58 protein-coding genes and 1 pseudogene (1 of these 59 running past the window's edge) are annotated in these 57,671 nt (G+C 36.0%); 18 read left to right on the top strand and 41 right to left on the bottom strand.

Features of this window, described 5'->3' with window-relative positions; genetic code table 11:
• Positions 1 to 19: 19 nt before the first annotated feature.
• The 3 genes and pseudogenes from MKY81_RS05670 to MKY81_RS05660 form a co-directional block, all read right to left on the bottom strand.
• Positions 20 to 1,021, bottom strand: coding sequence for an ABC transporter ATP-binding protein (locus MKY81_RS05670; RefSeq protein ID WP_445663937.1), 1,002 nt, complete (start codon positions 1,019 to 1,021; stop codon positions 20 to 22).
• Positions 1,005 to 2,282: pseudogene (locus MKY81_RS05665) on the bottom strand (ABC transporter transmembrane domain-containing protein); the annotation flags it as partial. The gene MKY81_RS05670 and the pseudogene MKY81_RS05665, both read right to left, overlap by 17 nt.
• Positions 2,283 to 2,698: 416 nt before the next feature.
• Complete coding sequence (locus MKY81_RS05660; RefSeq protein WP_142406523.1) at positions 2,699 to 3,571, bottom strand: helix-turn-helix domain-containing protein; 873 nt, start codon at positions 3,569 to 3,571, stop codon at positions 2,699 to 2,701.
• Positions 3,572 to 3,746: 175 nt separating this feature from the next.
• On the opposite strand from MKY81_RS05660, the gene MKY81_RS05655 reads away from it, so the two are divergent.
• The 3 genes from MKY81_RS05655 to MKY81_RS05645 all read left to right on the top strand — a co-directional run bounded on the left by MKY81_RS05655 (position 3,747) and on the right by MKY81_RS05645 (position 5,249).
• Positions 3,747 to 3,905, top strand: coding sequence for a hypothetical protein (locus MKY81_RS05655; RefSeq protein ID WP_181294658.1), 159 nt, complete (start codon positions 3,747 to 3,749; stop codon positions 3,903 to 3,905).
• A 209-nt stretch (positions 3,906 to 4,114) separates the two neighbouring features.
• Positions 4,115 to 4,954: a DUF6973 domain-containing protein gene (locus tag MKY81_RS05650; RefSeq protein WP_341117081.1), complete on the top strand. Its 840-nt coding sequence runs from the start codon at positions 4,115 to 4,117 to the stop codon at positions 4,952 to 4,954.
• Between the two features lie 28 nt (positions 4,955 to 4,982).
• Positions 4,983 to 5,249, top strand: coding sequence for a hypothetical protein (locus MKY81_RS05645; protein ID WP_108072137.1), 267 nt, complete (start codon positions 4,983 to 4,985; stop codon positions 5,247 to 5,249).
• A 243-nt stretch (positions 5,250 to 5,492) separates the two neighbouring features.
• Here the strand turns inward: MKY81_RS05645 and MKY81_RS05640 are convergent, their stop codons facing one another.
• Positions 5,493 to 6,326 carry a lipoate--protein ligase family protein gene (locus MKY81_RS05640; RefSeq protein WP_341117079.1) on the bottom strand — a complete coding sequence of 278 codons (834 nt, stop codon included), beginning with the start codon at positions 6,324 to 6,326 and terminating at the stop codon, positions 5,493 to 5,495.
• A gap of 40 nt (positions 6,327 to 6,366) precedes the next feature.
• Complete coding sequence (gene pta, locus MKY81_RS05635) at positions 6,367 to 7,338, bottom strand: phosphate acetyltransferase (protein ID WP_066235216.1); 972 nt, start codon at positions 7,336 to 7,338, stop codon at positions 6,367 to 6,369.
• A 241-nt stretch (positions 7,339 to 7,579) separates the two neighbouring features.
• On the opposite strand from pta, the gene hemQ reads away from it, so the two are divergent.
• Positions 7,580 to 8,335: a hydrogen peroxide-dependent heme synthase gene (hemQ, locus tag MKY81_RS05630; protein WP_066235218.1), complete on the top strand. Its 756-nt coding sequence runs from the start codon at positions 7,580 to 7,582 to the stop codon at positions 8,333 to 8,335.
• A gap of 264 nt (positions 8,336 to 8,599) precedes the next feature.
• Positions 8,600 to 9,070, top strand: coding sequence for a spore coat protein GerQ (gene gerQ, locus MKY81_RS05625; RefSeq protein WP_341117075.1), 471 nt, complete (start codon positions 8,600 to 8,602; stop codon positions 9,068 to 9,070).
• Between the two features lie 215 nt (positions 9,071 to 9,285).
• Here gerQ and MKY81_RS05620 read toward each other — a convergent pair whose 3' ends face one another.
• Together MKY81_RS05620 and MKY81_RS05615 are read right to left on the bottom strand one after the other, a co-directional pair.
• Positions 9,286 to 9,657: a DUF423 domain-containing protein gene (locus MKY81_RS05620; RefSeq protein ID WP_108072133.1), complete on the bottom strand. Its 372-nt coding sequence runs from the start codon at positions 9,655 to 9,657 to the stop codon at positions 9,286 to 9,288.
• A gap of 72 nt (positions 9,658 to 9,729) precedes the next feature.
• The gene (locus MKY81_RS05615; RefSeq protein WP_066235223.1) at positions 9,730 to 10,014 is read right to left on the bottom strand and encodes a YwdI family protein; all 285 of its coding nucleotides are present in this window, start codon (positions 10,012 to 10,014) and stop codon (positions 9,730 to 9,732) included.
• Between the two features lie 229 nt (positions 10,015 to 10,243).
• Between MKY81_RS05615 and MKY81_RS05610 the strand changes: the two genes are divergently transcribed.
• A complete protein-coding gene (locus MKY81_RS05610) occupies positions 10,244 to 10,603 on the top strand; it encodes a general stress protein (protein WP_066235225.1) in 360 nt (119 codons plus the stop codon).
• Between the two features lie 53 nt (positions 10,604 to 10,656).
• Here MKY81_RS05610 and MKY81_RS05605 read toward each other — a convergent pair whose 3' ends face one another.
• The 6 genes from MKY81_RS05605 to rsgA form a co-directional block, all read right to left on the bottom strand.
• Positions 10,657 to 11,679 (bottom strand): ThiF family adenylyltransferase, encoded by a 1,023-nt coding sequence (locus MKY81_RS05605; RefSeq protein WP_341117072.1) that lies wholly within the window; start codon positions 11,677 to 11,679, stop codon positions 10,657 to 10,659.
• 3 nt (positions 11,680 to 11,682) lie between these two features.
• On the bottom strand, positions 11,683 to 11,916 hold the full coding sequence (gene moaD / locus MKY81_RS05600; RefSeq protein WP_341117071.1) for a molybdopterin converting factor subunit 1: 234 nt from the start codon (positions 11,914 to 11,916) through the stop codon (positions 11,683 to 11,685).
• Positions 11,909 to 12,373, bottom strand: coding sequence for a molybdenum cofactor biosynthesis protein MoaE (locus tag MKY81_RS05595; protein WP_341117068.1), 465 nt, complete (start codon positions 12,371 to 12,373; stop codon positions 11,909 to 11,911). Before MKY81_RS05595 ends, moaD begins: the two co-directional genes overlap by 8 nt.
• Positions 12,363 to 12,974 carry a molybdenum cofactor guanylyltransferase gene (mobA, locus tag MKY81_RS05590; RefSeq protein WP_325949590.1) on the bottom strand — a complete coding sequence of 204 codons (612 nt, stop codon included), beginning with the start codon at positions 12,972 to 12,974 and terminating at the stop codon, positions 12,363 to 12,365. Before mobA ends, MKY81_RS05595 begins: the two co-directional genes overlap by 11 nt.
• The gene (locus MKY81_RS05585; protein WP_066235234.1) at positions 12,974 to 13,372 is read right to left on the bottom strand and encodes a VOC family protein; all 399 of its coding nucleotides are present in this window, start codon (positions 13,370 to 13,372) and stop codon (positions 12,974 to 12,976) included. The genes mobA and MKY81_RS05585 overlap by 1 nt, the downstream gene beginning before the upstream one ends.
• Positions 13,373 to 13,744: 372 nt before the next feature.
• Positions 13,745 to 14,803, bottom strand: coding sequence for a ribosome small subunit-dependent GTPase A (gene rsgA, locus MKY81_RS05580; RefSeq protein WP_066230486.1), 1,059 nt, complete (start codon positions 14,801 to 14,803; stop codon positions 13,745 to 13,747).
• 472 nt (positions 14,804 to 15,275) lie between these two features.
• On the opposite strand from rsgA, the gene pdxK reads away from it, so the two are divergent.
• The 6 genes from pdxK to MKY81_RS05550 all read left to right on the top strand — a co-directional run bounded on the left by pdxK (position 15,276) and on the right by MKY81_RS05550 (position 19,879).
• A complete protein-coding gene (pdxK, locus tag MKY81_RS05575; RefSeq protein ID WP_341117061.1) occupies positions 15,276 to 16,091 on the top strand; it encodes a pyridoxine/pyridoxal/pyridoxamine kinase in 816 nt (271 codons plus the stop codon).
• Positions 16,092 to 16,224: 133 nt separating this feature from the next.
• The gene (locus MKY81_RS05570; RefSeq protein WP_341117060.1) at positions 16,225 to 16,572 is read left to right on the top strand and encodes a YojF family protein; all 348 of its coding nucleotides are present in this window, start codon (positions 16,225 to 16,227) and stop codon (positions 16,570 to 16,572) included.
• Positions 16,573 to 16,599: 27 nt separating this feature from the next.
• Positions 16,600 to 17,283, top strand: coding sequence for a bacillithiol biosynthesis deacetylase BshB2 (bshB2, locus tag MKY81_RS05565; protein ID WP_341117058.1), 684 nt, complete (start codon positions 16,600 to 16,602; stop codon positions 17,281 to 17,283).
• Positions 17,284 to 17,426: 143 nt separating this feature from the next.
• On the top strand, positions 17,427 to 18,149 hold the full coding sequence (locus MKY81_RS05560; RefSeq protein ID WP_341117056.1) for an ABC transporter ATP-binding protein: 723 nt from the start codon (positions 17,427 to 17,429) through the stop codon (positions 18,147 to 18,149).
• Positions 18,146 to 19,195, top strand: coding sequence for an ABC transporter permease (locus tag MKY81_RS05555; protein ID WP_341117055.1), 1,050 nt, complete (start codon positions 18,146 to 18,148; stop codon positions 19,193 to 19,195). Before MKY81_RS05560 ends, MKY81_RS05555 begins: the two co-directional genes overlap by 4 nt.
• A 30-nt stretch (positions 19,196 to 19,225) precedes the next feature.
• Positions 19,226 to 19,879: a TetR/AcrR family transcriptional regulator gene (locus MKY81_RS05550; RefSeq protein WP_108072115.1), complete on the top strand. Its 654-nt coding sequence runs from the start codon at positions 19,226 to 19,228 to the stop codon at positions 19,877 to 19,879.
• Between the two features lie 30 nt (positions 19,880 to 19,909).
• Here the strand turns inward: MKY81_RS05550 and MKY81_RS05545 are convergent, their stop codons facing one another.
• The 11 genes from MKY81_RS05545 to MKY81_RS05495 form a co-directional block, all read right to left on the bottom strand.
• Positions 19,910 to 20,782, bottom strand: coding sequence for a Cof-type HAD-IIB family hydrolase (locus MKY81_RS05545; RefSeq protein ID WP_341117054.1), 873 nt, complete (start codon positions 20,780 to 20,782; stop codon positions 19,910 to 19,912).
• Between the two features lie 108 nt (positions 20,783 to 20,890).
• Complete coding sequence (gene recQ, locus MKY81_RS05540; protein WP_108072109.1) at positions 20,891 to 23,026, bottom strand: DNA helicase RecQ; 2,136 nt, start codon at positions 23,024 to 23,026, stop codon at positions 20,891 to 20,893.
• A 194-nt stretch (positions 23,027 to 23,220) separates the two neighbouring features.
• A complete protein-coding gene (locus tag MKY81_RS05535; RefSeq protein ID WP_341117051.1) occupies positions 23,221 to 24,495 on the bottom strand; it encodes an ATP-binding protein in 1,275 nt (424 codons plus the stop codon).
• Positions 24,496 to 24,628: 133 nt separating this feature from the next.
• Positions 24,629 to 25,576, bottom strand: coding sequence for an L-threonine 3-dehydrogenase (locus MKY81_RS05530; protein ID WP_066230514.1), 948 nt, complete (start codon positions 25,574 to 25,576; stop codon positions 24,629 to 24,631).
• A gap of 38 nt (positions 25,577 to 25,614) precedes the next feature.
• Positions 25,615 to 26,805, bottom strand: coding sequence for a glycine C-acetyltransferase (locus tag MKY81_RS05525; protein WP_327990745.1), 1,191 nt, complete (start codon positions 26,803 to 26,805; stop codon positions 25,615 to 25,617).
• 215 nt (positions 26,806 to 27,020) lie between these two features.
• Positions 27,021 to 28,097 carry a DUF871 domain-containing protein gene (locus MKY81_RS05520; RefSeq protein ID WP_341117050.1) on the bottom strand — a complete coding sequence of 359 codons (1,077 nt, stop codon included), beginning with the start codon at positions 28,095 to 28,097 and terminating at the stop codon, positions 27,021 to 27,023.
• Between the two features lie 243 nt (positions 28,098 to 28,340).
• Entirely contained in the window at positions 28,341 to 29,714 is a 1,374-nt protein-coding gene (locus MKY81_RS05515; RefSeq protein ID WP_066230525.1) for a PTS transporter subunit EIIC, read from the bottom strand.
• Between the two features lie 22 nt (positions 29,715 to 29,736).
• Positions 29,737 to 30,621 carry an N-acetylmuramic acid 6-phosphate etherase gene (murQ, locus tag MKY81_RS05510; protein ID WP_325949188.1) on the bottom strand — a complete coding sequence of 295 codons (885 nt, stop codon included), beginning with the start codon at positions 30,619 to 30,621 and terminating at the stop codon, positions 29,737 to 29,739.
• 165 nt (positions 30,622 to 30,786) lie between these two features.
• Positions 30,787 to 31,635, bottom strand: a complete 849-nt coding sequence (locus tag MKY81_RS05505) for a MurR/RpiR family transcriptional regulator (RefSeq protein WP_084347573.1) — start codon at positions 31,633 to 31,635, stop codon at positions 30,787 to 30,789.
• Positions 31,632 to 32,798, bottom strand: coding sequence for a MalY/PatB family protein (locus MKY81_RS05500; protein ID WP_108072101.1), 1,167 nt, complete (start codon positions 32,796 to 32,798; stop codon positions 31,632 to 31,634). Before MKY81_RS05500 ends, MKY81_RS05505 begins: the two co-directional genes overlap by 4 nt.
• Before the next feature lie 663 nt (positions 32,799 to 33,461).
• Positions 33,462 to 34,568 carry a PRK06851 family protein gene (locus tag MKY81_RS05495; protein WP_108072099.1) on the bottom strand — a complete coding sequence of 369 codons (1,107 nt, stop codon included), beginning with the start codon at positions 34,566 to 34,568 and terminating at the stop codon, positions 33,462 to 33,464.
• A 206-nt stretch (positions 34,569 to 34,774) separates the two neighbouring features.
• On the opposite strand from MKY81_RS05495, the gene MKY81_RS05490 reads away from it, so the two are divergent.
• Entirely contained in the window at positions 34,775 to 35,629 is an 855-nt protein-coding gene (locus MKY81_RS05490; protein ID WP_341117046.1) for an alpha/beta fold hydrolase, read from the top strand.
• Between the two features lie 77 nt (positions 35,630 to 35,706).
• On the opposite strand, the gene MKY81_RS05485 is transcribed toward MKY81_RS05490, so the two are convergent.
• Positions 35,707 to 36,132: a hypothetical protein gene (locus tag MKY81_RS05485; RefSeq protein ID WP_108072096.1), complete on the bottom strand. Its 426-nt coding sequence runs from the start codon at positions 36,130 to 36,132 to the stop codon at positions 35,707 to 35,709.
• A 55-nt stretch (positions 36,133 to 36,187) separates the two neighbouring features.
• Entirely contained in the window at positions 36,188 to 36,367 is a 180-nt protein-coding gene (locus MKY81_RS05480; protein WP_108072094.1) for an SE1832 family protein, read from the bottom strand.
• Between the two features lie 155 nt (positions 36,368 to 36,522).
• Here MKY81_RS05480 and MKY81_RS05475 point away from each other — a divergent pair, with 155 nt between their 5' ends.
• Positions 36,523 to 37,173 (top strand): LytTR family DNA-binding domain-containing protein, encoded by a 651-nt coding sequence (locus MKY81_RS05475; RefSeq protein ID WP_108072093.1) that lies wholly within the window; start codon positions 36,523 to 36,525, stop codon positions 37,171 to 37,173.
• Between the two features lie 164 nt (positions 37,174 to 37,337).
• Positions 37,338 to 38,852 (top strand): acetyl-CoA hydrolase/transferase family protein, encoded by a 1,515-nt coding sequence (locus MKY81_RS05470; protein WP_341117042.1) that lies wholly within the window; start codon positions 37,338 to 37,340, stop codon positions 38,850 to 38,852.
• Between the two features lie 49 nt (positions 38,853 to 38,901).
• On the opposite strand, the gene MKY81_RS05465 is transcribed toward MKY81_RS05470, so the two are convergent.
• The gene (locus tag MKY81_RS05465) at positions 38,902 to 40,221 is read right to left on the bottom strand and encodes an L-cystine transporter (protein ID WP_341118737.1); all 1,320 of its coding nucleotides are present in this window, start codon (positions 40,219 to 40,221) and stop codon (positions 38,902 to 38,904) included.
• 489 nt (positions 40,222 to 40,710) lie between these two features.
• Positions 40,711 to 42,282, bottom strand: a complete 1,572-nt coding sequence (locus MKY81_RS05460) for a bifunctional metallophosphatase/5'-nucleotidase (protein ID WP_341117040.1) — start codon at positions 42,280 to 42,282, stop codon at positions 40,711 to 40,713.
• A gap of 283 nt (positions 42,283 to 42,565) precedes the next feature.
• On the opposite strand from MKY81_RS05460, the gene MKY81_RS05455 reads away from it, so the two are divergent.
• The gene (locus MKY81_RS05455; protein ID WP_341117038.1) at positions 42,566 to 43,513 is read left to right on the top strand and encodes a phosphate/phosphite/phosphonate ABC transporter substrate-binding protein; all 948 of its coding nucleotides are present in this window, start codon (positions 42,566 to 42,568) and stop codon (positions 43,511 to 43,513) included.
• A gap of 331 nt (positions 43,514 to 43,844) precedes the next feature.
• Here the strand turns inward: MKY81_RS05455 and MKY81_RS05450 are convergent, their stop codons facing one another.
• From MKY81_RS05450 to MKY81_RS05410, 9 genes are all read right to left on the bottom strand, one after another.
• Positions 43,845 to 44,231, bottom strand: coding sequence for a hypothetical protein (locus MKY81_RS05450; RefSeq protein ID WP_108072085.1), 387 nt, complete (start codon positions 44,229 to 44,231; stop codon positions 43,845 to 43,847).
• A gap of 409 nt (positions 44,232 to 44,640) precedes the next feature.
• A complete protein-coding gene (gene phnE / locus MKY81_RS05445; protein ID WP_181294657.1) occupies positions 44,641 to 45,438 on the bottom strand; it encodes a phosphonate ABC transporter, permease protein PhnE in 798 nt (265 codons plus the stop codon).
• Positions 45,435 to 46,214, bottom strand: coding sequence for a phosphonate ABC transporter, permease protein PhnE (phnE, locus tag MKY81_RS05440; protein ID WP_108072082.1), 780 nt, complete (start codon positions 46,212 to 46,214; stop codon positions 45,435 to 45,437). The genes phnE (MKY81_RS05445) and phnE (MKY81_RS05440) overlap by 4 nt, the downstream gene beginning before the upstream one ends.
• A complete protein-coding gene (gene phnC, locus MKY81_RS05435; protein WP_066230565.1) occupies positions 46,211 to 46,984 on the bottom strand; it encodes a phosphonate ABC transporter ATP-binding protein in 774 nt (257 codons plus the stop codon). Before phnC ends, phnE (MKY81_RS05440) begins: the two co-directional genes overlap by 4 nt.
• 244 nt (positions 46,985 to 47,228) lie before the next feature.
• A complete protein-coding gene (locus tag MKY81_RS05430; protein WP_181294656.1) occupies positions 47,229 to 47,366 on the bottom strand; it encodes a hypothetical protein in 138 nt (45 codons plus the stop codon).
• A gap of 68 nt (positions 47,367 to 47,434) precedes the next feature.
• Positions 47,435 to 48,685, bottom strand: a complete 1,251-nt coding sequence (locus MKY81_RS05425) for a DEAD/DEAH box helicase (protein WP_108072080.1) — start codon at positions 48,683 to 48,685, stop codon at positions 47,435 to 47,437.
• A 77-nt stretch (positions 48,686 to 48,762) separates the two neighbouring features.
• Positions 48,763 to 50,610, bottom strand: coding sequence for an asparagine synthase (glutamine-hydrolyzing) (gene asnB / locus MKY81_RS05420; RefSeq protein WP_341117034.1), 1,848 nt, complete (start codon positions 50,608 to 50,610; stop codon positions 48,763 to 48,765).
• Positions 50,611 to 50,941: 331 nt separating this feature from the next.
• Complete coding sequence (locus MKY81_RS05415) at positions 50,942 to 51,373, bottom strand: threonine/serine exporter family protein (RefSeq protein WP_066230574.1); 432 nt, start codon at positions 51,371 to 51,373, stop codon at positions 50,942 to 50,944.
• A gap of 16 nt (positions 51,374 to 51,389) precedes the next feature.
• On the bottom strand, positions 51,390 to 52,154 hold the full coding sequence (locus MKY81_RS05410; RefSeq protein WP_066230579.1) for a threonine/serine exporter family protein: 765 nt from the start codon (positions 52,152 to 52,154) through the stop codon (positions 51,390 to 51,392).
• Positions 52,155 to 52,380: 226 nt separating this feature from the next.
• Here MKY81_RS05410 and MKY81_RS05405 point away from each other — a divergent pair, with 226 nt between their 5' ends.
• Positions 52,381 to 53,397 carry a DUF1646 family protein gene (locus MKY81_RS05405; RefSeq protein ID WP_107919844.1) on the top strand — a complete coding sequence of 339 codons (1,017 nt, stop codon included), beginning with the start codon at positions 52,381 to 52,383 and terminating at the stop codon, positions 53,395 to 53,397.
• A gap of 48 nt (positions 53,398 to 53,445) precedes the next feature.
• On the opposite strand, the gene MKY81_RS05400 is transcribed toward MKY81_RS05405, so the two are convergent.
• The 4 genes from MKY81_RS05400 to MKY81_RS05385 form a co-directional block, all read right to left on the bottom strand.
• Complete coding sequence (locus tag MKY81_RS05400; protein ID WP_108072076.1) at positions 53,446 to 54,399, bottom strand: siderophore ABC transporter substrate-binding protein; 954 nt, start codon at positions 54,397 to 54,399, stop codon at positions 53,446 to 53,448.
• A 156-nt stretch (positions 54,400 to 54,555) separates the two neighbouring features.
• Positions 54,556 to 55,314, bottom strand: a complete 759-nt coding sequence (locus MKY81_RS05395; RefSeq protein ID WP_066230592.1) for an iron ABC transporter ATP-binding protein — start codon at positions 55,312 to 55,314, stop codon at positions 54,556 to 54,558.
• The gene (locus MKY81_RS05390; protein WP_341117028.1) at positions 55,311 to 56,258 is read right to left on the bottom strand and encodes an iron chelate uptake ABC transporter family permease subunit; all 948 of its coding nucleotides are present in this window, start codon (positions 56,256 to 56,258) and stop codon (positions 55,311 to 55,313) included. The genes MKY81_RS05395 and MKY81_RS05390 overlap by 4 nt, the downstream gene beginning before the upstream one ends.
• Complete coding sequence (locus MKY81_RS05385) at positions 56,251 to 57,201, bottom strand: ABC transporter permease (protein WP_066230912.1); 951 nt, start codon at positions 57,199 to 57,201, stop codon at positions 56,251 to 56,253. Before MKY81_RS05385 ends, MKY81_RS05390 begins: the two co-directional genes overlap by 8 nt.
• A gap of 320 nt (positions 57,202 to 57,521) precedes the next feature.
• On the opposite strand from MKY81_RS05385, the gene MKY81_RS05380 reads away from it, so the two are divergent.
• On the top strand, positions 57,522 to 57,671 hold the 5' portion of the coding sequence (locus MKY81_RS05380; RefSeq protein ID WP_066230597.1) for a shikimate kinase. The gene runs 387 nt beyond the window's last position; only the first 150 of its 537 coding nucleotides appear in the window; the start codon lies at positions 57,522 to 57,524; the stop codon falls past the right edge of the window.

The following is a 57,671-nucleotide window of genomic DNA, read 5'->3' as shown; positions in this document are numbered from 1 at the left end:
GCTTTTTATATATTATCGGTTAACCAACCTTTTTCATTTGTTGAAGTTGATACATTTGAAAGTATTTTCCTTTTAACTCCATTAATTCGTCATGATTGCCTTTTTCCACTATTTCTCCTTTATCTAAAACAAGAATTTGGTCTGCATTGCGGATTGTAGATAAACGATGGGCAATAATGAAGGTCGTTCTGCCTTTTTTCAACACTTCCATTGCCTTTTGAATAATCGCCTCCGTTTCCGTATCAATATTAGAAGTCGCTTCATCCAATATGAGAATCGCTGGATTAAAGGCGAGTGCGCGTGCAAATGAGATCAACTGTCTTTGCCCGGATGAAAGGGTGCTTCCCTTTTCAACAACGGGTTCATCGATTCCATTTTCCAAGTTTTTCAACACTTTATCCGCCCCAACATCCTTCAGCGCCTTTTCTACTACTTCACGTGATATGTGTGGATCACCAAGACTGACATTCGAAGCAATCGTTCCAGTAAACAAATACGGATCCTGTAGAACGATGGCCATATGCTCTCTTAAACTTTGAGTAGACATATCTTTAATATTGACACCATCAATCCTTATTTCCCCTCTTGTACAATCGTAAAATCGGAATAATAGGTTCATAATTGAGCTTTTACCTGAGCCAGTATGCCCAACTAATGCAACGGTTTCACCGCATTTCGCATCGAAGGTAATATCTTTTAATACATCATTATTTTCTTTGTAGCCAAAATGCACATGATCAAAAGTCACATTCCCTTGATAGCGCGGAATTCTTTGATTATTTACCGCTTTTCCCTTTTCATCAAGCAATTCAAAAACCCGTTCACCAGCGACCAATGCTTGCTCCAATTTCGCCAATTGGTTCACAACTCCTGTAACCGGCTGGAACAAACGATTAATATAATCAACGAAAGCATATAGAACACCAAGTGTAACAAATGAACCAACCCCAATGGAACCTCCTCCGAAGTACCAAATGAACGCGACAAATGTAATATTTCTTAACACGTGAGAAAAGAACATGATCTTGCGGGACATAGCCGATCCAATCGCGTACTTGTTCCTTTGTTTGTTGGCTAATTTCAACTCCTGAAAAGGAAAACTTGCCATCCCCTTCTTTGTATTCTCTAAGAAGCTGCTTAATAAGCGTCGTTTTTCCACTTCCCGTTTTCCCAACTATACCAAGGGTCTTTCCACGACTTAGATCCAAATGAATGTTTTTTAAATTTTTCACTGTAGAGGTTGGATATTGGAACTCATAATGGTTAAATTCAATCGAGTTCGGTCGATCCACCTTAATTGGATTTTCAGGATTTGTCACATCTTCTTTTGCACTTAATGTTTCCTCCACCCGATCTAAAGAAGCACTCCCCCTTTGCATTAAGTTCATCAATTCGCCGATTGCAAACATTGGCCAAATGAGCATTCCTAAATAGACATTAAAAGACACAAGGTCCCCAAGTGTAATTGCTTGGTGAAACACAAGATAAGCTCCATAACCTAAACCAATTAAATAACTCATTCCAGTTAACACTTTAATCGTTGGATCAAATAACGAATCTATTTTTGCTACTTTCATATTTTTTGAATACACATCTTCGGTCATTTTGTGGAATTGGTTTTCATCAGCCCGTTCTTGAACGTAAGCACGAATCACCCTTACACCGGCTACCGATTCTAATACTTTATCATTTAAATCACCGAATGAATCTTGTGCTTCGATAAAGCGTTCATGAATTTTCTTTCCGTAAATGGTCATTAACACAGCCATTATTGGTAGCGGCAAAATGGCTGCAAGTGTGAGTTTCCAGCTAATTAATACACTCATCGTAAACAATATCGTAAGCATAAAGACAGTGGAATCGGTTAATGTTAAAATGCCGAATCCAGCCGTAATTGAAACAGCCTTCAAATCGTTCGTTGCACGAGCCATTAAATCACCAGTTCGATTTCTTTCATAAAAAGCGGGAGTCATCTTAAAAAAATGGCCCATTAAACGTGAACGCAATTTTCTTTCTACCAGGTATGCCCCGCCAAACAACTGGTACATCCACACATAAGTAATACCGTAAGACACGACGGTAATCAGGAATAAATAAAATAAATAACGAAGGATCCCGCTCCAAGTTAAATTTCCTAGATGGATATTATCAATCGCCATCCCAACTAGCTTCGGTGGGATTACATCTAATATTCCAACGATAATTAATAAAAGTACTGCAATTACATACCGCTTCCACTGTTCTTTGAAGAACCAGCGAAGCTTCCATAAAACACGAAACATCCCATCACCATCCCATTTGTTCGAAATAAAAATAGGCAGCTGCACTAAGCAGCTGCCCACTATATACTACAGCACGTAAAAACACTGTAGAAAGACAACAAAAAAGCACAGAAAACGATACGCCTCCTGTGCTTATTACTATCAAAAATAATAAACGTCCCGTTCAATAAATCCTATGCAGCGGGCAGGTTGCGTCATGTATGAAATTAGTTAATTCTTTGTTGAGTAAATCCATATATATCATCATCACAATTCCTCCCTTGCTTTCGAATTTATTTGGTAATACTTTGTTAGATTACCATCATTTAAATTGTGTGTCAATTGCTAATAATTTTAATTTGCTTTATTTAGCAATTATTTAGTGAAGTCGAGAATTCATATCATACAAGACCTATTTAAATTTTCGATCAATTCCCTTAGTGATTTTCTAACTTATCTAATTCTTTTCGAACTAATTCAATATAGTCTTCCCTTTTATATAATTTAAACACAAGTAACGCTTTATTATATGCTTTTCTTGCTAATATTATCCGTCCCTTCAACCTAAGAACTAATCCTTTTTGAAAGTAAAGATCTCCAAGTGCATACATTAAATCAAATTTAAAACATGCGCTAATTCCCCGTTCGCAAATTTTAATAGCTTTTTCGTAGTTTTGAGTTAACCGAAGAATCCTAGAATAATTATAACAAGTTCTAATATACAGTTTTTCCATGCCCCTTTCGTGATAATTCGTTAACTTTTCATAGATATTTTGATATATTATTTCCGCCTTACTGTACATTTTACTATCCATCAATATATTAGCCTTACTAATCATAATTTCTAACTTTGTTCGACTAAAAAATTCAGAGTCGTCCTCCAACTCAATTGCGTAATCAATATTTTTTATTGAATCACTTATATTTCCTTCGTTGTAAAAGACTACGATACCCTTATGCCAATAGTAAAATTGAGTTAACGGTTTATTTTTAAAGAAATTTGTTTTTTCATTTTCAAGAATTTCCTCTATCAATTTATACTCTCGTCTAGCTACGGCCTCACGAACTTGTTCTAACATTTCTTGTATGTACAGTTCTTTTTCGTCAGTTTTCAATAAAAAAGATAAGTCTACACCTAATCTCCTAGCAAGTTCATCAAGGACATATGCGGAAGGAGAAGTTTGTCCTTTTTCTATATTACTTAAATATGATTGTGTGCAAATGCCGTTACTTAAAATTGCTTGTGTGAGATTTTGCTCTTTTCTTAAAAATTTTATTTTTTCACCAAGCAATCGTAATGTCTTCTCCACTATCCTTCCTCCTAATACGTAAGAATCACAAAATATCACTATATTTATATTTTATCATAAAAAACCTTATTTATTATCCATAAATGTGGGGTTTTATATCTCAATTGACTTAAATAGGAATTAAGTGAGTATTTTTAAAATGGTATTTTTATATGGAAGAGTTAGGGGGGAAATAATGAAAAAGTTTAATAGACTCATTGTTTTATGTGTATTGGTCACAGGAGTTATTTTTATAGGTAATAAAAATGATTCTACTAATCATAATTCATTTCAGCAGAATGTTTTATCCATTTCAATTAAAAAAAACGGGGATGATACAGGATCTTTACACTAAATTTTAGATAGTGAAATTTGAATATGTTATTACCATTACGTTGATTCATAAGGGGGTGTCTTGAATGAAATAACATAAATATTCCATTTTATCATTAAATTTGTAATAAAAGGGGAAACAGGCCACAAAATTAAAGAATTATAGTAAGTGAAAGTTAATTAGCATCTTATACAAAAAATAACTAGATGTATTAAATGGGGGGAAACGAATTGAAAAGTTCTTTTAAAAACTCTATTTTTGCGATATTTACTTTAATCCTTGTTATTAGTTTAAGTTTTTCCACTCAAAGCTTTGCTAATACTGATGTTTCTGAAAATGATGAAGATAAAGGAGAAACATCTGAATTTTATTTAAAAATTCGAGGGGAATTACAGAAATATCTTCGTGAACTTGAGGATGAAATTATTACCGAAGAAGAATTTGAACAAAAAGTCAAAGAAAATATCACTCCTCAATTACAAACTGAGAAAGATGAAGACATGCTAATTGAAAGTGAAAGTAAAAGCAAAGAAATCCAGCCTCTAGGTCTTGATAAATTTTATGATTTCGGAGCCTTTGGCTATAAAGCTACTGAAATTGCTTTGTTCGCTAAACATCCAATTAAAGCAAGTAAAGCTAAAAAACTAGCTGAACAGGCATTAGACAGTGCTAAATATCGTTATAAGGATTACACTCTTTGGCAAGGAAACGGAGATGCCTATAGACACGCCTTTTGGTCGGCCTTGATGACAGTGCATATTGACAGAGATTTTGCTTATGAAGCTGGCTATGCACATGAAGGTTATAAGCCTGGAGCATCTATTAAAAGCCTGGATGTAAAAATGGATATATTGAATAATTACTCTGGGAGAAAAGATGGCACATACGGAGAAGGAAAAAAATATAGCGATAAACAACTAGCTGAATATATACTAGATACAGTGTCAGCAGGAAAAAAAGTTAGAATACGGACATATACATCTGGAAAAGCCGATGATTATTTGGACGGAGTTCCTACTAAATATACGGGGAAATATGTCCCTACTACAGATGGTGGGAGAGTCCATTAGGCTTAGACTTATCTAATGGAGGAACGATATGAAAAAAGTTTTAGCGTCTATGTTTTTGCTGATTGCAAGCATCGTATATTTGATTTGGAGAATAACTAAAAATACAATTTTCCTTTCTGATGTTTCATTGGAAGCCAAAAACCCTGTAAGTTTCCATTGGTTGTATCTTCAAATTGATACTAATTTAATTCAACATAGCGAAAAATCCTTGTACACTATATCTCTTGTTCCAATGTACTTAATGATAATAATTGCTATAGTTCTAGTGGCTATCTTTATCAAAAAGCGGAGATAAAAACTTTTAACAATGCAGACCTTTTCTAGAGTCGTTATGGGATATTTTTTGATTCAAAAAACAAACAGGGCTTTTGTTTGAAAAGCCCTCTCAGCTAAAACTTTTGTTTCCGTTTTAAAAAGTCTATTTTTTGTTCGAGAAAAGATACACTTTTTCAACCTCACTAAAAGTTTCACAAGAAATTTTTTTCTTTATTTTAACAATGCACATTTACACATTTAAAATAAACACTTTTATCCAATATTAAACAAACCTCTCATTTCTTTCGACAATCCGCTTGTAATAATCCTCATACCACACAAGCTCGTCCCCTCTTAAAGGTTCAGCAAATATTTCACCACTCATATTTTTAAGTGTGTTAAGAAAACGGAGCATAACATCTTGTACCGTCATTTGCGTTTTTAATAGTTCTGATAGTGATGCCATTACTTCTGGTTGAATCGTAGGGTAGACCCATTTTGTTTCTATCCCTTTTTTTGCTTTTTCATAAAACTGCTGAACTAGTTTCGCCCGTTCTTGTCCATTTCCAGTGATACATAGATAGATTTGAACAGCTACTCCTTTTCGGATACGCCGTTGAGAAATACCGGCAAATTTTTTCCCATTTATGCTTAAATCATAGCTGCCTGGACAATAGGAACCGACAATTTCTCTCGCTTCAATGCTTGCATCATAGTCTGAAAACATATGCTTGATTAATGCCCACATTGCCTCATAGCCTTTATTAATATCGATTCCCTTTTCAGTATCCGGAATAATGAGGGATAGATTAAGCACTCCTTCATCCAAAACAACTGCTAATCCTCCAGAATTGCGCACAATATAACGGTAGCCTTGTTCCTCTACATAGGCTAATCCATCCTCTAAAAAAGGAAGTCTCGTATCTTGAATTCCTAAAACGATTGTTTGATGATGGACCCACGCCCTCGCTGTTGGAGCTGAATATCCAGAACCAACGGAAGTACAGAGAGTATCATCCATTGCAAATGACTGCAAAGCCTCAAACTGGGGACCTAAGCTGGATTGATCAATAATCCGCCATCTATCTTGTTTTAATAATGTTAATGCCTGCTCCATTCTCCTTCTCCTTCATTCAATGCTTTAATCTACCTTCATTTTACAATACTTGGGCAGCAGTAATAAGGGCAAGCTTATAAACATCCTCTGCATTGCACCCTCTTGAAAGGTCATTAACCGGAGCATTTAATCCTTGTAATATTGGACCAACTGCTTCAAATCCACCTAAACGTTGAGCAATTTTGTAACCAATATTACCCGCTTCAAGACTTGGGAAGATGAAAACATTCGCATCTCCTTTAATAACCGAATCTGGAGCTTTTTTCTGTGCTACTGATGGAACAAAGGCTGCATCAAATTGAAATTCTCCGTCCAGCACAAGGTTTGGTTCACGTTCTTTCGCAATCTGTACCGCTTCCGTTACTTTTTCTGTTTCTGGTGATTTAGCTGATCCTTTCGTAGAGAAGCTTAGCATCGCTACTTTTGGTTCAATATTAAACATTTTTGCCGTTTTTGCACTTTCAATAGCAATTTCAGCTAAATCTTGATTGTCAGGTGCTATATTAATCGCACAATCAGCAAAAACGTATTTTTCATCATCCCGAACCATAATGAAAACACCTGAAGTTTTTTGAACTCCTTCCTTCGTCTTAATAATTTGTAAGGCAGGTCGCACCGTATCTGCAGTTGAATGTGCGGCACCACTAACTAATCCATCTGCTTTTTTCATATAGACAAGCATCGTTCCAAAGTAATTTTCATCTAATAATATTTTACGTGCGTCTTCCTCTGTCGCCTTCCCTTTTCTTCGTTCAACAAAGGAACGGACCATTTCATCCATTTCTGAATATGTATTTGGATTGAGAATTTCCACTCCATCTAGGGAAATATTTCGCTTATCCGCTTCTGCATTTATTTCATTTTCATCCCCTAGCAAAATGGGGTTGATGATTTTTTCATTTGCCAATCGGCCGGCGGCAGTTAGAATTCTTTCATCCATACCTTCAGGGAAAACGATAGACAAACCCTTTCCTTGTAATTTTCCTTTTAAGTCCGTGAACAAATCACTCATGATAACTCCTCCTATACATTTTTTATTAGCATAACCAAATGTATCATATTTTTTGAAAGCAAAAAAATTCCTTGTCTCACTTCACAAAATAGTAAATCGTTCTTGACGGATTTTCAACAATTGAGGTTGAAAATAAGTGATTTGGAAAAACTATGCTATAGTAATGGTGGAGATAAGAAAAGTGGAAGTGCCTTGCGGGGCGCTGAAGCTGAACATATAAATTAAAATAGGAGTGATCTAGATGAGTGAAGCAGCTCAAACTTTAGATGGTTGGTATTCCTTACATGATTTAAGAGCGATGAACTGGACAGCTTGGAAAGAACTTTCTAGTGATGAAAGACAAGCAGCAATCCAAGAATTTCACCAATTTCTTAATAAATTGAATGAAACTCAAGAGAAAAAAGAAGGAAGTCATGCATTATATACAATTGTTGGGCAAAAGGCAGATTTCATCCTATGGATGCTTCGTCCAACAATGGAAGAGCTAAACGACTTAGAAAATGAATTTAATAAACTTGCAATTGCAGAATATACAATCCCTACATATTCATATGTATCAGTTGTAGAGCTAAGTAATTATGTCGGTGGCGGGAATTCTGATGAAAACCCTTATGAAAATCCATATGTAAAGTCTAGACTGTATCCGATACTCCCTAAATCTAAATATATTTGCTTCTATCCAATGGACAAACGTAGAGAAGGAAATGATAATTGGTATATGTTATCTATGGATGAACGCCGAGAATTAATGAGAAGTCACGGAATGATCGGACGCAAATATGCAGGAAAAGTAAAACAGATTATTACTGGATCAGTTGGTTTAGATGATTACGAATGGGGTGTCACTCTATTCTCAGATGACATGCTTCAATTTAAAAAGCTTGTCTATGAAATGCGCTTTGATGAAGTAAGTGCACGTTATGGTGAATTCGGCTCCTTCTTTGTCGGAAATCTTTTAGAAGATGATAAAATTGCAAAGTTTCTACATGTAAATTAATTCAATTTATGACCCTGTGGCGAAAAGCTATAGGGTCTTTTATTTTAAATATTAGAAAAGCCTACACATTCCCTGCATATCTTTCCTCCCTCTTACATACATATGAAATGTAAAAGCCTAATCTTTAATCATTCATCATACACTTTATGAAAGTATTGGCAAAGTGAGGTGAAGGATAGGCAGTTTATGCCTTTAATAGAGGATTTCCTATTTTCTTGCTACTTGTTTCAAGCATTTATTAGCATATTTTAAGGAGGGAGAAGATTGTCTAAATCAAATTATAATCCACCTTACGGGTATCAAGCCCCACAAGGTGGTGCAGGTTCACAAGGTTTTTATGGAGGATACCCGCCACAATACGGAGCGCAGCAACAAGTTCCGCCTGCCGTTCCTTTTTCACCGCCTCAAGGCGGAGGATCAAATGCAACAGGACCAAATGTTCCCGGAATGTTACCGCCTGAACAATCTTATATTGAAAACATTCTACGCCTGAACAAAGGAAAACTGGTTACACTCTATGCCACATTTGAAAACAATCGGGAATGGAATGCGAAAATATTTAAAGGCATCATTGAAGCAGCAGGTCGGGATCATGTCATTTTAAGTGACCCACAAACTGGCGAACGTAATTTAATTCCTATGGTTTATGTTGATTACATTACATTTAGCGAAGAAATTGAGTACGAATATCCATTTGGAGCCGCACCAAATTTATCTACTTATTCTCCAAGATGATTAAGAAAAGCGGAAGCGCCTTGCTCATCGACGTAAAAACTGGAAGGACTTTGACTTATCGTAGGGAAAAGTCCTGAAGTTTTCTAGTCGATAGGCGCTGGAGCTAGACAAAGCAGATATTTATTAGGAACATTAACCTAAAAAAATTTATGCTTTCTTACCTTCAAAACCGAAAAGGGATCCTTCGATTTGAAGGACCCCTATTACATTTTATTTTATAGATGTTTTACAGCTGCAACAACTACGAGAATCCAAGCAGCTAAGAACGCTACTCCTCCTATTGGAGTAATCGCACCTAATATACCAATTTTCGTCACGCTTAATACATATAAACTACCTGAAAATAAAATAATACCGATAAACATTAACCAACCTGACCAAGTCATTAATGATGATCCTTGAATATACCCTGCAAGTATTCCAATCGCAAGTATTCCTAATGCGTGGAACATTTGATAAGTAACACCGGTCTTCCAAATATCTAAGTATTTCGGTTCTAATTTATCTTCCAAACCATGTGCACCAAAGGCACCGAGCGCAACTGCTAAGAACGCATTGATTGCCCCTATAATGATAAAAGCTTTCAAAAAAATACACTCCTTCTTTTGTCCATCCCTTTATATTTTCAAACTATCTCCTTCATTTTAAGAAAAACCCGTCTAGAAATCAAAAATTGACTCTCCGTTTGCGCCATCATCCGTTTTTAAAGGCTCTGCTTTTCCTACTGACATCATTGGTTTACTTTGGGATACTGAATGTTCTGCTTCAACTTTTTTCGGGATTTCATATGAAGTTGATAAGCTTTGCCCTTCCGCTAAGATTAATTCACAAAGGGTTTTTACTGAATAAATATGATTTTTTAACACACTATCCTGTTCTGCTTTCTTCGCATAGTTTATTTCTTGTTCGATTTTATTTAATAGCGAATGAATTGATATACTCATTACTTCATCTCCTAGTCGCTTCAATTTCTGCATACCTCGATTCTATCATATTTATTTCAAATCTAATATTTAGTTAGTCTTCACATTTCGACATGTTTCACGTGAAACATGTTAAATTTTGTCATCTTCTGTTCTAACAATATAAATGTTTAACGATTAAAATAGCGGATATATAAATACTAGATTCGAGGTGTAAGTTACCTCTCAAATACAAGGAGGAGATTTTTCAATGTACAAAGTAAACGTAGTTGAAAATGGCCTAGAAGCATCAAATCTAATTAGTGAGTTACAAAACGAAGGATACTTAAAAAGTGAAATTTATATATTTGCACACGGAAAAGAAAGATCAAAAGATATAACAGAAGCAACTGAAACAGGAAAAGTCGGTATTGAAGAACAAGGGGTACTTAATACATTAGGCAATGTTTTCAAAAAGAGAGGAGACGAATTAAGAACAAAGATGGCATCGCTAGGACTATCAGACCACCAAGCAGCGGAATATGAGAAGGAACTCGATCAAGGAAGACTTGTGGTGATTGCTTCAAGAGAAGCACCAAATGAATATCTAACAGAAAATCCATTAAACTAATATTTATAAATAGGGAATACTAGCCTCACTTTTCCAGTGAGGCTATACTTTATTCATCCAATAAATGAATAATATATTTTCTTTGCCTTTACCGGATCATTCGTACCGTGAATTAATGCACGACCATCTTTAAACATGATCATTCGTACATCATCTTTATGGACAGAAACTAAATAAGGGTTTTGTTTAACTTGATATCCCGCTAGTTCCCATCGTGAACAAAGCTGTCCTATTGATGGAGAAAAAGTTTGTGAAGGTCGAATTTGTACGGTATTTCTCCCACAAAGTAGCGCTGTTTTTGTTTGTGCCTCATACGATAGAAATGGATAGGTTCTTTCCTCGCCACAAGTTGTACATGCTTTGTTTTTTATCGCATCATTTGATTTTACCGATAAGTGTTGATTTTCCCAAAGATCAAAAGTTATATATGTTTTACGAATAGCATCCATATTTCCGCTTAAAATTTTTAATGCTTCGGCGACTTGATAAGCCGTCACCATTTGAACAGTAGGAGCGATAATCCCCACAGTATCACATGTCTGTCCTTGCATTGGGATATTTTTCAGCAAGCACTGTAAACAAGGTGTGTGATTAGGGATAATGGTATAAGTCGAACCAAAGCTTCCTACACATGAGCCGAATAGAAATGGAACCGTAAATTTATGTGCGATATCATTTAAAATAAATCTTATGTCAAAATTATCCGTACCATCAATCATTAAATCTATTTTTGGAGCAAAGTTTTCTAGCGTTTGGACATCTGCTTCCCCCACAATTGCTTCTATCTTAACTTCCCGATTAATATCAGCTAATCTCTTTTTTGCCGCAATCACTTTTGGGAGCTTGTCTTTCGCATCGCTTTCGGAAAATAGTTGTTGTCGTTGTAGATTACTAGTTTCTACGTAGTCACGGTCAATTAAAGTTAATTTCCCTACCCCCGCTCTTGTCAGCATTTCTGAAACGCTTGATCCTAAGGCACCTACTCCTACCACTAACACATGCTTTTCGCCAATACTTTGCTGACCTTGTTTACCGATCGGTGAGAACAAGATTTGTCTAGAATATCGATCATTCATATTTCACCCTCCACTTACTGGCGGAATAAGTGCGATAATATCCCCTTCATAAACCATTGTTTCATCATGGCAAAACTCTTCATTAACTGCTGTCATGATAGAATCCAAATTGTTCAGCGAATGGTTAATTTGTAAGTATTCCTTTAACTCTTTCACTGTCCCTTTAAACGAATTAATTTCAATTTCCCCGGTGCCGATTTGTTCGCGCAAATGTGCAAAGAACATAACCTTAATCATCCAAATCTTCCTCCCCCGGTTTTCCTTCGAGATATTCTTTTGTCCCTAACTGATCCCCTATCCACTTCTCGCCATCTTCCCAATGTTCCTTTTTCCAAATCGGGACGATTTCTTTAATCCGTTCAATCGCATACCGATTTGCTTCATAGCTTTCTGCACGATGGGGAGTAGAAGTAGCAATTACAACAGCGATATCAGTAATCTCCAATCGACCAATTCGATGGGTAATCGCTGTTTTGGTTCCCGGCCAACGTTCACTAATTTCTTGACCAATTTGTTCTAACTTTTTAACCGCCATAGATATATATGCTTCATATTCCAAATATAAGGTTCTTTTACCATTTGTTAATTCTCTTACTGTACCGATAAAAGTTGTAATTGCACCTGCTTCACGTTGCACAACTTTACTGACAACAGATTCTATACTAATTGGCTCCTTAATAATTTCAAAAATCATTATGACCCCCTAAATGCTTTAATGCTTTCTGGTAATCGTCCATTGTGTTCATGTTCCAGAAACATGTCCCCCAAATTTTTTGTAAATAGTCTGGAGCATCATTTTGCTCGACTAATTTCACATTTAATTGATCAATTAAATCGGTCATTCTTCTTTTTTGATCTAATAAGCAAGTTCTTATAATTGGTTGGATTTTCTTGTGATAGGCACCAAACAGTGGATGAATTCTGCCTTCCGAAACTGGAATAACTGCATCGAAATTGCCGTTTGTAAGCTCATCGATCAACCATTTCCCCACTTGCTTTGAGGCGAACGGCATGTCACAAGCAATAATTAAGCATTCTTGGGAAGTAGCGTTTTTTAATCCAATCTCCATCCCAGCTAAAGGTCCTTGTCCCTTAAATTCCGGTTCATCCGTCAGTATATTTATATTTATAGATTGGTATTCGGAAGGATGGTTCGAAACTAAGAACATCCTTCGAGTTATAGGAGAAAATTCATTAATTAACCGATCGATAACTCTCTCATTCCCCAAAGGTAAAAGTGCTTTATTTTGTCCCATGCGACTTGATTTTCCGCCTGCTAAAATGATCGTATCCATTATCCCGCCTCTTCTGTTGGTGCGACTACTTCTACTTTAATTCTATCGGGATCCTCAAAATATAAAGCATAATGATTTTGACCACCTGCATATGGATAACGTTCAGAATATAGAATCGTCATGCCTCTTTCTTTTATCTCAAGAGCCAGTTCATCGACTTGTTTTCGGGATTGTGCCTGGAACGCTAAATGATTTAAACCGACACGACAGCGATGATAAGGAGTCGAAAGAAATTCTTCCTTCGCCTGAACAAAAACAAGATAGGTTGATTGATATTTCCAACTTATACCTTGGTCCCATTTTTGAAACTGGTGGTAACCGAGCTTCGTTAAAAACCATTCCCAAAATTCAGTGGATTTTTTTAGATTGGAGACATATATTTCAAGATGGTGAAGCAATTAAACTCCCCCTATTCAACATAATATGAAATTTATCTTATATTATCATCAAATTAATACTATGTGCTTTTGAAATTTCCTTTGAAACCCAATAATTCATTTGGTTGCTGGTCTTTCGTGCACTTTGTTTCAAAAGCGCAGACTTCAAGTGCACGAAAGAGCCGCATTCGAGCACTTTATTACAAGAATGTATGCCTCATCTTCCCGAATAAGCTGGATGAGTGCACTTCACACGAAAATGTCGAGTTCATCTTCCCGAATGAGCCGGATGCGTGCACTTCACACGAAATTGCTGTATTCATCTTCCCGAATAGACTGCATTCATGTAAAAGAGAAAAACAGTCCCCGCAAAAAGGACTGCCATTTACATAATTACTTTCTATTCTTTTTTTGACCATTTGTAAGTTGTTTCATCCTTGCCTTTTCAGCTAGTTTTGCCTGTCGATTTTCTTTTCGTTCTAAAAAGGCCAATTCTCTTTGAAGCTTAACATAGCTTGCATATCTACTTTTATCTAATGTACCTTCTAAAATCGCCAGCTGAATAGCGCATCCTGGTTCCTTAGAATGTGAACAATCTCTAAAACGGCAACTTTCAGCCAGCTCCTCTATGTCAGAGAAGCCTTGACTTAAACCATCATCTGCATCCCAAAGCTGCAATTCTCGCATTCCAGGAGTATCAATCAAAATTCCTCCACTTTCTAAAACAATTAATTCTCGATGGGTTGTTGTATGTCGTCCCCGTCCATCATCCTCTCGAATCGTACGAACCTCTTGCTTTAAACTTCCAAATAAAGCATTCGTTAATGTGGACTTTCCAACTCCTGACGAACCTAGTAATGCGATCGTTTGCCCTTCAAAAACATATGAGGCTAATTGCTCCAATCCAATATTTTGTTCGGCGCTGATGGCATGGATCGGTACACCAAAGGCAATGGATTCTACTTCTTGGATTTTTTCTTCAACATTTTTACATAAATCGGCTTTACTTAGAATGATGACAGGATTTGCTCCACTTTCCCAAGCAGTCAATACATATCTTTCAATCCGGCGGAGATTAAAATCGGAATTTAATGCATTCACAAGAAAAATGGTATCAACGTTTGTAGCAACTATTTGCTCATCCATTTTTAGTCCAGCTGCTTTTCGTGAAAATTTACTTTTGCGAGGCAAAATAGCATGAATCGTCGCTTTTTGTTCCTCTACTCTCGGACTGATGACAACCCAATCCCCGACTGCTGGATAATCTTGTCGTTCCAATGCTTGAAACCTCAGTTTACCTGATACTTCAGAAAGTAGCTCTCCATATTTAGTTAGTACTCTATATACTTTTTTATGTTCTAAAGTGACTCTGCCCACTTCATAACCCTGCTGTTTATATTCTTCAAAATGTTCTTCAAAATAAGTATTCCAACCTAATGTTTGTAAATTCAAATGTAATTCCTCCAATATTTGTGTATAAATAAAAAACCATCGACTGAAATGGCAGTCCATGGTTGAATACACAAAATTAATTAGAGAAAATTTTACAATTGATTTTTAATTAATTGGTTTTGTCTTTTCCCATGGACTGCAATATGAAATTAACGTTAGATTTATAAGTAATTTGTTCATATTACATACCTCCCACCATGGAAATTTATTAATTGCTACTTCAATAGTATATCCACTCATCCAAAAAGTAAAGAGTTTTCACAAAATTATATTTCTTTCAAACTTCCATGTATAGTCTTAGAGAATTTGTCCATAATAAATAAAGACGATGATCCCCCCTTTTAATAGCTTATCTACTCTGGTAGATAAGCTTTTTTATTTCTGAGTATGGAAATCTATTTACTATTGGTATATTCTAAAATAGAGATTTTTTGAATATTACTCACTTTCGCTGATAGAGGAGGATTTGTTTATGACTTTGAAGAAGACTTTAACCCTTGCTGGTTCAGATTCAAGTGGCGGTGCGGGAATTCAAGCTGATTTAAAAACATTCCAAGAACTTGGCGTTTATGGAATGACTGCGCTAACTTCCATCGTTGCAATGGATCCAAAAAATGATTGGCACCATAATGTGTTCCCTATTGATGTAAAAACGGTCGAACCACAATTAGAAACGATTCTATCTGTGAATATCGATGCGATGAAAACGGGGATGCTAGGCTCAGTTGATATTATTGAGTTAGCCGCTCGTAAAATAGACGAACATAAATTAGATAAAGTGGTTATTGACCCCGTTATGGTTTGTAAAGGTGAAGATGAAGTATTACAGCCAGAAAACACAGATGCAATGCGTGAGTTATTAGTCCCACGCGCTACAATTGTCACTCCAAATCTATTTGAAGCTGGGCAATTAGCAAAATCCGGGCCTATTAATACAATCGATGATATGAAGGCAGCCGCTGTGAAAATACATGATCTAGGTGCAAAAAATGTCGTTATTAAGGGCGGTAAACAGCTACATCATGAAAAAGCAGTCGATTTGTTCTATGACGGCAGCGATTTTACACTTTTAGAAAGTGAAAAATTTGATACTACTTTCAATCACGGTGCAGGCTGTACGTTTGCTGCAGCGATTACAGCTGAACTTGCAAAAGGAAGCTCAGTTAAAGAAGCTGTAGCTGTTGCGAAAAAATTTGTATCAGCAGCTATCGAGCATGGATTTAAGTTAAATCAATATGTCGGTCCGGTTATGCACGGAGCGTATACACGTTTTGTTACGAATAAATAATTCTCGGGAGTGGATTTCATCCGCTCCTTTTTTATTTTGTAACGCCAGTAAGCAATCTCTTCGCTTTCCACTACTATTTTTAGTAAAATAATCACATACTTTAGTTATCGTTTCAAAAAAAGGAGGGTTCTACGTGGAGCCTATACAAATCTCTGCTGTTCAGGAGAAAATTAATGAGTTTGCGAATAAAACCGTATATATACATTTGGAAACAACAAATGGTGCATATGCTTCCCATTTTAATGAAGGTTTCTTTTCAGCTGGAGCATACATACGGAATGCCCAAGTCAATTATGAACACGGGAAAATTATTGGGGATGGTCCGTTTCGAGTTGGCTTAAAACTAGCAATTGGTTGGATTTATGCTGAGGGTTTAACCCATTTTGAAGAAGATGACCTTGGCCGCTTGCTTCTTGCTGGCCATGGGTACGATGGAAAACTAGCAGTGGCACTTGAGATTAGTGAAACACCATTTGAATAATGTAGTGAAGAAAGGAGCGTTTTTTCAATGGAAACAGAACGTCAAGTTTTAGTAATTTTCCCTCACCCGGATGATGAAGCATTTGGGGTGTCAGGCACCATTGCAACTCACGTAAAAAACGGGACACCGGTAACTTATGCATGCCTAACTCTTGGAGAAATGGGGAGAAATTTAGGAAATCCACCATTTGCTACAAGAGAATCGCTGCCGAAGATTCGCAAAAAGGAGTTGCAAAAAGCGGCATCTGTGATGGGAATTCAAGATTTACGGATGATGGGTCTTCGTGATAAAACAGTAGAATTTGAAGATGATGAAAAATTAACTCAGATGGTTACCGGTTTGATTAACGAACTTGATCCATCGCTGATTATTACTTTCTATCCGGGATATTCCGTCCACCCTGACCATGAAGCAACAGGAAGAGCTGTTGTTCGTGCAGTTAGACGAATTCCTGAAGAAAAAAGACCGAAGCTTCATTGTGTGGCATTTTCAAATAATCACGAAGTAGAAATTGGACCTCCGGACGTAATCAATGATGTAAGTGCGGTTATCGATCAAAAAATTGGTGCGATGAAAGCACATATTTCGCAAACGGGCTGGATGATAGCCGATCGTGAAGAAAAATTAAAACAAAAAGATCCTGAAACCCTTGCTTGGTTACAAAACGAAAGATTTTGGAATTACCAATGGGAGAACGATCGGGTTAAATAAATGTGGAAGAGCTGTAATTTCAATTACGGCTCTTTATTTTTTTAAAAGGGGTGAGTATTCACTCACTTTGTGATTGACAAATACTCCATGGCGTTTTATTATAAAGTGAGTAATCACTCATTTTATTAGTAGGAGGTCGTAAGATGAATCATGCTATTCATATTCACAAAGTAACGAAGACCTTTGGTAAAAAGACTGTTTTAAAGGATATTGATTTATCGATAAGTGCAGGCCAAATCTATGGTCTTATCGGACCTTCAGGGTCTGGAAAAACAACATTAATCAAAATTATTGTCGGAATGGATACTCCTTCTAAAGGTGATGTTCAAGTATTAAATACACGAATACCTAATCTAAAGGCATTGCAAAATATTGGCTATATGGCTCAATCCGATGCTCTTTATCCAGAGCTAACTGGAGCAGAAAACATGGCTTTCTTCGCCTCCCTATTCAAATTGAAGAAGCCCGAACAAAAAGAAAGAATAGCTTATGCCGCGAATCTTGTCGATCTTAGCTCACATTTATCCAAGAAAGTAGGAACCTATTCTGGCGGTATGAAACGGAGGCTGTCACTAGCAATTGCTTTAATCCATGATCCACAAATATTAATTTTAGATGAACCAACTGTCGGGATCGATCCTGAACTGCGGTTATCAATATGGAATGAATTAATTCGCTTGAAGGAAGAAGGAAAAACTATTCTAGTCACTACACATGTCATGGATGAAGCAGAAAAGTGTGATTATCTCAGTATGGTGCGTGATGGAATGATTTTAACGAGTGGCTCCCCTTCAACATTAAAAGCACAATATAATGTAAGCAATTTAGAAGAGGTATTTTTAAAAGCTGGGGGTATGAACTCATGAGAATTGGTGCATTAATAAAAAGAATTTGCAGGCAAATGATAAGAGATAAACGGACACTTGCATTAATGATGATTGCCCCACTCATCATTTTAACCCTTATTCATTTTCTCTTTACGAGCGATTCCGATGATACTAGAATTGGTGTCATAAACGTAGACTCTTCCCTAGTTAAACAATTGAAAAACCAAGATATTCACGTCATAATATACGATACATTAAAGGATCCAAAAAAAGTTATTGTAAAAGATGAATTAGATGGAATCTTTCAGTTGAAAGACAATCAGCCTAGGCTTACATTAAAAAACGATGATCCTACTGTATCAAAAGCGTTACAAATGAAAATTCAACAAATATTTTTCGCACATGTATCACAAATGAATAGTCATAGTGTCTTAAAGGACTTCCCTAAGATTGAAACTTCTTATATATATGGTAATAAAGATACAACGTTTTTTGATGTGTTAAATCCGATACTAATTGGATTCTTTGTCTTTTTTTTCGTCTTTCTTATTTCAGGAATTGCTCTTTTAAGGGAACGGACGACTGGCACTCTTGAAAGACTTGTAGCAACCCCTATAAAAAGAAGCCAGATCGTTTTCGGCTATTTATTCGGTTATGGTATTTTTGCGGTTATTCAAACAATTATTGTCGTATTTTACGCAATTAAAGTGTTAGATATACAGTTAGTTGGTTCTATATGGAATGTGCTCCTTATTAATCTTTTATTAGCCTTGGTTGCGTTATCATTAGGGACTCTATTATCTGCATTTGCAAACACTGAATTTCAAATGATGCAATTTATTCCGATTATTGTTGTTCCTCAAGTTTTTTTTGCCGGAATTTTCCCGGTTGATGGAATGGCAAATTGGTTGCAAATTATCGCTAAATTTATGCCGATGTATTATGGTGGGGATGCATTGCGAGGCATTATGTATAAAGGATTAGGATTTCAAGATATTTATTTAGATCTACTTTTACTTTTCGGTTTTGCACTTTTCTTTATTGTTTTAAACGTGTTTGCTTTAAAGAAATATCGTAAAATATAATAGATGTCCATATAGATCGGAGAGAATGCAATGCCCAAACGAGATAATGTTCTTGACATACTTTTTGAAAACCAAGAGATGACCGAAAAGCAAAAAAAAATTCTTGAAGCTGCCGTAGAAATCTTTTCAGAAAAAGGTTATTCTGCTACTTCTACGAATGAAATCGCCAAAAAGGCAGGGGTCGCTGAAGGTACCATTTTCCGTCATTATAAAACGAAAAAAGATCTATTATTATCGATTATTGCCCCAACGATGGCAAAATTTATTGCTCCTTTTTTTATACGAGATTTTAACAAAGTTTTGTTATCCGAGTATCAAAGCTTTGAGGATTTTTTAAGGGCTGTGATCATCAACCGTATGGAGTTTGCAAAAAAAAATTTTCCTATGATTAAAATATTGTTTCAAGAAATACCTTTTCACCCTGAATTAAAAGAACAATTTAAGGAACATATTATCAATCATGTAATTAAACGGTTGAAACTAATTGTAGAAGAGTATCAAAAAAAAGGTGAAATTATAGATATGCCACCTCAAACGGTCATTCGGCTTACAGTATCATCTATTCTCGGTTTTGTTATTGGAAGATATTTAATGTTTCCCGAAGCAAAGTGGGATGATGAAGCAGAGATAGAAAGAACCATTCAATTCATTCTCCATGGACTTTCTACTCGCAGTAAAGAATAAAGGGCAGCGAAAATAATCGCTACCCTTCTTTTATTTTGCAGGTTGACCAGTCAATACTTGGTAAATAGCTTTTCCTACACCATCTTCATCATTCTTTACTGTGTGAGTAGGAATCACCTTTTTAATTTCATCTTCTGCATTACCCATTGCGACTGGATGCCCTACTATTTTCAACATGGAAAGATCATTAAAGTTGTCACCGATAGCCATCGTTTCCTTGAGTGTAATTCCTTTAGATTTTACAAAAGCTTCAAGGGCGATTCCCTTTTGTGCATCTATATGATTAATTTCAAGATTATTATGTCCCGATGAAGTAATCTTGATCTCTTTTAATGCTTTTAATGAAGCATTTGCCATTGTTAATTGTTCATGGTCTTTTGAAAAAACGATAATCTTATAAACGACACAGTCCGGATCGGAAAGAATTTCCCCGTAATCATTTACAGTTTGGATAAAGCCTTTTACAAATCTATCTTTAATAGTTGAACGAATCTCTTCTGCAGGTATTTCGGGATTAGCAGTATGAAAAATGTCAACAATTACACTAATACTTTTCTCATAGTCCTCAGTATATTTCCCTTTACTCGTATACACCTCGAGATAAATATCTAATTTGCTAAGCAAATTGATGATAGTTGCTGCATGTTCCCTGTCAATTCCCATTGTACCGACGATTTCACCTTGAATATTTCTTATTTCAGCTCCATTCGCTGCAATGATAGGACAGTTGATTCCTGAACTTTCCAAAACACCATTTGCTTCATCATATGAACGTCCTGTAGCGATGACAAATTCAATTCCTTGCTCCTTCGCGAAAAGAATCGCCTCACGATTTAACTCACTAATTTCCTGCCTTGAATTTAATAACGTACCGTCCATATCGGATGCGATGCATTTAATCATTAAAAACAACTTCCTTTCTACCGTACTTAACTTGATTACAATATTGTAACATTTGTCGTTCTTTAAGTACAAATAACGGAACTAATGGATGGGAATCCCATCCATTAGTTATACTTTCTGCTCTTTTCCCCTTTGTAGAAATGCTCTTATCATAAAAAAGCTAATTTCCTCCGGGAGTAACTGTTTAATAGGCGTCAATCTTTGTGAATCCACTTCATTTACTGCTTCCTTTATTAATTCTTCATACTGTGCGGGGATAAATTGATTCCAGTCAATTGAAATGCCATCTTCCGAACATTTGATTAAATGTCCTTCAATTGTTCGTACCGTCATATTTCGTTTAGCGGCAATTTCTTCGATGGTTAAGCCTTGTTGAAGGAAGGAGAAGGTTATATGATGGCTTTTCTCTTTATCATCCTTTGCTGTTTCGCTTCTAGCCATAATAAAATGATCATGCTTTTCTACAGCAATCCCATTTTCTTCACAATAAGATGTGATAACTGTGATAAATGCATCTCCGTATTGTTCTAGTTTCCGCTCCCCTACTCCTTTAATTTGTAATAATTCATTTTTCGAAGTTGGCAGCTTTGCACTCATTTCCTTCAAGGATTGATCGGAAAAAATAATATATGGTGGTACTTTTTCCGTATCCGCGATTTCTTTCCGTAACAGCCTTAATTGTTCAAACAGCTGATTATCTTCAATGAGTTGTTTCACTTTTACTCTTTCTTTTCTTAATACTGTACTTTCCCCACGCAAAACTTCAACCGCTTGATTAGTCAACATTAAGACGGGATATTGTCCATCTGTTGGGCGCAAGTACCCCTCGGCTGTTAAAAAATCGATTAGTTCATTCACTTCTTTTTGTGTTCGCTCTTTCATAATTCCGTACGTTGATAATTTATTAAATCCAAAGCTTTTAATCTTTTTATCTGATGAGCCTGTCAGTACTTTCGTAATAAATGTTTTTCCAAATCTTTCATTCATTCTTTTTATACATGACAACACCATTTGCGCTTCTTTAGTGACATCTACTTGAATTCGATCATCTGTACAATTCCCGCATTTTTGGCATACAGTCGCGTTTTCTTCACCGAAATACTCTAAAATATATTGTTGAAAACATGATTCCGTATGGCAATAACTTATCATTTTCCGAAGCTTACCATATTCGTTTTCTTTCCGCTCATCATCCATTTCAGATTGATCAATTAAAAACTTTTGGATGTGAACATCTTGGGGTGCAAACATTAAAATACATTCGCTTTCTACCCCATCTCGGCCCGCACGACCAGCTTCTTGATAATAAGATTCCATATTTCTAGGAATATGATAATGCAAGACATAGCGCACATTTGATTTATTAATCCCCATCCCAAATGCACTAGTTGCTACCATTACTTGGATATTATCATACAAAAATTGTTCTTGATTCTCGTTACGATCCTTTTCGGACATCCCAGCATGATATTTCCCTGCTTGAATTCCCCTTTTCTTTAATAAAAGATAAATTCGTTCTACCTCTTTTCTTGTTGCCGCATAAATAATCCCCGATTGGAGGTTATTTTTCTTAATGTATTCCTCCATAAACAAATCGCGGTCTTGGCCTTTTACGACTTTGAATATTAAATTTTCTCTTCCAAAGCCCGTAATAACGACATTTTGTAAAGGAATATCGAGTAAGGCGCAAATATCGTCCTTCACTTGAGGAGTGGCAGTTGCTGTTAAAGCTAAAATAACTGGTTTAGGCTGAATATATTGGATAAACTTTTTGATCAATAAATAACTTGGCCGAAAATCGTGCCCCCATTGTGATATACAATGTGCCTCATCAATAGCGATCATTGAAACTTCAATTTGGTTTAACATTTCTATGAAAGACGGAGCCTCTAGCCTTTCCGGCGCAATATACAAAAGTTTATAATCATTGGACATGATTCCTTGCAACCGTTCCTGCATTTCACTATTGCTTATGGAGCTATTAATAAACGTTGCAGGTATTCCCGCATTAATTAATGCATCCACTTGATCTTTCATTAATGAAATTAAAGGGGAAATAACAATTGTGACACCCGGAAGTATCATTGCGGGGACTTGATAACAAATAGATTTCCCTCCACCAGTCGGCATAATCGCTACAGTATCCTTACCTTCTAGTACTTGTTCGATAATTGTATTTTGCCCGCTGCGAAAGTCCTCATATCCGTAATAATCTTGGAGAATTTTCTTTGCTTGATTGAGCAATCTAGTAACCTCCTTTAATGTTATGTTGGGAATTTTTATGGAGTAGGCTCTGTTAAACAAGATTGTTGATTTCCGCTGCAGATACTTGCCTTCCGCCCAATCAACATGGTGTCAATATCAACAGTGAACTTTAACAAAGCCATGAAGTAAAAAAGGAAAACGGGGCAGAGGTAAGTGAATGCCCCGAAAAGTTATTAACCTAGTGGAAATGTCATTGTAACCTTTGTACCAACATTTTCAGTACTTTGAAAATCAATCGTTCCTCGATGTTCTTGTATAATTTTGTGGCTTATCGTAAGGCCTAAGCCCATTCCTTTTTCTTTTAAAGTAAAAAATGGCTCTCCTATTTTCTTTAACCTTTCAGGTGGGATTCCTACTCCTTGGTCAGATATAGAGATAAACGCCTTATTCCCAATAATTTCACTACTAATGGTTATAATGCCACCTTCCGGCATTGCATCCATTGAATTTTTGAAAAGATTAATAAATACCTGGATAAGACCATTTCTATCCCCTTCAATTTGACAATGCTCCGCACCTTTAAATTCTAGTTCTACCCCTCTTAATAAGGCCTCAGGTTCCATAATATTCATTACATAACGTAGAATATCTGTTAATGCCACTTGATTGTGCTTCCTTGATTGGGGTTTAGAAAGTGCAAGTAATTCGCTTGCAATTTGGTTAATGCGATCAATTTCGGAAATCATCACCTTGACATATTCATCTGTAACGTTTTGTGATTCATGCATTAACTGTGTTAAACCTTTTATACTTGTCAACGGATTTCGAATTTCGTGTGCAATCCCTGCAGCCAATTCGCCAACTACAGACAGCTTTTCTCTTTTTAGGAGCATAGATTCTGCCGTTTTTTGCTGTGAAATATCTCTTCCAATCGTTAATAATCCTTTTCGCTTGCCATTTGGATAAAAAAGAGGAATTTTTAACACATCAAAACTTTTAATATCTCCGGATGGAATCGCGAATGATTCTTCTACCCGCAAAAGCGTCCCCTTATTCCAAGCATTTTCATCAGAGGTATAGCAGGAGTTAAAATCATTTTTGAAAAATGGACTTAGTTCTCCAAGTTCCAAATCAGTTTTCCCATAATAATCGATATTTTCCAGTTGGTACAATTTCCTACCAAATTCATTTACCTTTATCCATTTACCTTGTCCATCTTTAAAACAAACAAAATCAGGCATAAAGTGAATTAGCGCAGACCATTGTTCCTCTTCTTCTTCTAGTTTACAAAACTCTTTATAAAAGAGTGAGATTCGATAAACGAAAAAGATTAGCATACCTATGGACAGGATTAGCAAAGCAATACTCAAAAGCTTATCCCAATCGAACATCATTACTAATAATGACAAGCTTAAAAAGGCAAATAACAATAGTATATATACAATCCAAAAACGATTTGATCTTAAATTTTTTATATTTGTCATGAAAGTCACTTGTTCCTTCATCATCTTTTATTACTATTTTATCATGAAGAGACCAGGAAATATATCCCGAAAGTTTTTTCACTGTTCTAATAATATCCCTCTTATTATAACAAAAAAATATAAAAGGCAATGGTTTTTCACCATCACCTCTATATTATTAATTAAGTTTTCGTTTTAATTTCTCAAGCATATCGATTGTCATTTTTTCTAGATTATATTCTGCTTTGAAACCCCATTCTTCTTTAGCAGCTGTTGCATCAATTGAATTTGGCCAACTATTTGCGATTGCCTGTCTTACGGGATCAACATTATAGCTTATTTCAAATTCCGGAATATGTTTTTTAATCTCAGCAGCAATTTCTTCAGGGGCAAAACTCATCGCTGTTATATTGAATGCATTGCGATGTTTTAATTTTGTTGAATCTGCTTCCATTAAATCGATGATCGCATTCAAGGCGTCCGGCATATACATCATATCCATATATGTTCCTTTATCAATATAGGAAGTAAACCGTTTATTTTTAACCGCTTCATAATAAATTTCTACAGCATAGTCCGTTGTTCCGCCACCAGGTTCTGCAACGTATGAGATTAAACCAGGAAAACGCACCCCACGTGTATCGACTCCAAACTTAGTAAAATAGTAATCACAAAGAAGCTCTCCGGACACTTTATTTACCCCATACATTGTCGTTGGGCGTTGAATCGTATCTTGCGGTGTGTTGTCCTTTGGAGTTGAAGGGCCGAATGCACCAATTGAACTCGGCGTGAAAAATTGACAGTTCAATTCTCTAGCCGTTTCCAATGCATTTACTAACCCACCCATATTCAAATTCCATGCGAGCAATGGCTTTTTCTCCGCTGTTGCCGATAATAATGCGGCTAAGTGAATAATCGTATCTACTTCATATTTTTTCGCTAAATTGTACATCTTCGTTGCATCTGTTACGTCTAATATTTCAAATGGACCAGCTTTCACGACTTCACTGCCATTATCTCGAATATCAGTGGCAATGACATGATCTGTCCCATAAATACTTCTCATTTTTGTTACTAACTCACTGCCAATTTGACCTAATGATCCAGTCACAAGAATCTTTTTCACTAGTATTCCTCCTGATTATGTCGCCATCTCTATGTTGTCTAAATTAAGCCCATTTCTTTTCCGACTTTTTCGTAGATTGAAATCGCTTGATCAAGCATTTCTTTCGTATGTGCAGCCGTAGGCATATTTCTTACACGACCAGTACCTTGTGGAACAGTTGGGAATACGATCGATTTAGCATAAACCCCCTCTTCATAAAGTCGTTTACTGAAGAGTTGTGTTGTCTTTTCTTCACCAATGATGCACGGTGTAATTGGTGTTTCACTTTCGCCAATATTAAACCCAAGTTGTTTCAAGCCGTTTTTCAAGTAGTTTCCATTTTCCCATAGGCGGTCATTTAATTCCGTACTACTCATTAAGATTTCGATGGCTTTCGTCGCGGCTACAGCATCAGCTGGAGTGACAGCCGTTGAAAACAAGAACGGACGGGAACGGACTTTTAACCAATCAATAAGATTTTTCTTCCCTGCAACATAACCTCCAACAACACCTATTGCTTTAGAAAGTGTACCTATTTGAAAATCGACTTTATCAGCAAGACCAAAGTGTTTAACAGTACCGGCACCTTTACCAGTTACACCAGATCCATGGGCATCATCTACATATGTGATAAGATCAAATTCCTCAGCAATTTCAATGATTCCCGGAAGGTTAGCAATATCTCCATCCATTGAAAAAACACCGTCAGTGATGACCATAATCTTATTGTATAATCCCGATTCTTTTGCTTCTTTTGCCTTTTTTCTTAAGTCATCCATATCTGAATGATTCACGCGAATAATTTTTGCCTTAGACAAACGACAGCCATCAATAATTGAAGCGTGGTTTAATTCATCCGAAAGGATTGCATCATTTTTATCCATAACCGCGGAAATAGCTGCCATATTACAGTTAAATCCGGATTGGTACGCAATTGCCGCTTCTGTTCCTTTAAACTTCGCTAATGTTTTTTCTAGTTGAATGTGGATATCTAATGTTCCGTTAATGGTACGAACCGCTCCAGCGCCGACACCCCATTCGTTTATTGCGTTAATGGCTACTTCCTTCAAGCGCTCGTCTGTCGCTAATCCTAAATAGTTGTTGGATGAAAGATTGATTAGTTCTTTCCCACCTATTTTTATTACTGGGCCATTCGCACTTTCAACTACATCGATTTCATTATATAAACCTTTACTTCTTAAATCCTCAAGGTTTTCATTTAAAAATTGATCTAATGCGTTACTGCTCATTTTCATCCCTCCAAGGTAAATGTAAGCGTTTAACAAACAACTGTCCACCCGGTGTGAACAAAATAAATTATTCATTCCTTTAATACCAATATTCTATCACATATATTATTTTTTGTTTATATGTAGTGGACATTTTAAACCATATTTTTCATTTTAGATATTGTTTCTTAAACGTGTAAAAAACTATCCCCTCACATGGGATAGTTTCCTTCTGACTAGATCCAACAAATTTTAAATTTTTTCCCGCCTTTTATATACTTCAAAAGCGGGATATCTTCTTCGATGACTCTGCCAATTACATTTACTTTCTCATCCGCATCTAAGCTCGTTTTTGTGATTTGAATTTCCCCTTGATAGCGTCCGTAATTTTTATTATCAACAGTAATTGAGCCAATGCTTCGCTTAATCGTATGAAACGGCTCAACGGGATTCGTTCCGATCAATCCATACTCCCTAGATTCCATTGATCGGATGCAATCCCTTGCTGAATCTAAGCGGTTGGTTTGTATCTTTTCGAAAACATTTAGCATTTCTTTATTTTCGGTATATGACTTCGCTCGAATAAGAAAATATCCATCACGATGAAGGGCAGAAAATTGTTCCAATACGAAATCGCTTAATTCAAAATCCCCTACTAAAATTTTATCAACTTTTTCCTTGAATTTTAAATCACAAAAGGCGACAAAAGGAGATAGTGCCCGATGATCCTCTAAGGTTGGCAAACCTTTGAAAAGTGGACCGCGGCGTTTTTTATCTCCGGGAATAAAGGCCATTACTTTCAGACCTTCTGATTTTAGCCATTGATTCTGCTCGTGGAACTCTTCACGCGCTAGACCAGTTTCCGGCCGTGGATAAAAATTGTGCCACGCTTCAACTGAAGAGGTATTTAATCCATAGGATTTTAAACGATTTAATGATTCTTCTGTAATCGTGCTTGCATTTAAAGCGATTTTCATTTTATTCGACTGTTGGGCAATGATGTTTTCTTCCACACCGTAGTCGATTCGTAAACCTGTCAATCCCCAAGTGAGCAATTGATCGGCTGTTTCCCATGTATATCCTAAATAATGAAGGGATTTCGGTGAAATGTCGGCGATTAACTCCATATTATTCTGTTTTGCAATCGCGCCCAGTTCGATAAGTCTTCCTTTAAAGAGGTCTGGATTGTCCTCTGGAATATGTAACGATGTGAAAATCGATTGAAATCCTTTATCTGAAAGCTTTTGAATATATTCACGTTGATTCTCGATTGGTTCAGATAAGTAAACTGAAATACCTAGCAAACGTACCACTCCTAGTTCATTAAGCTCTGTTAAACTTGGTTGTTGATTTCCGCTGCAGGTACTCGCTTTTTCGCGGTTCTGCGATGAGTCTCCTCATCGCTTCGCTCCCCGCGGTGTCTCATCTGTCCAGCTGTTCCCGCAGGAGTCTCGTACCTTCCGCTCCAATCAACACGGCGTCAATACCAGCATTGAATTTTAACAAAGCCTTTCATTAAATGATAAAAGGGAGGAAAAATCCCCCCCTTTTTTGTTTTAAATATCTTCAGCCATTTTTTCTTTAAACCCAAATAGATAGGTAAAGAGGAAACCAAATGCATAGGCAATGACAATACCAATTAAATATAATATATATTTATTATCATCAATTAACATCGTAAGGGAAAGCCCGGATACTCCGATACTTTTCGCTGCAACATGGAAAACTGCTTGAAATGCTCCACCAACCGCAGCACCTAAACACGCTGTGATGAATGGTCGACCAAGTGGAAGAGTAACCCCATACAAGAGTGGTTCACCAATTCCTAAGAATCCTGCCGGAAGTCCCCCTTTAATAATATTACGTAATCTTTTATTCTTTGTTTTTACGAAAATAGCAATTGCCGCACCAACTTGACCTGCACCCGCCATCGCTAATACTGGTAAAAGCGGTGTATTGCCAAATTGATTCATAAATTCTAAATGAATTGGTGTTAACCCTTGATGCAGCCCAACCATTACAAGCGGTAAGAAGAATCCCGCTAAAATCGCGCCTGCTACAACACCGCCGATATCTAAAATTGCTTTAATTCCACTTGTAATTCCATCTGTTAATACTCCTGCTACAGGCATAACAACAAATAATGATAAAATAGCGACAATTAAAACCGTAATAAGAGGAGTTAAAATAATATCAATAGAATTCGGAATAATTTTTCTAACCTGCTTCTCAATCACAACCATTAACCATGCGGCAAATATGACACCAAATAATCCGCCACGCCCAGGCATCAATGCATCACCAAAAATATGAATTTCTGCTAATCCCGGATTAAATAAGAACATCCCTGCAATGGCACCTAATACTGGTGTTCCGCCAAATTCCTTTGCTGTATTCCAACCGACTAAAACGGCAAGATAAGTAAAAATACAGCTACCTAATACTAATAGAATTTGCATGATTGTTGTTTTTTCATCAACACCTGCATTTTTGGCAAAATTGGCCGCTCCATTTATTAATCCTGAGGCAACTAATCCTGGAATAAGCGGAATAAAGATATTCCCTATTTTTCTTAAAAAGTTTTTCAAAGGTGTGTTGTTTTTCTTTTTAATATTTGCTTTCTTTAGTTGTGCTTTTTCTTCAAAGGATAAATCATCATCACCGGCAACTTCCCCGATTTTTAATCCTGTCATTGTACTTAACACATCAGAAACTTTATTTACTGTTCCGGGACCAACAACGATTTGCAATGTTTCATCGTCAATAACGCCCATAACCCCATCGACTTTTTTTAATGAAGCGATATTGACTTTGTCACTATCTTTTAGCTGAAGGCGAACACGCGTCATACAATGGGCAAGTTGTCTAATATTTTCTTTACCACCTACATGTTCGAGAATTCCTTCTGCGATGACTTGTTCTTTTTTCATGGTTTCTCCCCCTTACATGCGACTATAATGTTTTTCTAATATATCCATTTGCATTTTTAAGACTTTCTAAAGCCTTTTCATAAGAGCATTGTAATAAAATCATTACAATAGCTACTTTTACATTGTGATGTGACTCTTCAAAATAATCAGCCGCCGTATCATAGTCTACATCTGTCGCCTGCATAATAATGCGTTTAGAACGTTCGACAAGCTTTTTATTTGTTGATTGAACGTCAACCATTAAATTTTTATAAACCTTGCCAATTCCAATCATCGATGCAGTGGATATCATATTTAATATTAACTTTTGCGCTGTGCCCGCTTTTAAACGAGTTGAGCCGGTTAATACTTCAGGGCCTGTTTCAACTTCGATTTTGACTTTCGCGTATTTACTCATTTCAGCGTTTTTATTACAGCTGATGCTTACTGTTTTTGCACCGATTTTACTTGCGTATTTTAATGCACCAATGACATATGGTGTACGGCCACTTGCCGCGATCCCAATTACAGTATCTTTTTCCGAAAGCTTAATACTTGCTAAATCCTTCTCACCTTGGTTTTCATCATCTTCGGCACCTTCAACCGCCTCCGTAAACGCTTTCATTCCACCCGCAAGAAATCCTTGAACCATTTCAGGTGGAGAACCAAAAGTTGGCTTACATTCGACGGCATCCAAGATTCCAAGTCTACCACTTGTACCTGCACCAATATAAATTAATCGACCTCCTTCTTGAAAGGATTGGATAACATATTGAACGGCTTTTTCAATACTATGAAGTTCCATAGCAATGGCTTGAGGTACTGTTTGGTCTTCTCGATTCATCGTTTCTAGTATTTCCTGAATCGACATGACGTCCAAGTTCATCGTTGTCTCATTACGTTTTTCTGTCGTCAGTTTTTCAAGCATAATACCATCCTTTTAAATTTTATTTCTTACTTTTATTTTATATAACAGAAATTAAATGTCAATAAAATATATAAATTTAATGAATTAAAATTTCATTTGTCGAAAAATAATCTCCATTTCTTTTTATGTACAAAAAACTTGGCACAGTTGCCAAGTTTTCAATCCTTATCGTCGTAATCGAACCGCTTCATTTCTCGCCTCATGATATTGTTCCAACACATTTTCACCAATATTATTAAATACACTCAAATACAAAGTATCAATAATGTTTAATTGTGTCATACGGGATGAGATTGTTCCAATACGGACATCTCCCTCAACAATCGGTGTACAAAGGCGAATATCTGCTTCTTTATACAAGGGGGAGTTATCAATATTTGTGATCGATATTAAAGTTGCCCCTTTCTTTTTAGCAAATCTCGCCAGTTCAAGCACATCCTTTGTTTTCCCTGACATACTAATCGCAACGAACACATCGTCCTCAGTAAGATACGGAATTAGCGAGATCATAAAATGGAAATCTAAAGTCGTTATGGAATGGTAGCCTAGTTTTGAGAATTTATAATGTCCATCAAAAGCAGCTGTTGCCGATCCCCCTACTCCATAGAAAATAATTTTTTTTGCCTTTTTAATTAACTCAACTGCTTTTTCTAACTCACTTTTATCAAGTGAGGATAAGGTGGAGTCAATGGCCGCCTTATTTACATAGGTTACTTTATGGAATAAATCATAAGGTGAGTCTTTTTTTTGCAATATCGAAAAATCGGTAATATTGTTTTGTGATAAAGTTATGTTTTTTACTAGCTCCAACTTAAACGTTTTAAAACTACGAATTCCAATCGATTTACAAAATCGGACAACACTCGCTTCGCTTACACCGCTTTTCTTTGATAATTCCTTCGTTGTCATATTGGGGATAAGTTCTGGATTTTTTATAATATATTCGCCAATTTTCCGCTCTGCATCGGAAAGCTTACTTAACTCCTTTTCGATTCTAGTTAGTAATGAATTCAACCATTCGTCCTCCATCTCAAAACTGTTTCATGTATACGATGAACAGCTGTTTCTAGCCGCTCTCTCGGACAAGCTATATTCATGCGTAAAAAAGCATCCCCACTACTACCGAACTTATAGCCTTCATCGAATTTGATTTTCGCTTCTGTTAAAAAATACTGGAATAACTCTTCCCCTTGCATTCCCAATTTACTGCAATCTAACCAAATAAGGTGCGTAGCTTCTGGTCTGATAGGGACAATTTCAGGTATATTTGATTTAAAAAAGTTTAAAACATATTCAACATTCTCTTCTAAATATATTAGTAACTCCTCAAGCCAATATTCACTTGATTCATAAGCGGCAATCGTTGCCTCCACTCCAAATGCATTTGGCCGCATTAAACCATATTGAAAAAGTTTTTCGTTATATTTTTCTCGTAACTCCTTATTAGGTATCATAATAATCGATGTTTGCAAACCTGCTACATTAAATGTTTTACTAGGTGCCGCACACAAAATACTTCTTTGTTTAATTTCGGGATGAATGCTAAATAGAGGGTGATGTTGCTTGCCTTTATACACGAGGTCCCCATGCATCTCATCAGAAATAATCCATACATTGTGCCTTAAACAGATGTCAGCCACCTTTGCTAATTCATCTTCAGTCCAAGCTCGTCCAACCGGATTATGCGGACTGCATAAAATCAAGACTTTTGCTTTCGGATCGCTTGCCTTTGTTTCTAAATCTGCAAAATCCATTTCGTATGTACCATTTTTGTAAACCAGTGAATTATGAACGATCGTGCAATGATGGTTTTCAATACTGCTATAGAATGGATAATACACGGGCTCTTGAACAATAACTTGATCCCCGGGTTTTGTTAAAATTTGAAGTAAAAGATTAATTCCAGGAATAATCCCGGGACTAAAGGAAATCCATTCCTTATCAATATTCATATTGAATCTTCTCTTCCACCATCCAATAATTGAACGATAATAACGATCGCAAAAAGTCGTGTACCCATAAATACCATGCTCTGCCTTCTTCTTCATTGCCTCGATTATTTCCGGAGCAACTTGAAAGTCCATATCAGCAATACACATCGGAATAATTTCATCCGGCGCAGTTGACCATTTTACTGAATGTGTATGTGTACGTACAATACAATCATTCCAATTCATTCTAAAACCCTCCGTTATTAAACATCTTAATTACTACTTTAATATAATTGCTGCGAAATGGAAAACTAAAATAGGACTACCATCAAGTTAGTAGTTCCGATCACGTGGAGAAAAATTAAAACCGGAGCACAAATAACATAAGATTTCGTAGCATTTGAGCAACAATATAATTTGCACACAAAAGCTTGGGGTTTTTACCAAAGCTTTTGTGTGCTAATTAATGGAGAAGTTGTACAGGTTCATTAAACGCTAAATTGAGTTTGATAATAAGCGGAGAAAATCCTCTTAATTAAGAAATTGCACTGAAAATACCTTTAAATATCCGGAAAAATTCCGACTATTAACTCGAAAAACGTGAAAATGAGCAAATTTGCTTTGCTTAAGCGGAAAAACTCCGCTTAAATCTCACGAAACTAGCTCTATTCTGCTGTATAACCGTAAAATATCCGCTTATTTTGATTATCTTTAGGACATCATTTACCTACTTAAGTAAAAAACATAGTAATTAGCATGTTGACAAGTCAAGATATTTGTTAGGCTACTATTAATTAAAGTATATAAGAAAATAATAGACCAAATCATATGCGATTTAGTCCGCTAATTAGAGTGCTATTTGAAATCTTTATTCATAAATAAGGAACTACTTACCCATCAAGGATAACCCTAATCATATGAAAGTTTACTTTCTAAATGAATAATCTCATTATTTATCTCTTCATAAATTCGATCTATGATTGTAAAGTCCATTGCTTCAACATAGTATTTTTCCAGTTCGTCATGCAAGGTTTTTGCTTTTGCTAAATAAGCAGTACCTTCTTTCATCTTATCTTTATAGCGTTTATGCGCTTCATCAATTTCAATGCTATATTTTTCATCTGTTCCGGGTGTTACCGCCGCTAAGTAAAGATCGACAATTTCATCCCCATCCCGATCCGGAAAGTATTCATGTGGATCCGTACTATCAAAAATCGCAAAACTCAATTCTCTTACGACAACCATATCAATACTATTAGGATCGAATCCACAATGATAAATTTCCGTATCAAATCCTCTTTCTTCTGCGGCTGCGGCAATCTTTTTCAATAATGTAGACTTACCTGTACCTGCTCGCCCCTTTAAAAAATATCTTTTTTGTAAGCCGTCCGTAATATTTGGTATGAAATCAGCTGCACCTTCCGGGGTTGCTGCACCTAAAAAACGATGCCGAACATCCGCCTGTTTGGAGAGCTTTTCCTCTGGAAAAATTTGCTGAATCAATTCGTTTGTTAGCTGATTTGCTTTTGCAAAATCCATTTCTTTAAAATAGATTTCCTCTAATTGATCATGTTCCTCCAGCCCTTTTGCAAATGTGTCATATGCGAGCTGAAACGCATTGGAAACTTCATGATGAAGGGAAATAATTCTCTCTTTATGTTGTTGTAATTTTTCACTGTCCCACGCTCTACCTACATTCACATACTCCTCAATTGCACCCGGGGCGGTTGGTTCAATGATGTGGGGTGCAGTACCGTCAACGATTCCAAATTTTAATTTTGGGATAACCACACCATCTATAGAACCATTGTCTGATGAACAATGAATAATTTCTAAGTCATAACCTTTATGTCCCCATTCATCAGTCAGTCTCTTCATCATGCTCGACTTACCAGTTCCAGGTCCCCCTTTAAGGATAAATAAGCGTTCCAATCCCTTCAAATTCGAGTCGAAAAGATTATAGAATCCTCGGCCCGTATTTCCGCCCGCATAATAATTAAGTACCTTCCCTGCCATGTAAAACACTCCTCTTACAGTGGGATTTATCATTTACTCTACTCACTAGCCTATGCATTTCATCCTAATAGGTGAACACCTACTTCCTACTTGTACTTTTATTTTATAAATATTTAGGGAAAACAAAAATAAGAAACTTTTGAAGTCATGAAGTTCGTATTCTATACTTATGTAGTAATCGAGTTATAAAGAAGGAGTTCATTGAAGTGATTTTAAAACGTACGTTCATGCGAATGATGGTTGCACTCCTATTAATTATAGGATTGTCACTGTTATTGCTGCACCATACAAGTTCAAATAAAAATTCTCCCCCAAACGAGAATAGGATTCCAACCATTTTTGTCCATGGGTTTAAGGGGACTTCTAAATCATTTAACACGATGCTAAATCGGTTTGAAAATAATTACTTTTGGGGAAGAAAGACAATGGTTTGTCGGGTTAGTCATAATGGACATGTTTTTATTTCCGGAGGCATCCCCAAAAATCAAAAGCACCCTTTTATTCAAATTATTTTTGAAAATAATCGATCCACAATACAAAACACAACAGATGAATTAAAGGATGTAATGAAGGTTTTAAAACATAGATACGGGATTAATGATACGTATGCTGTTGGGCATTCCATGGGTGGCCTTGTTTTAACAAACTATATCGAACAGACCAGCAATAAAAAGCGTTATCCAATAATCAAAAAACTAATTACGATTGGAAGTCCATTCAAAGGGATTGAACGAAAATCCTATTATAAAAATCCAAATAATACGGGACCGGCAGTTAAAGATTTAAAACCTAATTCCGGCGCTTTACAAGCACTTGTTGAACATAAAGAATCATTTGATGCAAACATTAAAGTACTATCCATTGCAGGTGTCATTTTGGACTCCAAACATGGTGATGGGGTTGTTTCACAGCCAAGTGCATTAGGCATTCAAGACATCGTCCACTCAAACCAATTAAAGACAAAAATTGTAAATGATATTAATGCTACACATAGCGGACTTCACGAGCATCAAACAGTGGATCGATATATTGGGGAATTTTTGTGGAATATTAAAGATTGATTACATGTAAAAGGCTTGTAGAAAATGAACTTTTCTCTACAAGCCTTTTATTAAGCGGACATGGTGTCCATCAAGCTTTACTTCACACTTTCTTTTAATCTATTCATACTCTTTTGGATTCTATTTTCCGTTTCCACGTTTAAATCCTTCTCATACACATAAAAAACTAACACATTGTTTACCTCATAATATTTATAAGAAACTGTATTAGAATTCTCCGTTTTTTTACGGAAATCTTCCATTCCCTTCCTACGCTCTTTAGCCGAAGGATAGATATATATTAGCAATTTTTTGCCATCTAAAGCATATGAAGATGGTCTTGCTCCATTCAGCTTCATTCCAAGAAGATCATCATTACTTGATTTTGCTTCTTTGATTGTTAGTTGCTGTTCTTTCAAGGCAGACAAGACTTGATTTAATGTAATTGCGGAGGCATCTGAACTAGTTGATTTACAAGCGGCCAATAAAAAAATAATCAATACTAATAATGTTGATTTCTTCATTTTCCCCCTGCTTTCTCCTTTTAGGTGCTCCACCTTTTTAGATTAAATTATTATCTTAATCAAGCTTTGCTAACTGTTCATTTAATAATTTTAACTCTTTTTCTATCCCTTCTAGCTGGAGTTCCAGTGGGGATAAATTCCCTTTAACAAACTCAAGCTTTTCCAAGTCATGCTGAAGACGTACATAATCCGCCTTTAAGTCTTGAATTTTATATTCTATCTCTTTTCGATTCATGTTGGACACCTCATTTTTTTACTTTACTCTTATTTTAACGTACCATGCATTCATTGGGAATCTATTAGAACTTAAACATTTTTCCATACATTCAACTAAATAATCGTGTGTGATATACTTGAAGTGAAATGTAATATAGGAAGGTGAAATCTAGCATGGATCATCATACTGTTTCATCCATTATGGAAGTTATCCAAGAGTTTGTTCCAAAAGATACTTCAATTGCGATAGCTAACGATAAACAATATATTTATTATCAACCAAGCAAACAAATCGATTTAAAGATAAAACCAGGCGATCAAATCCGAGAAGGGACTGCTACCTTTAAAGCCTTAAAAGTTAAGCAAAAAATTTCCGATTATATTGATAAAAACATACTCGGTGTCTCGTATTTCGGTATGTCCGTTCCTATTGTAAAAGGGAATCAATTAAAAGGTTGTGTTACGGCTATTTTACCAAGAAAGCCAATCACATTCCCTACTTCCTTTCTAACCGTGAAGTCAAATGATCGATGGCTCCCATTGCCTTTTAATCAAATTATGTTTTTAGAAGCACAAAGTAGAAAAACCAACGTCCATTCTTCTTCATTAGTGGGAACACATAAATTTAACTTAACAGAACTAGAGTTCTTTTTACCTTCTGATCTATTTATTCGATGTCATCGTTCGTATATTATTAATATCAATTTTATTGCAGAAATTCATCCTGACTCACATTCCACTTTCTTACTAATTATGAAAGACGGGGCAAAAATTCCTGTAAGTCAAACATATGCGAGTCAATTTCGAAAAATATTATGCTTTTAACAACTTGCCGATGATGCAAGTTGTTTTTTTATTCAAGCAATAATGCTCCTTTATGTATAAAAAATACCTCTTTATTCCTAAATAAAGCCCTTTCATTCCAATTCTAGTGAAGAGTCATCCAATTATTGATAGAATATTTCAAAAAGAAACAAAGGGTGACGTTAATGGAAAACAATACAATGAAATATATTAGAGACCCTCGTTTAACGGACCGAGTTGTAACAGCGAAAGATGCTGCATCATGGATAAAGGACGGCATGACATTAGGATTAAGTGGATTCACACGAGCGGGAGATGCTAAGGCTGTACCTACTGCATTGATCGAACGGACAAAGAAGGAAAGTTTAAAGGTAAATGTTTATACAGGTGCTTCCTTAGGATCTGATATTGATAAATTAATGGCTGAAGCAGGAATGATTCATAAGCGTATGCCATTTCAAGCGGATCCTACAATGCGCAAAAAAATCAACCAAGGAGAAATGCTATTTGTCGATCAGCATTTGTCCCACATGGCGGAAGCAATTCGTGCGGATGTACTTTGCCCGATTGATTTCGCAATTGTGGAAGCGGTTGCAATCGACGAAAACGGCATGATTATTCCGACAACATCTGTCGGAAACTCTTCTATTTTTGTTGAAAAATCAAAACATGTAATTGTCGAAATTAACACTGCACAGCCAATCGAACTAGAAGGACTTCATGATATTTATGAGACTGGCATGCAAGGAAAGCGTGATCCCATACTACTTAAAAATGTACAAGATCGAATAGGTACAATAGGTATTCCGGTAGACAGTGAGAAAATTATTGGCATCGTGTTCACCCATCAATTGGATTCGGCTTCTACTATTGTGCCACCTGATGAAGAGACACAAATCATGGCCAATCATTTAATTGATTTCTTAAAAAGGGAAGTAAAGGCGGGGAGATTAACAAATCAGCTTGCACCATTACAGTCTGGAATAGGTTCTGTTGCAAACGCGGTATTACATGGACTTATAGATTCAGAGTTTACTGACTTGGAAGTATACTCCGAAGTTCTCCAAGATGCTGTCTTTGACTTAATTGATGCGGGGAAAGTACGATTTGCTTCTTGCTGCTCTATTACATTGTCCGATGAAAAAATGAAGCATGTATATGCCAATCTTGAAAAATATAAGGAACGTCTTATTCTCAGACCACAGGAAATATCGAACCATCCGGAAATTATCCGTCGTTTAGGATTGATTTCAATTAATACGGCATTAGAAGTGGATATTTATGGAAACGTAAACTCTACACATGTACGTGGAACACATATGATGAATGGCATTGGTGGCTCGGGGGATTTTGCAAGAAATGCACGCCTAGCTATATTTGTTACGAAATCAATTGCAAAAAATGGAGACATCTCCAGTATCGTCCCATTCGTATCACATGTAGATCATACCGAACATGATGTGGATGTTATCGTAACTGAACAAGGCTATGCCGATTTACGAGGCTTGGCACCTATTGAGCGTGCACCACTCATTATCCAAAATTGTGTTCATCCATCCTATCGTGAGCAGCTGCTTGAATACTTTGAAGAGGCACGACACAAAGGGGGACAAACACCACATGTATTGGAAAAGGCATTTTCCTGGCATATTAATTATGAAAAAAATGGAACGATGCGTCAGCATGTAAACCAAATATAAACCATGCAAAAATGCCATCCATTGCTATAAGGATGGCATTTCTATTTATCTATGCTTCTATTGCATTAGATTGTTGATAAACGTCTTTATCAAGCTCTTTTGTCGCCTTACCTGTTAAAATTCCAGCTGTCATACTTCCACTCACATTTAAAGCTGTACGGCCCATATCAATTAAAGGTTCTACTGAAATTAATAGACCAACGATCGCAATCGGTAAGTTCATAACTGATAATACGATTAATGCAGCAAATGTTGCACCCCCACCAACACCTGCAACACCAAATGAACTAATTGCTACCACTAAGATTAGGGTAATAATAAACGATGGATCGGTTGGATTAATTCCAGCAGACGGAGCTACCATAATCGCTAGCATAGCTGGGTAAATTCCTGCACACCCATTTTGTCCGATTGATAATCCAAAGGATCCCGCAAAGTTTGCAATTCCTTCTGATACACCGAAGCTTTTCGTTTGCGTTTGAATATTCAAAGGCAATGTTCCCGCACTTGAACGTGAAGTAAACGCAAATGTTAAAGTAGGCAAGCTTTTCTTCACATACTTCACTGGGCTAAGCTTAGCTAATGAAATAAGTACTAAATGAACGATAAACATAACAATAAGTGCCACATAAGAAGCGATAACGAATTTGCCTAGTTTGGCAATTGCCCCATAATCACTTGTAGCCATTACTTTCGTAATTAGCGCAAGTACACCATAAGGAGTAAGTCGTAAAATTAACGTAACAATGCGCATAATAATTGCATATAACGTATCTATTATTTTTGCAAAAAATTCCCCTTGCTCCGGACTTTTTCTCCTAACTCCAAGGTAAGCCATTCCGACAAACGCCGCAAAAATAACAACTGCAATTGTAGATGTTGGGCGTGCACCCGTTAAATCTTGAAATGGATTACTTGGTAACAATTCAATAATTTGCTGAGGAATTGTCATATCTTTCACACCTGTGACTTTTTCCTGTAGAAGTGCATTTCGTGCAGCTTCTTCTTCCCCTTGATTTAAATGAATCCCATCTAAATGAAAGCTTAAAGCCGAACCAATAGCGATTGCAGCAGCAATCGCTGTTGTGCCTAGTAAAATTCCAATCACGAGGAAGCTGATTTTACCAATATTTTTCGTCAGCTTTAATTTTGTAAACGCGCCAACGATTGAAATGAATACAAGTGGCATAACGACCATTTGTAATAGTTTTACATAACCATTACCAACAATATTGAACCAATCTATTGTATTAACAGTTACACTGTTCGTTGTTCCGTATAAAAGATGAATGATAAAACCGAAAACAATCCCCAATCCTAAACCTGCGAATACACGTTTTGAAAAGGATACATGCTTCTTCTGCATCATAAACAATCCGAAGATTAAAAGCAGTAAAACAATTATATTGATAATAATAAGTAAAGAATTCACTTTTATCCCCCTTTAATAAAGTAATAAGATAGTGCAAGCAAAACTATATTACAATTAATCCAATCAGTCAAGTAGGAATTACTACGAAAATAAATTATTATTTTTTGTTATGCTTTTACAATATGTCAATTAAACGAAAAAAAGTCCTTTCTCAAAAAAAGAGAGAGGACTTCAACCAAAAAAGTTTAATAAGGGACCTTCATATAAATTATTGTCACCTCACCCGCAGACTGAATACACTGCGCTTTCCGCGGGTGAGGTGTGAGCCTCCTCGCACGTACCTCGCTGCGGGGTCTCACATTGCTCACTTTTCCCGCAGGAGTTTACGTGTATTCAGTCTGCTTAGTACTTTTATAATGTTTCTATTCTAATCAAAAATACTAAGTAGAAAGTCATTATTTCTCATATACTATTAGAAAACAGTCTTTAATAAATTACCTTCCAGTTGTCATTCACTGTTGCCTTAACTACTTTCTTTTCTAATATATAGTTCGCGATGAGTTCCGATACATCTGTAGGAATATCTTTAATGACTGGCTTGTCCTTATACATAAAGTACTCGCCTCCGCCGCCGGCACGGTAATTATTCATTACTACATCATATTGCCCATTGGGGTCGATTGGGTTGCCTTTATATTCAAGCTTAATCACTCGTTCACCTATTGGCTTTCTTATATCAACAATATACTCAATACCTTCCCACATATCATAGTTGAAATGTTGCGGCTTTGGAGTTGTAAAAGTTGGATTTACCTCCACTTCCCCTCCAGTATATTGTTTAAAATAGGAAGCCGAGCGTTCAAGTGCTTCTTTCATATCGTTACCGGTCATACGGATAACCTTTAATGTATTAGGGTATATATAGTTTGAAACAACGTCCCTCATCGTTACATGTTCAGGAAATCCTGGAGATTGATTATCGAATAAGGCTGTATTTGAAATTTCTACACCCGCAACTTCCATTTGAACATGATTAATAAATTCAATTAACGCATTATCCGTTGTTCTTGTTTTCATCGGATCCCGAACAAGCATGTCCCCTTCAATTTTACCAATTGGTTGATCCAGCCATTTTTGTGTCGCTTCCTCATAATCCTTTACCTTTTCTAAAAGTTGAAGATCGGCATCAATTCCTGAAACAGGAAGGAGCTCAGATGATTTTTCAACACATTTCCATGTACCATTTTGATTCTCGAGCGTTAGCGAAACCTTGCCTAAAGCAATTCCATTATTTCCAGGTTGCACAACAATGACATCATTAACTTTATTTCCTGCAATTTGTCGATGCTGGTGCCCGGTTAATAATACATCAATCCCATTTACCTCTTGGCAAATTTGATAGCCTTGATTTTCTCCCGTTAACGTTTCAGTCGGTTCACCTGTCTTGAGATCTCTCTCGAATCCGCCGTGATACGAAACAATGACTAAATCCACTTTCTTTTCATTTCGCAAAAATGTTACCCACTTCTTCGCAACCTCTACTGCATCGGCAAATTCAATTCCCTCAATGTTTTCTGGCTGTTCCCAATTCGGTATGTATGGTGTCGTTAAACCGAGGATACCTATTTTTAGCTCATTAACTTCCTTTATTAAATATGGTTGTCCATAGTAAGGCTCGCCTGTTTCTTTATTTAAAATATTCGCTGACAACCATGGAAAATTAGAGTCCTCTATTGCAGATGACAATATCTCTTGACCATAATTAAATTCATGATTCCCAAACACTGCTGCATCATAATTCAACTCATTTGCCAATAGAATCATTGGATTGATCTTTTCGTGATCGATTCTTGCGTAATGATAGGTAAGTGGAGTTCCTTGGATTAAGTCCCCGTTATCAATAAGAAGAACATTTTCATTTTCCATTCTTTCTTTTTTTATCAAAGAAGCAATTCTTCCTAAACCGACCTCTGCTTCCTTATTCGTTCCATAATTGATCGGGAAAATATTCCCGTGCACATCGCTAGTTTCCAGTATTGTTAATGTTAGTTGCTTCATTTCTTTACCACCTGTCTATTAAATGTCTGTAACTATTATAAACTAAAATTAATTTAACTCTCTACTATACCTATCTAATAGCAGAAGTTTGAATAATTAAAATATATCACAAAAATAAATAGTGCTATTAACCAAACTTTAATACTTGATTAATATCTCCTTAACAATTAACATTTATCTACTAAAAATTTAATAATAAAGTAATTTTCTTATTTATTTTATAGTCAAAATATTATATGCTTAAAGCGTATTCAAAAAAACTTTTACATTCGGAGGTAAATGTATGCTGAAAAAATTTGCTGCATTATTTCTAGCACTTGGTGTCGTTGCAATGGTAATGGCTGGGTGTGGAAAAAGCGATGACAAAGCAAAAGATGGCAACAAAGACGGTAGCAAAGGATTCGTTCCTAAGGAATTAACAATTGGGTTTGTACCATCTCAAAACGCTGAAACATTAGAGGCAAAAGCAAAACCTTTAGCAGAACTTCTAGAAAAAGAAATTGGTATTCCTGTTAAAGTTAAAGTAACTACTGACTATAACGGTGTTGTCGAAGCTATGGGTTCAAAACAACTTGACCTTGGTTTCCTACCACCTACAGACTATGTATTAGCACACGAAAAAGGATATGCAGATGTATTACTTCAAGCACTTCGTAATGGGGTTGATGCTAAAACTGGAAAACCAACTAGTGACCTAGTAGATTATTATTATTCCGGTGTAGTAGTAAGAACGGATTCCGGTATCAACAGCGTTGCCGACTTAAAAGGTAAAAAAATTGGCGTTCAAGCACCTACATCTTCTGCGGGCTATGTTTGGCCGGCGGTTTATATGAAAAAAGAAGGTGTAGATATTCAAAAGGATATGACAGCTATTCAATTACAAGGTCATGATAAAGGTGTACAGGGTGTTCTTAATAAAGATGTCGATGCAGCGGCTGTTTTTGTTGACGCACGTAATATCTTAGAAAAGGAATATCCAAACATTTATAAAGATACTAAATATCTATTCTTAACTGATAAAATTCCTAATGATACAATTAGTGTTCGCCCTGATATGGATCAAAAATGGAAAGATAAAATCGCTGATGCGTTTGTTAAAATCGGAGAAGATAAAGAAGGAAAAGAAATTATAAAACAAATCTATTCTCATGTAGGATATACAAAATCTCAAGACTCTAATTTTGATGTAGTTCGAGAATACACTAAGAAATTTCAAGAAATAGGAAAATAATAAAAAGTTGTACTTAATAACTATGCATATTCACCCTTTCTAACGAGAGGGTTTTTTTATTAAAAAGATGTCTTTTATTGTTACAATCGTTATTCGAGTTATTTTATTTTCCAAATGTCGGTTATTAAGCGGAAACCATTCTAACTACTAGTTATGATCTAAAATTTTAGTTGTTTGAAAACTACTTGCCAGAGTATTTTACTCATTTCTACAAAAAAGCCTTAACATCTTCCTTTTTAAAGAATGTTAAGGCAACATTGATAATAGGAAACTATCAAAAGTTATATAATAATTATATTCTTAGATATATATTTCAAGAGGTGGCTAACTCCTATTTATTTAAAGACCAAACTATTGAGCCTTTTACAGATACATCGTTCTGTGCTGTGTCCAAATGAAGTCTATATTTTCCACCTGAGACTTTAACTTTTGTATTTACCTTTTCACCATGGTTAACCCCTCCACTTTTATAAACTTTCCCTTTACTATCTACAAGCGCCCAGTAAACAGCTGACCAAATTCCGATGTCACCATTAATTTTAACAGTAATTACTCCAGGGTTTGTTGTAATATAGCTACTATTTCTTGCCTTCACTCCATCTATATAAGGACTTAATTCCACCGAGGTATTAGTAGCAGCAGATGACGGGATTGCAAAAACTAACAAACTAAAAATTAAAGCTACAGGTAAAGATAATTTTTTAATAGAATTTTTCATAATGTTGCCTCCTAGTTTTATAATTTTGGTATTAACTAAATATTAATTTAATTTTTACCTGTAAATAATTATAATAAATTCTAGTAAAAGTTTGTATTGGGAAAATAAAGTGCATTTTACTCTATTAAAATAGTATTCCTACTTTCCTAAATATCCTTTTTGAATCTATTATTTTTCTTTTTTTAATAATTTGTTTGATGTTTTTTAAAGATATAGAGATGCTTTCACCAACAATACTCTTGATAAACGATTCTTATGGTTTAAATTGAATTATTAATCACATGTTAGATCATGATACCCTTTTTTCACTTGATGCATAGATAAAAAATAAATACTTGAATAAATATAAAAAAAAGCAAAACCCACAGAATCTGTATGTTTTGCTTTTTTTTATTTATATTGGGTACAATCATACTAATCGTTTACGAATAGCAGCAGAGATTAAATCAATAATTGTTACCATAATGATAATTCCATAAAGAATAATCCCTACACGATCCCACGAGTGTCCGTTTAATGCAAAGATTAATGGGGCACCAATCCCCCCAGCACCAACAATACCTAAGATAGTGGCTGAACGTACACTAATTTCAAATCGATATAATGTATACGACATGAATGCCGGCATGATTTCCGGAATAATCGCAAACCATAATACTTGAAGCTTGTTTGCTCCCGAAGCAATTAACGCCTCTCTTGCAGTAAATTCTGTGTTTTCAATCGACTCCCCAAACAATTTCCCTAGCATACCAATTGAGTGGAAACCAAGTGCTAAAATACCTGCGAACGCTCCTAAACCAACTGATTTAATGAATAAGAGTGCCATAATAAGCTCTGGAAACACACGAATACAGCTTAAAACAATTTTACCTAGACTTGAAATTGCGCGGTATTTCGTCATATTTCTTGCTGCCCAGAATGCAAAAGGAACACAAAGAAAAGCTGAAATAAATGTACCTAATACAGCAATTGCTAATGTTTCAAGTAATGTTCGTAATAAATCCTCTCCTGCTGGATCGTAAATATAGTCCCAATCCGGATGAAAGAATCCATGAAAAATCGCCTTCAGTGCTTGAATAGCGGAATCTTTAAACGCAATGGAGGGTGCGCTTGCAAATGCCCAAACATAAATTGCGATAACGATAAGTACAATTGCCCAGTTTCTTATCCGTTTTCCTATTGGTTTTTTTAATTGATTTTGGCTCATAATAATTTCTCCCGAATCTTATTACTTATCGCATCTACTATGATAACCACGATAAATGTATAAATAATAATAGATAATACACGGTCATATTGGAAAAATCCTAGTGCATTATTTAGGAATAATCCAATCCCACCTGCACCTACATAACCTAGAATAGCGGCTGCACGTATATTAATTTCAAAGCTATATAAGAAAAATGATGCATAGTGTGCAATAACTTGTGGAATAACTCCAAAGAAAATCCATTGAATCTTATTTGCCCCAACTGCTGTCATCGCTTCTAGCGGCCCTGGATCAATCGTTTCAATTGCTTCATAAAATAATTTCGCAATAATACCGAAGGAAAAAACAGAAATTGCAAGGATACCAGGGATTTCACCAATCCCAAAAATCGGTACAAATAATGCAGCCAATAACAATTCCGGAATCGTACGGATTAAATTCATTATAAATCTAGCAATTTGATAAACAACTGGAATTCTCACAACATTACTAGAAGAAAGCAATGCTACAGGGATAGCCACGATCCCACCAAATGTTGTACCTAAAACAGCCATTCGAATAGTAGCTAACATTGGTTCTGTTATCGATTTAAAATAACTCCAATCAGGAGGAAACATTTCATTAAGCAAGGTCCCCATGTTTGGAAGCCCATCCCATAGCTTTTGAAATGATACATCTGTATTGAGTGCACTGGCCCAAATGATGACTACAATAAGTAAGAATGTAACAATCCCCTTAACTTTTGACGGTTTTTTCACCTTTATTGAGTTCATTCTTCCTTCTCTCCTAGCAACTCATCTTTCTTAATCTCACGTCCATAGATTTCAGAGAAGACATCATCTGTTGCCTCTTCAACAGGACCATCATATACTACTTCCCCTGCACGTATACCGATAATTCTTGTGGCATATTGACGGGCTAAATCAACAAAGTGCAAGTTTACAATTGTTGTTATTCCTAATTCCTGGTTGATTCGTTTCAAATCATCCATAACTTGTCTAGTTGTAAACGGGTCCAATGACGCAACGGGTTCATCTGCAAGAATAATTTTTGCTTCTTGCGCTAAGGCACGAGCGATCGATACACGTTGCTGTTGTCCCCCAGAAAGTTCATCTGCACGGGAATAAGCCTTTTCTTTAATGTTCACACGATCAAGTGCATTTAAAGCGAGATCCACATCTTCTTTTGGGAACATTCCAAGTAGAGTACGGACAGTAGAGTGATATGCCACTCTTCCAGATAATACATTACGAAGGACGCTAGAGCGTTTTACAAGATTAAAGTTTTGGAAGATCATACCGATATCCCGACGGATATGGCGAAGAGACTTGCCTCTTGCAGCAGTTATAGATTTTCCATCGATGATAATTTCACCATCAGTAATTTCATGTAGCCTGTTAATAGAACGAAGTAGGGTCGATTTACCTGCCCCCGATAGACCAACAATAACAACAAAGTCTCCCTTATTGATGGTAAGGTTTACATTTTTTAAACCTTTCGTTCCATTAGGGTAAACTTTCGATACATTTTTAAATTCTATCATTTCTAAATAATTTCCCCTTTTGGATAATATTTTAATATAAAATTAATCGCAAAATACAACAAATTACAACATTAAATTTACCAGTGAATTCACATAAACTCAAGCTAGATTTTGTATTTATACAAATTTTATATAAACTCAATAATAAATTTACAATCTAGTACTTTTTAATTATATAGTAAAATGCTATTCAATGTATATGGAAACGCTTACTAATTAAGAAGAGGTAGGCAATAGCCTACCTTCACTTTTTCTTTGCTTTGTTATTATTTTGATCTCTATTCTCTGTATTAAATTCAACTAATTCTTCACTAATTTCATTTTGATTTTTCGCATTATTGTTTCTTTGAGCATTGGCATTTCCGCGTTTTGTTCGACCCATTCTATTCCACTCCTTTTTAATTTGCCTTCATGATGTAGTCTAATTAAAAAGGAATGGAATATTCACTATTATCTTCTTTTTCGTTTTCCTTTTTCTTGCTGGCCTTTTTGTTTATGATTGCGAGTATTTCTTTTATGATTTTTATTCGTTTTCAATTGGTTCTTGCCTGACTCAGATGGAGTAAATTGTTCTTTTGCCGGACTAATACTTATCTTTTCAATTTTATGCTGGATTCCTTTTTCAATCATCTCAAGATAGGAACGATCCTTAGGTGCAACAAAAGTAATAGCCATCCCTTTTCCTCCGGCCCTACCTGTTCGGCCAATACGATGGATGTAGCTTTCCACATCTTCAGGGATATCATAATTAAACACATGGGTAACCCCTTCTACATCAATGCCCCTCGCCGCAACATCTGTGGCAACTAAATACTGGATTTTGGCTTCGCGAAAGAGCTTCATTACTTTTTCACGTTTTGCTTGTGATAAATCACCATGCAGTTCCTCTGTTTCATATCCAAAGCCTTTTAATGCATCATTTAATGTACTTGCTCTCCTTTTCGTACGGCAAAAAATAATTGCCAGAAATGGACGATATTGATCCATCATCATGCGTAAAGATGCTTGTTTTGCCCGATCGGTTGTTTCAACAACTAGTTGATCAATCTCATCCACTGTTATTTGTTTATTTTTAATTCGAATATCAACCGGTTTTTTCATATATTGGTTGGCGATTGAGCGAACTTGTTTCGTCATCGTTGCCGAAAACAACATCGTTTGCCGGTTCGATGGTAAGGCCGTTATGATTTCCTTTACTTCCGGCAAAAATCCCAAATGTAACATTTGATCCGCTTCATCAAGGACAAGCATAGATATTTCCGAAAGATCGATTGTTTCCCTCCTCATATGATCTAATAAACGCCCTGGAGTACTAATAACAATATGTATGGCCCCTTTTAACTTTTTCATCTGTTGGGCAACGTCCTGCCCCCCATAAACAGCTAATGCTTGAATGCTATTAAGTACTGCTGTGAAATTTTTTAATTCCGCAGTTATTTGTAAAGCTAGTTCCCTCGTGGGTGTAACAATTAATGCTTGTACATTCGGTTGATTAGGATCGACTTTTTCCAAGATTGGCAAAAGAAAAGCCAATGTTTTCCCTGTCCCTGTTTGGGCTTGAGCAATCACATCTTTCCCTTCAAGGAGTACTGGTATCGTCTCACTTTGGATGGGAGTGGGCTCGGATATACCATTTGATTGTAATCGTTTTTGTATAATTGGTTGAATACCTAGTGTTTTAAAATCAGGCAAATTTATCATTCCTTTAGGTTTTTAAAAATAAGCGAAATAAAGTGATAACATCGCAATGATATTATCACTGAGTATCTATCATACCATTATTCATTAATGTTAATGCCATATTCTTCAAACCAATAATGAATTTGTGCAAGATAGGCGAGTAATTGCGGACCTGTCATCAATTGTCCAAACCACGGGACTTGGAATGCCCTTCCTTCCGATTCAACAATCGCAAGTAACTGATCTTTCTTTAAAAACTCATAAAGAACAGAACTCTTTTCTTGTAAAATTTCATGTAGCCACCCTTTTACTGCCTTTGTATAAGCTGGATGGTGTGTTTTCGGGTAAGGACTTTTTTTACGATAGAGCACATCATTAGGCAGTATTCCCTCCAAAGCCTTTCTCAGTAAGCCTTTCTCACGATTATCATACATTTTCATCTCCCAAGGGATATTCCATGCGTATTCAACCAACCGGTGATCGGCAAAAGGAACTCGAACCTCCAGACTTGCTCCCATACTCATTCGGTCCTTACGATCCAGTAAAGTGGTCATAAACCAAATCATATTTAAATAAAATAATTGTCTCCTTTTTGCCTCAAGCGGATCTTCACCTTCAAGAATAGGGGTCTCCCTAACCGTTTCCTCATACTTAGTTAACACATAATCTTTAATATTCAGCTTTTTATTCCAGTGATCTTTTACTAAATCAACACGCTCATTCACCGACCTCATCCATGGAAATCCTTCCCGCTCCAAATCATCCTTTCGGTGGAACCATGGATACCCGCCAAAAATTTCGTCGGCACATTCACCAGAAAGACTAACAACAAAGTCCTGTTTGATTTCCTTGCAAAACCATAAAAGAGAGGAATCGACATCAGCCATTCCTGGGGTATCTCGAACGATTACTGCTTCCTTTAAATACTCCGCCAACCGCTCTTGAGTGATAACACGATTGTGATGGATGGTTCCAAATGTATTGGTTATTTTGTCTATCCAGTGTGCATCGGAATTAGGTTGAAAATCATTGGCTTCGAAAAATTGGTCATTTTCCTCATAATCGATTGAAAATGTATGCAAAGCACCTAATCCATTTTCTTGAAAGTGATTGGAGGCAATGGCCGTAATCGCACTGGAATCAAGCCCTCCTGACAAAAACGTGCATATCGGTACATCTGATACTAACTGTCGGGTTACCGCGTCTGTAAATAAATAGTTGATTTTTTCTGCTGTTTCCTCCACAGAATCGTGATGCTTCTCACTTTTCACATTCCAGTATCTCCAGACCTTTAGTCCATCTCTTGAGAAGGTAAATGCATGCGCCGGTCTTAACTCATTAATACCGAGAAATATACCATGTCCAGGTGTTCTTGAAGGTCCTAATCCGAGGATTTCTGTAAGTCCATCTAAACCAATTTCAGCCTTTACCTCCGGGTGAGCGAGAATCGCTTTCAACTCCGAACCGAACATAACCCCACCAGTATACTCCCGATAAAACAAAGGCTTTACCCCTAACCGATCTCTTGCAGCAAATAAATGTTGTTTCTTTTCATCCCAAATAGCGAATGCAAAAATTCCATTGAAATGATGAATGCAATCCTCTTCCCACTCTAGATAAGAAGTTAATAACACTTCTGTATCCGAGTGACCCTGAAAACGATACCCTTTTGCTAATAGCTCCTTGCGAATATCTTCCGTATTATAAAGCTCCCCGTTATAACATAACGTATAAGTATATTCACCCTTTTTCCGTGACATTGGTTGAATTCCGCATAGAGGGTCCACTACAACTAGTCGTTTATGTCCAAAAGCCGCGTGTTTTGTAAACCATGTATTTGTATCATCTGGCCCACGTCTAGATAAAGTTTCCGTCATATTTGAAACGATCTCATGTGTATCCGATAAATTTCTTTTAAAATCAACCCAGCCTGTTATCCCACACATATATTGCATCTCCTCCTTAACATGTATAAAAAACTGATACTTATTATATGTGCGTTCGCCTAATGGTTGAGTTGTCTACAAAAAAAAAACGCAGATTTCCGATTCGAAAATCATGCGCTATTTTTGAGTTTGCCGTCCGGATTTTTTAAAGGTTAGAAAGTATAAATTTTATAGGAGTAATGTTCCTAATAAATATCTGCTTTGTCTAGCTCCAGCGCCTATCGACTAGAAAACTTCAGGACTTTTCCCTACGATAAGTCAACATCGATTCGCCTTACATCACCCGTGTTTCCTTTATCTCAGTCGAAGTCCCGTAAGTCTTTTACGTCGATTAGCAAGGCGCTTTCGCTTTTCTAATCATTTGATTAATTACTTCTGCAAATACGATTCCAATCGCAATAGCACCAGATATCATGAATGCTTTTGCAGCCATTTGTATAGCTGTATTGTAATCATTTGCTACGAAATGTCTCATTGCATCATAAGACATTCCTCCTGGAACGAGCGGAATAATTCCTGATACACTAAAAATAATAATCGGCGCCTTATATATTTTTGCAAATACTTGACTAATCACAGCAATAACGAACGCAGCAACCAAACTAGCTACTGCCGCGTTTGCATGTGAATTGATTAGTAAAACATATATGAACCAGCCAATCATTCCAACAAGTCCACAAAGTAATAATTTTTTCCTCGGTATATTAAAAATTATTCCAAACGCACCCGTAGCGATAAAGCTAGTAATCAGCTGTTGAATCATCACATATTTCCCTTCATTATAATATTGAAAAAAACGAAATAACTACAGCAATCCCTGTTCCAATAGCAAATGCTGTTAAAAATGCCTCTGCACCTTTTGAAATACCTGATACAAGATGTCCTGCCATTAAATCCCGTACCGCATTCGTTATGAGCAATCCTGGAACAAGGGGCATAACGGAACCAATAATAATCTTATCTATTTCATTTCCTAGCCCCGACCTCACAAAAAGGACTGCTAATAATCCGATGATGAGTGAGGCCAAGCATTCCGAGAAGAACTTTACTTGTACGAGGCGATGTAAATAAATAAAACCCGTGAAACCTAAACCTCCAGTAATGATAGCGGGAAGAAAATCATGCCACCCGCCATTGAACATAATTAAAAAACATCCGCTCGATATCGCTGCAGCGGTAATCTGTATCCAAATAGGATAGGCGAAATTCGTTCTTTCGATTACCTTTAATTCGTCAAAAGCCTCACTTAACGATAGTTCGCCACTAGTTAATTTCCGCGATATACTATTTACGATTGTTACTTTTTTTAAATCTGTTGAGCGTTCAGATACCCGAACAAGTTTAGTCGGCTCTGAACCATCGATTGAAAAAATGATACCTGTTGGCGTCACAAAGCTATGTGTTCCTTTAATACCGAACGCATAAGCAATTCTTGTCATTGTGTCTTCTACCCTATATGTTTCAGCTCCACTTTGAAGCATAATTTTCCCTGCCAGTAAGCATGTTTCCACGACTTTATAACTTTGACTTGTGTGAGTTTCCATACCTTTTTCTCCATTTATCATATTAAATTCATTATATATTAACACATCAATCAGCGTTGATTAAGACCTATTAAAAAAAAAGAGAGATGATTGAAAAATCACTCAATTGGTTCAACTTTATTGAAGTTAACAAAAAAAATATTTATACTAAAAGAACAAGTTTCCTATTAATACCCCTTTAATTAGTAAATACCACCTTAAAAATACATATATGAAGGAGACTAACATGCTAATAGGTTTAATCATTATTTTATTATTTGTTTTATTTCTACCTTTCTCCGTTAAGTTTGTTGAGCATAATTTAGAAATATTTTTATTCATTATGGGACTTGCTGCTGTATTAGTTAGTGGAGTATTGGATAAATCACTAATTCTTAAAGCATTGGAAGACCCTATAAATATTTCTCTGGCTGTTTTAATTGCCGGCTTATTATTTAGATGGCTTCAAAAGCCATTGGAGAAAATGATTCTTGGAATAAGCGGGGCTATGCCTTACCAATTATTCTTGGCACTAGTCGTTATTATTTTAGGACTCATATCTAGTGTTGTAACCGCGATTATAGCTGCACTTATTCTTGTTCTCATTGTGAGCGTCCTACGCTTGGATCGAAAGTCAGAAGTTCGTTTAGTTGTTTTGGCATGCTTTTCTATTGGACTCGGTGCAGCCTTGACGCCAATTGGTGAACCATTATCTACTCTTGCGATCAGTAAGCTTCATGAGGACTTTTTCTATCTATTTCGATTAATTGGCCCTGAAGTGATTTCCTTAGTGGTGATATTTGGTATATTAGCTGCGATTTTAGTTAGACCGAAGAATGATGAAGACAGTTTAAAAAGTGATCAAACCACGGAAGGCTACGGAGAAATTATTATTCGTGCATTAAAGATTTATCTATTTGTAATGGGATTAACACTTTTAGGAGCAGGTTTTGAACCGTTAATTACTAAATACTTATTGGATTTGAGTCCATTTATTTTATATTGGATTAATATGATCTCGGCTATTTTAGATAACGCGACTTTAGCTGCAGCTGAAATCAGTCCTGCTATGGGTCCATCAACTATTAAGGCAATCCTGCTCGGACTGCTTATCAGCGGTGGAATTCTCGTTCCGGGAAACATCCCAAATATCATTTCTGCGGGAAAACTAAAGATAACTAGTAAAGAATGGGCAAAGTTTGGGATTCCCGTTGGATTAAGCGCAATGGTTGTTTATTTTATTGTTTTAATCTTTATAAGCTAATTCAATCTATAAAAAAACTGTCTCCAACTAGAGACAGTTTTTTTAATATTATTCCAATCCTTTTGCTGCTTCTTTTACCATTTCGGCTACAGATTCTAGTCCGCCGCCTGATAGGTACCAGTAACCAGGATCTAAGTATACAATTTTGCCATTTTTGTAGGCATTTGTTTTCTTCACTAAGCTATTTTCGATAACTTTTTTCGCATTATTGCCTTCACCTACGGCAGCATCACGATCAATTACATAAAGAATGTCTGGATTTTTTTCATTAATGAATTCCATTGAAATGTTTTGACCGTGTATAGGGTCTGCTTCAATATCATCTGCTGCAGATTTTACACCAAATACATCATGAATTAGGCCAAATCGGGAAGCTGGACCATAAGCTGTTACTTTGCCACCTGAAGTTAATGTGATCAATGCTTTGGCATCACTTGCATCCGCTTTTTCCTTCAAGCTAGCAATTTCTTTGTCAATAGTTGAAAGTTCTTCTTTTACTTGAGCCTCTTTACCGAAGATTTCACCTAAAGTATTTACATTTTGTTTAAATGAATCCATATATTTTTTGCTATCAATTCCCATAAAAATTGTAGGTGCGATTTCAGCAAATTTATCATATGAATCTTGTTGTCTACCAGAAATAATGATTAGATCAGGTTGAATTTCATTAATTGCTTCAAAATCCGGTTCCTTTAAACCACCTACATTTTTATATTTTGCATCCTTATATTTTTCCAAATAAGCTGGTACATTTTGTTGTGGCACTCCCGCCACCGTATCGGATAATCCAAGCTTATCTAAAGAATCTAATGTTCCCATATCAAATACAACAACTTTTTGGGGATTTTTCTTTACAGGAGTCTCTCCTAATTGATGTTTAATCGTAAGTGTATCTCCCTTACTTTCTGAACCATTAGATTTCTTCCCGCTAGTTGAACCGCACGCTGCCGCAAAAATGGTCATTACTGCTATGATTAAAAATAATGATAATTTCCTTTTCATCATTACACCTCGATAAATATATTTTTTTATAAAAATTGTCATTGTAAAATTTTGCGATAATGAAATTCATTCTCAATGAAGGATAAACTGAATACGGGGCGCCATCCGTATGTTCAGTATTTCTTCCTTTTTTACAATCACAACGTTTTATCTTAATTAAGCATAGTAAACACAAATTTTGTTTTCATTGATATTTTGAATAGCAATATCCATTTCATAAATATCTCCTAAAACAGATGAATCAATAATATGATCAGTTGGCCCATTTTGAACGACCCTGCCATCTTTTAAAGCAACGACATGATCAGAGTAACAAGATGCAAAATTGATATCATGAATAACGATGACAACTGTTTTCCCTAATTCATCCGTCAGCTTTCTTAGAACTTTCATAATTTGAACAGAATGTTTCATATCAAGATTATTTAATGGTTCATCTAACAATATATACTCGGTATCTTGAGCAATAACCATTGCAATATAAGCCCTTTGCTGTTGACCACCACTTAATTGATCAAGAAATTTATGTTGAATACTTGTAAGCTCCATATATTCAATGGCTTCATCAACGAATTTCCAATCTTCTGCACTAAGCTTACCTTGTGAATATGGAAAACGGCCGAAGGAAACAAGTTCCCTTACTGTCAATCGGATATTAATATGATTTGCTTGCTTTAAAATCGCCATTTTCTTAGAAAGTTCATTCGTTTTGCACTTACTAACTTCCTTTCCGTCAATAGTGATTTCCCCCATATCCTTTGATATTAGACGACTCACCATTGATAGAAGGGTGCTTTTACCCGCCCCATTCGGTCCAATAAAGGAAGTAATTTTACCTTTTTCTATCGTTAAAGAAACATTATCTACTACACATTTATTACCGTACTTTTTTGAAACATTTTTGATTGTAATCATGCTTTACTCTCCTTTAAAAGTAGATAGATAAAATATACTCCGCCGACAAAGTTGATAATGACGCTTAATGTGGTTGAAAAAGTAAAAACCCTTTCAACAATAAGTAATCCGCCAACTAATGCAATAATACTGATAAAAACAGACCCGGCAATCAAATAAGAATGTCGATATGTTTTCAAAAATTGATAGGAAACGTTTGCTACAAGTAATCCTAAGAACGTAATAGGGCCAATTAATGCGGTAGAAATGGAGATGAGAACCGCTACAATAATAAGTAACCGTTTAACGACATAATCATAATCCACTCCTAGGTTAATCGCCTCTTCTCTTCCTAGTGAGAGCACATCTAAATATTTAGCAAACCGCATAAAATATATGAAAACCAAAATAACTAATATAATAGATAGTGTGAGTAAATCGGTATTGATATTATTGAAGCTTGCAAACATTCGATCTTGAATGATCATAAAGTCATTTGGATCGATAATCACCTGCATAAACGATGAGAAGCTTTGAAATAACGTCCCCATTACCAATCCGACTAGTAAGAGAAAGTAAATATTTTGCCCTTCTCTTTTAAATAAAAACTTATATAAAAAGTGCGCAAACAACACCATACATCCAACACAGAGAAGAAAGTTAATATTTTTATTCATTACAACTGTACTTGTTGCACCAAAAACAAAAATGAGAAACGTTTGAATAAGCATATAGAGCGAATCCAAACCAATAATGCTCGGCGTTAATATTTTGTTATTGGTAATCGTTTGGAACACCACTGTTGAAAAGGCGATTGATGCGCCCGTAAGAACGATGGCGAGAATTTTGATGCTTCGTTTTGGCAGGACATACCCAGGAAAATTCCCTAATTGGGTAAATAAAAAAATTCCAACGAGAATTGCAGCCAAAACAACTAATATCCCTAGTTTAACTTTATTACGCATACGCCTTTCTCCTCATGAGCAAGTAAAGAAAAATACCGCTACCAATGACCCCAACAGTTAATCCAATTGGAATTTCATATGGATAAATAATGATTCTGCCTAAAATATCACAAAACAGCAAGAACACGGCACCTAACAAAGCTGTTTGAAACAGGTTTTTCTTTAAGTTGTCGCCGTTATAAATGGAAACGATATTTGGAACGACTAATCCAAGAAAAGGAATAGTCCCTACTGTCAAAAGAACGGATGTAGTAGACAGTGCTACAATAATTAATCCGATATTTACGACAAGCTTATAATTCAAGCCAAGATTTACTGAGAAATCCTCGCCCATGCCCGCTATCGTAAATTTATTCGCAAATAAATATGCGAGAATGACAAGTGGGATACTAATATAAATCATTTCATATCTTCCTGACATGACCATGGAGAAATCTCCTTGCAGCCAAGAGGAAATGCTTTGGATCAAATCATGCTTATAGGCAAAAAACGTTGTAATGGAACTTATGATATTCCCAAACATTAATCCGACTAGTGGAATGAAAATAGCATCTTTAAATTTAATTTTGTCGAGAATATTCATAAATAAAAATGTACCTGCTAAGGCAAAAACAGATGCCATCAACATTTTTTCCATCATGCCTGCCGATGAAAAAAGAATTAAGGAAACAAGTATCCCTAATCTTGCTGAATCCATCGTTCCAGCAGTTGTTGGGGAAACAAATTTATTTCGGGACAGCTGCTGCATAATCAATCCACAAACACTCATACTGACTCCCGCCAAAATAAGACTCACAAGCCTTGGGAAGCGACTGATCAATAAAATATCTCGTTGTTCCTCGGATAAATGGAAGATGTCCAATGGTGTAATATTTTTAACTCCGACAAATAATGAAATGACGGATAAAACAATAAAAGCAATTATTAAAACGACTTTTTTCATCGCAAATCCTACTCTTCCCTTTTGAATGCTGGCAATTGGATATGTAATTCAATATTTACGATAATGAGATTCATTATCAGTATGGGTGATAAAAAAATGAATGTCATTATTCACTAACTTCCGCAAATGATATTCATTATCAATTACAATATTAAACATTGAAAATACTTCTGTCAATACTTTTGGAAAAAAAGACAATATTAATCCAATTTCTTTTCCATTGTATTATAAATTGGGTTATAAAATTATGAATATTTTTTACAAATCCGTGAATATATATTATAATTTGACTAATTTTAATTCAGAAAGAGGCTTGCAATATGACAAATAAACCATCGTCTCTTAATAATAAAAGCATTGTATTTATTGGATTTATGGGAGTTGGCAAGACAACAATTGGTGAAGCCGTTGCAAAAAAATTGAACAGAGATTTTATCGATATAGATCAAGAGATCGAAAAAGAGTTTCAA

Origin of the sequence: Heyndrickxia sp. FSL W8-0423, from assembly GCF_038009395.1 — a bacterium.
GTDB lineage: Bacteria > Bacillota > Bacilli > Bacillales > Bacillaceae_C > Heyndrickxia > Heyndrickxia sporothermodurans.
The sequence above is the reverse complement of the archived record's forward strand: the minus strand, read 5'-3'. Positions and strand labels throughout refer to the sequence as shown.

Coding starts and splice junctions, on each gene's coding strand:
- MKY81_RS05485 (WP_108072096.1), bottom strand. CDS start 36,132: ATGAAGAAATCAACATTATTAGTATTGATTATTTTTTTATTGGCCGCT.
- MKY81_RS05615 (WP_066235223.1), bottom strand. CDS start 10,014: ATGAGTATATCAATTCATTCGCTATTAAATAAAATCGAACAAGAAATA.
- pdxK (WP_341117061.1), top strand. CDS start 15,276: ATGACTTTGAAGAAGACTTTAACCCTTGCTGGTTCAGATTCAAGTGGC.
- MKY81_RS05525 (WP_327990745.1), bottom strand. CDS start 26,805: ATGAGCAGTAACGCATTAGATCAATTTTTAAATGAAAACCTTGAGGAT.
- bshB2 (WP_341117058.1), top strand. CDS start 16,600: ATGGAAACAGAACGTCAAGTTTTAGTAATTTTCCCTCACCCGGATGAT.
- MKY81_RS05390 (WP_341117028.1), bottom strand. CDS start 56,258: ATGCGTAATAAAGTTAAACTAGGGATATTAGTTGTTTTGGCTGCAATT.
- MKY81_RS05545 (WP_341117054.1), bottom strand. CDS start 20,782: ATGATTAAATGCATCGCATCCGATATGGACGGTACGTTATTAAATTCA.
- MKY81_RS05560 (WP_341117056.1), top strand. CDS start 17,427: ATGAATCATGCTATTCATATTCACAAAGTAACGAAGACCTTTGGTAAA.
- MKY81_RS05605 (WP_341117072.1), bottom strand. CDS start 11,679: ATGAATGATCGATATTCTAGACAAATCTTGTTCTCACCGATCGGTAAA.
- mobA (WP_325949590.1), bottom strand. CDS start 12,974: ATGGATACGATCATTTTAGCAGGCGGAAAATCAAGTCGCATGGGACAA.
- MKY81_RS05465 (WP_341118737.1), bottom strand. CDS start 40,221: ATGATGCAGAAGAAGCATGTATCCTTTTCAAAACGTGTATTCGCAGGT.
- asnB (WP_341117034.1), bottom strand. CDS start 50,610: ATGTGTGGGATAACAGGCTGGGTTGATTTTAAAAGAAATTTATCGGAT.
- MKY81_RS05535 (WP_341117051.1), bottom strand. CDS start 24,495: ATGATGAAGGAACAAGTGACTTTCATGACAAATATAAAAAATTTAAGA.
- MKY81_RS05515 (WP_066230525.1), bottom strand. CDS start 29,714: ATGAAAAAAGAACAAGTCATCGCAGAAGGAATTCTCGAACATGTAGGT.
- phnE (WP_108072082.1), bottom strand. CDS start 46,214: ATGAACTCAATAAAGGTGAAAAAACCGTCAAAAGTTAAGGGGATTGTT.
- MKY81_RS05595 (WP_341117068.1), bottom strand. CDS start 12,373: ATGATTTTTGAAATTATTAAGGAGCCAATTAGTATAGAATCTGTTGTC.
- MKY81_RS05400 (WP_108072076.1), bottom strand. CDS start 54,399: ATGAAAAGGAAATTATCATTATTTTTAATCATAGCAGTAATGACCATT.
- MKY81_RS05670 (WP_445663937.1), bottom strand. CDS start 1,021: ATGTTCTTTTCTCACGTGTTAAGAAATATTACATTTGTCGCGTTCATT.
- phnC (WP_066230565.1), bottom strand. CDS start 46,984: ATGATAGAATTTAAAAATGTATCGAAAGTTTACCCTAATGGAACGAAA.
- MKY81_RS05470 (WP_341117042.1), top strand. CDS start 37,338: ATGGAAAACAATACAATGAAATATATTAGAGACCCTCGTTTAACGGAC.
- pta (WP_066235216.1), bottom strand. CDS start 7,338: ATGAGTGATTTGTTCACGGACTTAAAAGGAAAATTACAAGGAAAGGGT.
- MKY81_RS05450 (WP_108072085.1), bottom strand. CDS start 44,231: ATGAAAAATTCTATTAAAAAATTATCTTTACCTGTAGCTTTAATTTTT.
- phnE (WP_181294657.1), bottom strand. CDS start 45,438: ATGAGCCAAAATCAATTAAAAAAACCAATAGGAAAACGGATAAGAAAC.
- MKY81_RS05550 (WP_108072115.1), top strand. CDS start 19,226: ATGCCCAAACGAGATAATGTTCTTGACATACTTTTTGAAAACCAAGAG.
- MKY81_RS05655 (WP_181294658.1), top strand. CDS start 3,747: ATGAAAAAGTTTAATAGACTCATTGTTTTATGTGTATTGGTCACAGGA.
- MKY81_RS05405 (WP_107919844.1), top strand. CDS start 52,381: ATGCTAATAGGTTTAATCATTATTTTATTATTTGTTTTATTTCTACCT.
- MKY81_RS05645 (WP_108072137.1), top strand. CDS start 4,983: ATGAAAAAAGTTTTAGCGTCTATGTTTTTGCTGATTGCAAGCATCGTA.
- MKY81_RS05555 (WP_341117055.1), top strand. CDS start 18,146: ATGAGAATTGGTGCATTAATAAAAAGAATTTGCAGGCAAATGATAAGA.
- murQ (WP_325949188.1), bottom strand. CDS start 30,621: ATGCTTGAAAAACTGACGACAGAAAAACGTAATGAGACAACGATGAAC.
- MKY81_RS05500 (WP_108072101.1), bottom strand. CDS start 32,798: ATGAATTGGAATGATTGTATTGTACGTACACATACACATTCAGTAAAA.
- MKY81_RS05495 (WP_108072099.1), bottom strand. CDS start 34,568: ATGGCAGGGAAGGTACTTAATTATTATGCGGGCGGAAATACGGGCCGA.
- MKY81_RS05460 (WP_341117040.1), bottom strand. CDS start 42,282: ATGAAGCAACTAACATTAACAATACTGGAAACTAGCGATGTGCACGGG.
- MKY81_RS05475 (WP_108072093.1), top strand. CDS start 36,523: ATGGATCATCATACTGTTTCATCCATTATGGAAGTTATCCAAGAGTTT.
- MKY81_RS05480 (WP_108072094.1), bottom strand. CDS start 36,367: ATGAATCGAAAAGAGATAGAATATAAAATTCAAGACTTAAAGGCGGAT.
- MKY81_RS05430 (WP_181294656.1), bottom strand. CDS start 47,366: ATGGGTCGAACAAAACGCGGAAATGCCAATGCTCAAAGAAACAATAAT.
- MKY81_RS05395 (WP_066230592.1), bottom strand. CDS start 55,314: ATGATTACAATCAAAAATGTTTCAAAAAAGTACGGTAATAAATGTGTA.
- MKY81_RS05415 (WP_066230574.1), bottom strand. CDS start 51,373: ATGATTCAACAGCTGATTACTAGCTTTATCGCTACGGGTGCGTTTGGA.
- MKY81_RS05385 (WP_066230912.1), bottom strand. CDS start 57,201: ATGAAAAAAGTCGTTTTAATAATTGCTTTTATTGTTTTATCCGTCATT.
- MKY81_RS05640 (WP_341117079.1), bottom strand. CDS start 6,326: ATGGAGCAGGCATTAACATTATTAAAACAAGATAGATGGCGGATTATT.
- moaD (WP_341117071.1), bottom strand. CDS start 11,916: ATGATTAAGGTTATGTTCTTTGCACATTTGCGCGAACAAATCGGCACC.
- MKY81_RS05455 (WP_341117038.1), top strand. CDS start 42,566: ATGCTGAAAAAATTTGCTGCATTATTTCTAGCACTTGGTGTCGTTGCA.
- hemQ (WP_066235218.1), top strand. CDS start 7,580: ATGAGTGAAGCAGCTCAAACTTTAGATGGTTGGTATTCCTTACATGAT.
- MKY81_RS05425 (WP_108072080.1), bottom strand. CDS start 48,685: ATGATAAATTTGCCTGATTTTAAAACACTAGGTATTCAACCAATTATA.
- MKY81_RS05610 (WP_066235225.1), top strand. CDS start 10,244: ATGTACAAAGTAAACGTAGTTGAAAATGGCCTAGAAGCATCAAATCTA.
- MKY81_RS05410 (WP_066230579.1), bottom strand. CDS start 52,154: ATGGAAACTCACACAAGTCAAAGTTATAAAGTCGTGGAAACATGCTTA.